Below are 53,954 nucleotides of genomic sequence, written 5' to 3'. Positions count from 1 at the left end.
GGCGTTTGAACGCCGCTATGTTGCGATTACCGCCCTGCGCTGCGACACGACCCGGCCACTAAACGACATGAGCCGGCGATCCCGAGAGGGGTCGCCGGCTTCTTCGTGCCCGAAGCGGGGATAAGGCCGCCCTGAGGGGCTCGCTCGAAGCGGGGATAAGTCGGGCGCCGGAGAGGGCCAGGCGGCGGGGATAATGCGGCGGGGATAATTTTCGGGCCGCCGGTCGAATTTCGGTTGCAAACATACCGACCAGTCGGTATGTTCGAGTATCAAGCCGCGCGAGCGTCGCGGGCCGCCCGGGGTTGAGGCAGATCACACGCCCTGAAATCCCGGGCGAGCTGCGGGCGAGGCCCGGGACCTTCTGGAGACTGATTTTCCAGAGACCCCGGCTCTCGCTTCGGTCGGCCGGGATTTCAGACTGCCGGGGTTTTTCAGAGTATCGGGTTTTTCAGATCGTCATGAGCAAGAGTGCTTCACCCTCTCCGCTTTCGTCTGCCTCCGGTCAGGCACCCGGCTGCCCGTCCGTTCCGGCAAGCCGCCGGCCCAATGCCCGCGAGCGCCTGCTCGATGCGGCGCTGAAGCTGATCCGCGAGACCGGCTATGCGGCCACCACGGTCGACGCGCTGTGCGCCGAGGCGGGCGCGACCAAGGGCGCCTTCTTTCACCATTTTGCCAGCAAGGACGATCTGGCGGTCGCGGCGGCGGCGCACTGGGGCGAGACGACGGGGGCGCTGTTCGAGACCGCGCCCTATCACGACCCGGACGACGCGCTGGACCGCATCTTCGCCTATCTCGATTTCCGCGATGCGCTGCTGGCCGGCACGGTGCCGGAATTCACCTGCTTTGCCGGCACGATGATCCAGGAAGTCCATGAGAGCGCCCCGGCGATCCGCGATGCGGCCTATGCCTGCGTGACCGGCCACGCAAGCACGCTGGAAGCCGACTTCGCCGAAGCGCTCGCGCTCTATGGGGCGCCAGACGCACCGAGCGCGCAGAGCCTGGCTCTACATACGCAGGCCGTGCTGCAGGGTGGCTTCATCCTCGCCAAGGGCGCGGGCCATGCCGGCCCGGCGCGCGAGACCCTCGCTCATCTGCGCCGCTATCTCGAACAGGTTTTTAACCGGACAGGAGAACCGAAATGAATGACGCCATTAGCGAAACCGAGCTGGTGCTTGAGCGCCATCTCGACGCCCCACGCGCTGCCGTCTGGCGTTGCTGGATCGAGGCCGACCTGCTGGAGCAATGGTTCTGCCCCAAACCCTGGCGGGTGACGGACGCAAAGATCGACCCCAGGCCGGGCGGGCGCTTTGACACGGTGATGAACGGGCCGGACGGCGAGACGGTCCCCAATCGCGGTCAGTTCGTGGAGGTCGAGCCCGGCCATCGCCTGGTCTTCACCGACGCCTTCGTCGGCGACTGGCAGCCCGGCTCAGGCGCGCCCTTCATGGCCGCAAGCGTCACCTTCACCGACGCGCCCGGCGGCGGCACGCTGTATCGTGCCAGCGTGCGTCACTGGTCGGTCGAGGCGCGCGAGCGTCACGACGCGATGGGCTTTCACCAAGGCTGGGGCCTTGCCGCCGATCAACTCGAAACGCTCGCGCGCGAGATTGCCGGGCGCGCCGGGAAAGTGGCGTCGTGAGCTGCCGCCGCCTTGGAAGTGGCGGGCAGGACAGCGTGATCAACACACCAAGGAGGACAGGATCATGGCGTATGTAGACGGATTTATCGCGGCGGTGCCGACCGCCAACAAGGACGCCTATCGCAAGCATGCCGCAGAGGCCGAGCCGGTCTTTAAAAAATACGGCGCGCTTTCGGTCGTCGAATGCTGGGGTGACGATGTGCCCGAAGGCAAGACCAACTCCCTGCATACCGCCGTCATGCGAAAGCCGGACGAGAGCGTGGTCTTCTCCTGGGTGGTCTGGCCCTCCAAGTCGGTACGCGACGAGGCCTGGCAAAAGATGATGAACGACCCGGCGATGGCCGACATGAAGATGCCGTTCGATGGTCAGCGCATGATCTATGGCGGGTTCGAACCCATCCTCGGCGATCCGGCGGGGTAAGAGCGAGTTCGTCTTCGCGGTGAGTTTGCTGACGAGAGGCCCCGGCTCTCGCTTCGCTCGGCCGGGGTTTCAGCTTTTTCTATGTCCGCGCCCTGTCCTCTCTGGGTTCCGGGTCTCGCTTTGCTCGCCCGGAATGACGAAGGTTGAGATATTTCAAGCCCCTAAAAGCGTCATCCCGGACTTGATCCGGGATCCAGAGAGCGTGGGGCGGTGTCACCGGATGCCGGCTTCGTATCTGCCCCCAAGGCCCCGATATACGTCCCAGTCTCCCTCCCAGCGAAAGCTGGGACCCAGGGATCGCTGGGCGTTGGCGCCCCGTCCTCTCCTGGGTCCTGACTTTCGTCAGGAAAGAGGGGGCTGGTTATTCGATGGCGCGGCCTGCCGCTAGAGCGGCGTCGATGTTCGTTCTGTAATAGGCCCAGGGCCGCTTCAGTCCATGGGTGAGCAAGGTGCGCCGGATGTCGCGGGTTGTCCCCGTGAGCCAGAGCGTGACGCCGCGTTTGCGCGCCTTGCGAGCCAGGCCCTCGATCATGTTGGCCCCGGTCGAATCCAGGAAAGGCACCGCCGAGAAGTCGACGATCAGAACTTTGTGGCCGTCCTGGATGCGGTCGAGAACCGAGCCTATGGAGGCCGCTGCGCCGAAGAACAGCGCTCCGTTGATGCGGTAGATGACGGTATCCGGGTTTGCGGCCTGATCTTCGCGATAATCGCTGCGCTCATGGGCCGTGTCGGCCTCGTCGCGACCCACGAAGGCCGTGTTGGTGGCGATCTGTGTCGTGCGGCTCATGCGGTGGATGAAAAGAACCGAACCAAGGGCCACGCCGACGACAATAGCCTCGGTCAGATCGCGGAAGACGGTCAGGAAAAAGGTGGCGCCCAGCACCGTCGCCTCGCCCCAGCCGGAGCGCACGAGGATCGCAATGGCCGGCTTCTCGATCATGTTCCAGGCGACCACGGCCAGAACGCCGGCCAGCGCCGCCAGCGGAATGTAGGACGCCAGAGGCGCGGCAACGAGCATGAATGCAAGCAGGAACAGGGCATGGAGCATCCCCGCGACCGGGCCGTGCGCCCCGGCCCGCACGTTGGTCGCGGTGCGCGCGATCGTCCCCGTCACGCAGAAACCCCCGAACAGGGCCGATCCGATATTGGCCGCGCCCTGCGCGACCAGCTCGCAATTGGACCGGTGGCGCCGCCCGGTCATGCCGTCGGCGACGACCGCCGACAGCAGGGACTCGATCGAGCCGAGCAGGGTGAAGGAGATCGCGGCCGGCAGCACCGCCACGACCTTGTCCATCGACAGGTCCGGCAGGCTGGGCACCGGCAGCGAGGACGGGATGCCGCCGTACCTGGTGCCGATCGTCTCGACGGGCAGCCCCAGGAGGGCGGCGCCCGACGCAGCCAGTCCGATCGCGATCAGCATGCCCGGCCAGTACGGACGCCAGCGGCGCAAGCCAAGGATGATCGCAATTGTCGCGGCGGACAGGAGGACCGCAGCTGGCGTGACGCTCTCGCGGACCGCCCACAAGGCGGGAAGCTTCTCCAGAAGCTCGCCTGGCTCAGGCTCCAGCGCCAGCCCGAACAGCGCCCTGATCTGACTGGCGAAGATGATCACCGCAATGCCTGCCGTGAACCCGATGGTCACCGGAAAGGGAATGAACTTTATGAAGACGCCGAGCCGCAGGAAGCCGAGAGCGGCCAGCATCAGCCCCGACAGCAGCGTCGCGAGGATCAGCCCGTCCATTCCGTGGAGCGCCACGGTGCTGGCCACCAGAACGATGAAGGCGCCGGCCGGACCGCCGACCTGGAAGCGCGAGCCGCCGAGCATGGAGACGAGAAATCCGCCCACGATGGCGGTGTAGAGGCCCTGCGCCGGAGTGGCGCCTGACGCAATCGCGATGGCCATGGAGAGCGGCAACGCGATGATGGCGACCGTCAATCCGGCCATGGCGTCCGCGCGCAACTGGGCCAGGCCGTAACCTTCGCGCAGGACGGTGACGAGTTTCGGGGTGAAGAGCTCGGCGAAGCGAGGAGCGCCGCTCTGTCCTGGGGTCTGGTCTTTCATGTGTGGCCGCACCTTGGAAAGGTTGCGGCGGGATCGTCGGCATGTCGTCGGCGGTCGCCGTCGCGGGGGTTGAGGGATCAGGGTCCGGGTGGGGGTGTCTTCAGCCGTACGCCGCGTCCGCCTGCCGTGCTGGCAGCGCCGTCCGCGATGAGTTCGACACCGGCGAGTTCGAGCGCCGCCACGACCCTGGTCAGGCTGTCGACGACACCGCGCACATTGGCGTGGCTGGCTTCCATGCGCTGGATCGTCGGCACGGACAGTCCTGCAAGTTCGGCCAGAGTCTTCTGGTCGATGCCGAGGAGCGCACGCGCCGCGCGGACTTGAGGTCCAGTGATCATCTATGTATCCTAGGCATGATAATAGATGTTTAAAACATCAGTTCAGATATTTCAACTTGCTTCCGAGACGGGAAGCAAGGGTCATCAGCTCCATTCTGGAACCTCCCGTAATGACAAACCCGCTTTCCACTCCGCCGGCGCGTCCGACCGGCCGGGCTATCTGGCGCGGCGTGCGCCATCGTTGCCCGGCCTGTGGCAAAGGCCGCCTGTTCACCGGATACCTTAAACCGGTCGCGACCTGCGCAAGCTGTGGAGAGGACCTGTCGGCCATCCGGGCCGAGGACGGCCCATCCTGGTTGACGATCCTGCTGCTCGGCCCGGTCGTCGTGCCGGCCGCGCTGTTTCTGGCCTTCAGCGGCGTGCCGCAAATCGTGCTCATCGCGATGTCTGCTGCCGTCCTCATGGTCGGGGTCCTGCTCCTTCTGCCCCGGGTCAAGGGCGGCTTCATCGGAGCGATATGGGCCATGGGCATTCAGTCGAGCGGGCCTTGAACATGGCCGAAACTCCCATGCCGTTCGACGGTCAAGGCAGGATCCATGGCGGGTTCGACTTCATCCTCGGCGATCCGGCGGTGTAGGCGGGCTGGCGAGCGACTGGGCAACTCGCCTCGTTGGTGAATTCTTCTTGCTTATAGTTGTCTGTCCGCGATAACATTCGCAGATGCCAGATTGGGTTTCCGACTTCGCTGATGCGACAACAATCTTGGCTACTCTCCTCGGCGTGGGAGGGCTCATCATCGCTATTCACCAGCTTCGTCGTATCGCGACCGCGACGGTAGCGGCTGAGACCGCCGCTAAAGCCGTATTGGAGGCACTTACTGGCGTTGACGCGAGATCGGGCGTTGAAGGCTCGCTTCGTTCATTGAAATCGGCGCGGTCATTCGCGTTCGATCAGAAATACCATGCGTGCGGATCTGAACTGCGAGACGCCCGTCTTGCGCTGATGGAGGCCCGTGCCAACCTTGATCTCAGCGATGACGAGCAAAGAGCGTTTCAAGAGGCCGTCAGCCTGGTCACCTCTGCGATGGAAGCGATGAACACCGCAGCTATGTCAAAGGCGGGCCCATCTGCTAAGCTAATAACCATGATCGACCGCTGTGATCACGACACGGCAGAATGCCTCTCGATCGCGAAGAGAAAGGTTGCAGCAAATGCTCAGCGATCAGTCAAAGGTTGACGAGCTTGTCTCCACGCTCACAGCTCGAACCAGGGCTGGGTCCATTAGCTGGGTGCCGCAGCCTTTCTTTGGTGATGCAATATATTCGGCTAGCCTTCCGAGACGCTCCTACACGGTGAATGTCGAAGCAAAGCAGCTAGCCGTCCGGGATGCGAACGGAAGACAATCCCTCGTGGTTTATTCCCCAGCCGGTTCCAGCGCCGTATTGGGCGAGAGTGCCACGAATGTGTCGCGTTCCGCCCAACTGGATCAACTGGTCGATGCCGTGGTCTGGGCGACCGGGCACGATGATGAGTTTCTTGATGAGGCCCTGCAAGAGCTGAAGTCGGCGACCTAGCCGCCAGCAACCACTTCCCCCGCGGCTGATCCTGCGCTACTCCGCCCTCATGAAAGCCCAGCTCTATCTTCTGACCCCGCCGCGCATCGACGATGCCTTCCCCGCCCTGCTGGAGTCCGTGCTCGATGCCGGGCCGGTCGCGGCCCTGCAGATCCGGCTGAAGGATCACAGCGAGGCGGAGGTGCGGACCCTCCTGCCGCGCCTGATCGAGATCGCAAGGGCACGCGGTGTCGCCGCCATCGTGAACGATTCCCCGGACCTTGCCCGCGAGTTCGGCGCCGATGGCGTGCATGTCGGCCTGTCCGATACGCCCTACGCCGAGGCGCGCGCCACGATGGGCAAGGAGGCGATCGTCGGCGTGACGTGTCACAATAGCCGCGATTTGGCCATGAACGCGGGCGAAAAAGGGGCTGATTACGTCGCGTTCGGAGCCTTTTACCCGACGCAGACCAAGCAGCCCAAGGCCACCGCGCCGATAGAGATCCTCGAATGGTGGAGCGAGATATTCGAAATTCCCTGTGTCGCGATCGGCGGTATCACGCCGGACAATGCCCGGCCTCTGATCGAGGCGGGCGCGGACTATATCGCCGTGTCCTCCGGGGTCTGGGCCTATCCGGACGGACCGCAGGCCGGGGTCGAGGCCTTCTCGCAGCTCTTGGCCTCCTCCTAGCGCTGCCCTTCGGCGCGCTGGCCCAGGACGACCCGTCACTCCCGCCGAGCCTGGCCGACGAAATCAACCGCAATCGCGCCGGCGACGCCGTCGAGGGCCGCTCGACCTCCAATGCCGCCATGGCCCAGGCGTCGGGCGCCTATCTGGTCGGCGATTATGCCGGCGCACTGTTGCATGCCGAACGCGCGGCGGCCGCCGGCGAGGCGCGCGGCGCCACGCTCGCCGGTCATATCAAGCTGCACGGGCTGGACGGCGAGCCGGACGACCGGGCGGCGGTGCGCTGGTTCACCCGCGCCGCCGAACGCGGCGAACCCGATGCGCTGATCGCCCTGTCGCGCCTGGCCCAGGCCGAGCGCGGCGGCCTGTCGGCCTGGCAGGCGGGCGATTATCTCGACCGGGCGGCCCAGACCGGGGATGCGCGCGCGGCACTGGAATACGGCCTCTACCTGATGGAAAGCGGCGATCCGGCGCGCGCGGCGGACACGCTGGACTGGCTGCGCCTGTCGGCGGAGTCCGGCTATGCGCAGGCCTATTCGGAATATGCGATCGCGCTCGACCAATGGGTGCACGGCCCGCACGACCCGGCCCGGGCGCTCGACTGGTACGAGCGCGGCGGACTGGCCGGCGATCCCCACGCCGCGCTTCAGGCCGGCCTGCTCTACCTGTCCGGCGAAGCGGGCGCGCAAGACCAGGCGCACGGCGCCGAACTGGTCGAGATGGCCGCCGAAATGAATCTTCCCGCCGCGATGGGCCAGACGGCGCTGCTGTATTTCCAGGGCGAGGGCGTGCCGGCCGATCCGGCGCGCGCGGTGAGCTGGGCGCAGGCGGGGGCCCGGGCCGGCGATGCGGAAAGCCAGTTCCTGCTGGCCTATGCGCTGGCGACCGGCGAAGGCTCGGCGGTCAACCGGCGCGACGCCTATCTGTGGGTGTTGCGGGCCGGCCAGCCCGGCCAGGGCAGCCTGGCCGAAGACAGCGACCGGGCGCAGCTGGAAGCGGCGCTGGAACGCGTGCTCGATCCGGCCGTGGCCGCCCAGGTGCGCGAACAGGCGATCCTGACGGCGGCCGAGTTCTAGTTCGCCGCCCATCTGCCTTGCCCCGCCGGGGCGGTGCTGTTAAAGGGGCGCCGCACAGGCCCTCGCGCCCGCATCATGCGCGAGAGAGCTTCATGACAGGCCGGCACGCCTCCTTCCGCCCGCCATTCCAGGACGACATTTTCGATGAAGATCAACGGTAACGAAATCAGACCGGGCAATGTGATCCAGCACGATGGCGGCCTGTGGGTCGCGGTCAAGACCGATCACGTCAAGCCGGGCAAGGGCGGCGCCTTCGCCCAGGTCGAGCTGAAGAATTTGATCGACGGCCGCAAGCTGAACGAGCGTTTCCGGTCCGCCGACAAGGTGGAGCGCGTGCGCCTGGAGCAGAAGGATCACCAATTCCTGTTCTCCGACGGCGACATGCTGACCTTCATGGACACCGAGAGCTACGAGCAGATCGCCCTGCCGATGGAATTCGTCGGCACCGAGCGCGCCGCCTTCCTGTCGGACGGGATGATGGTGACGCTGGAATTTCACGAAGAGCGCCCCATCGGCTTTTCCCTGCCCCAGCACGTGGAGATGGAAGTCATCGACACCGAGCCGGTGGTGAAGGGCCAGACCGCGGCCAATTCCTACAAGCCGGCCATCCTGACCAACGATGTGCGCAGCCAGGTGCCGCCCTTCGTGGGCGTGGGCGAGCGCATCGTCGTCGCGACCGAAGACGGCAGCTACGTGCGACGGGCGGACTAGGGTCTTGGGACAGGTTTCTGCACTGATTCAGGTGATGACCGATGCGGCCCGCAAGGCGGGCCGCCGGCTGGCGCGCGACTTCAACGAGATCGAGAATCTGCAGGTCTCGAAGAAAGGCCCGGCCGATTTCGTCTCCAAGGCCGACTTCAAAGCCGAGGAAATCATCTTCGACGAGCTGTCGCGGGCCCGGCCCGGCTATGGCTTCCTGATGGAAGAACGCGGCGCGGTCGAAGGCAGCGACAAGACCCATCGCTGGATCGTCGACCCGCTGGACGGCACGCTGAACTTCCTGCACGCCCAGCCCCATTTCGCAGTCTCCATCGCGCTGGAGCGTGAAGGCGAACTGATCGCGGGCGTGATCTACAACCCGGCCTCCGACGAGCTGTTCCACGCCGAAAAAGGGCGCGGCGCCTACATGAATGACCGGCGCCTGCGCGTTTCCTCGCGCCGCCACCTGGAAGAATGCGTGATCGCGACCGGGACGCCCTATTTCGGCAAGAAGGGCCACGCGCAATTCCTGAAAGAACTGCACAAGATCATGCCGTTCGCGGCCGGCATACGGCGCTATGGCGCGGCATCGCTGGATCTGGCCTGGACGGCGGCGGGCCGGTTTGACGGGTTCTGGGAGCGCACGCTGCAGCCCTGGGACATTGCCGCGGGCATCGTCATGGTGCGCGAGGCGGGCGGCTATGCCGGATCGATCACCGGGACGGGCGACGTGATGGAAACCGGCGATATCGTCGCGGGCAACGAAGCCATGATGAACGAGCTGAGAAAGCGCCTCGCCGACGCGGCCTAGACTGCAATCGGCCAGTGACGGACAAAAAACGGCGCGCCTGCCAGGCGCGCCGTTTTGCGTTGTGCGGTTGTGATCGCGCCAGGCTACTCTGCGGCGGCCTGGGCCAGCAGGCCTTCGAGCGTGCGGCGGGCGAGCGGGGGATGGCGCACGCCCGAGGCTTCTTCAAGGTTGGCCGGTTCGCCCTCGCCGACCTTGATCAGCGCGACCATGCCCATGCCGTAATGGGGCAGGCATTTCACGCCGTAGACGCCTTCTTCGGTCAGCGTGACCGAGACGTCCTGATTCATCCGGCCGGTGAACAGCTCGGCGCCCTCCGGCAGCATGCCGGGAATGGACTGTGCGTTGTGGGTCGGCTGGGTGGACACGAAGGTCACGGTGTCGCCGGGCGCGACCTCGAGATAGTTGGGTACGAAGACCATCGAGCCGCCATCCGGCCCGCGCGTGTACATCTCGATCTGGTGGTCCTCGGCCATGGCCGAGCCGGCGAAGACGAGACCGGCCATCGTGGCGGCGGCCATTACGGAAAGCGATTTCATCGTGGATCTCCCTGGATCATCGCGAAGCGCGACATTTGCCGCGTCTGGATGAGACCCGATATACGCCGGCCTGTGCAGATTTCACTGCGGCAAACTGGCCGCGGCAAAATGACCAAGTCTTTGAAAATGCGATGTTTTGACGCAAGGGCAACGGGCGGGGCGGCGGGGCGCGGCGCGCCGGGCAACCGGCGGGCCAGGAAAGCAGAGCATGGCCGGCTTGTCGCCAAAGCGCCGCCTAAAAACAGTCAAAGAGCTTGCCTCTGATACCTGACCGCGCAATCCATGGTATCCGAACGGGTGATGAGGAGGTCCAGTTCATGGCCGCACGCGATTTGCCGCCGCCGCCCCCGCCGCGCAAGGTGAAGTTCACCGGGCCCGGTCAGTATATCCTGTGGATGGGCGTCTTCCTGGCTGCCGTGGCCGCCGTGGCGCTTCTCATCATCGAGCCGTTGCTGACGGCCTTCCAGGCCAATCCCGCGATCAATGGCGTGATCCTGGCGGTGCTGGTCATCGGCATTGTCTATACCTTTGCCCAGGCCATCGCGATCGGGCCGAGCGCGCGCTGGCTGGTCCGGCTGCGCGACAGCGACGACGCCACGCGGCTGCCTGCCCCGCCCGCGCTGATCGCGCCGATGGCCACGCTGGTGGCCGAAGCCTCCGACGGCCGGGCGCGCCTGTCGGCGGCCTCCACCCGCGTCGTGCTGGACAGTGTCGCGGCGCGCATGGCCGAGAGCGGCGCGTTCACGCGCTATTTCGGCCGGCTGCTGATCTTCCTCGGACTGCTGGGTACGTTTTACGGCCTTCTGCTGGTCGTCGGCGATGTCGGCGAGGCGGTGCGCGCGGTCTCGGCCACGGCAACGGGCGGCGAAGCGGATGCGGCAGCCCTGATGCGCGCGATCGAGGACCCGATTTCGGGCATGGGCACGGCCTTTGCCTCCTCGCTCTTCGGTCTCGCCGGTTCGCTGGTCATCGGCTTTCTCGAATTGCAGGCGAGCCGGGCGCAGAACCGTTTCTATAACGAGATCGAGGAATGGCTGTCCTCCATATCGCGCCTCAGCGCGGCGGCGCCGGCCGGGGCTGCGCCGAGCGAGGACGGGGAGATGAGCTCGGCCTATATCGGCGCGCTGCTCGAACAGACGACCGATGCGCTCGACCGGCTGGCCCATACGATGGAGCGCCAGAACCGGGCGCTGGAAACCACGATGGGGCGCATTGCCGAGGATGCGGCCGAAAGCCAGCGCGAGGCCGCACGCATGCTGCGCGACGAGATCAAGGTGCTGATCCGCGCGCTCGAAGCCCAGGCGAAGATGAGCCGCGGGCGCGGCGGCGACGACCACTAGAAGGGGGACGCACACCTTGGCACTGCCCCAGCACTTGAGGATCAGCCAGAGCGATAGTGGCGATTACTGGCCGGGCTTCGTGGATGCGCTGGCCACGCTGCTTCTGGTCATCATTTTCCTGCTGGCGGTGTTCACCGCCGGCCAGTTCGCGCTGTCCCAGGCCCTGACCGGGCGCGACGAGCAGCTGGCCGAACTCAATGCCCGCCTGTCCTCGCTCGCCGAGCAACTGAACATGGCGCGCAGCGAGAACGAGCAGCTCTCCTTGCAGATTTCCAGCCTGACCGACGAAAACGCGGCGCTGAGCGCGGCCAATGCGGAGATGAGCGAGGAGCTGAACGCGGTTGGCGCAAGGCTGGCGGCGGTGTCGGACTCCCTGGAGGAGGAAGAGGCGCTGAACGAGGAGGCGCAGGCCACCATCACGCTTCTGAACAACCAGATGGCCGCCCTGCGCGAGCAGCTGGCGCGCCTCAACGAGGCGCTGGAGGCCAGCGAGGCGCGTGAGGAAGAACTGGAAAGCCAGATCGTCAATCTGGGCGAGCGGCTGAATGCGGCGCTGGCAAGCCAGGTGGCGCGCCTGGCCCGCTATCGCTCCGAATTCTTCGGCCGGCTGGTGGAGATCCTGGGCAACCGCACCGGGGTGCGCGTGGTCGGCGACCGCTTCGTGTTCGAGACCGACGTGCTCTTCCAATCCGCCTCGGCCACCCTGTCGCCGGAAGGGCGCCAGAGCCTGGAGCCGATTGCCGATGCGATCATCCAGCTGACCGATGAAATCCCCGAGGATATCGACTGGATATTGCGCGTGGACGGGCATACCGATCCGATCCCGCTGGGCCCCAACGCGCCGTTTGACAGCAATTTCGAGCTCTCCACCGCGCGGGCGCTGTCGGTGGTGGAAGCCTTCATCGACATGGGCGTGCCGCCCAGCCGCCTGCTGGCGGCCGGGTTCGGCGAGCATCACCCGATTGCCGAAGGGCGCGATCCGGCCTCGCTGGCGCGCAACCGGCGCATCGAGCTGAAGCTCACCGATCGCTAGCCTGCGCAGCGCTGGGCACTATGCCTTGCGCGCCCGGTGCGAGGGGTGTATAGACCGCCGCTCGAAATTCAGTTTGCGTGCGCGGGGCGGCCGGACCAGGGCCGCCTCAATAGCTTGAAAAAACGACCTGCCGGAGCGGCGACCATGAAAAAAGACATTCATCCGGACTACCACTTCGTCGAAGTCGTGATGACCGACGGATCCAAGTTCAAGACCCGCTCCACCTACGCCAAGGAAGGTGCGACGATCACGCTGGACATCGATCCGCGCACCCACCCGGCCTGGACCGGCGGCAGCCAGCAGCTGCTCGATCGCGGCGGCCGCGTGTCGCGCTTCAAAGACAAGTTCAAGGGCTTCGGCGTCTAAACACGCCCTTACCCCCCCCTCAACACGAGGGCGTCGGGGTCCATTTCGACCCAGCGCCAAGGCCCTTTTGAGAGACGCCCGCAGCACCCCTCAGCTGCGGGCGTCTTTCTGTTTGGGGGGTGGGCTGTGCCGCTTCATCTGTGTCAAAGCGGCTCCGTCCCGCGGCTGAGAATGCTCAGATAGCCGCTGTAGACATACGTCCGGCCGCGCTGCTTGCCGGTGATCTCCCGCACGATCCCGAGATCCTCCAGGTGCTGGATCGACTTCGCGATTGTAGGAGGCGAGAGGCTCAGCCGCTGTGCGGCCACAGGAATGGCGATGATCGGCTTCTGCTGCAGGAGCTGGTGGACCCGCAGCGCGGAGGCGGCCGGGCGTCGGAGATCCTCGATGCGATGCCGGTCGGTCTCGAACAGCGCGAGGATCTCGCGCGCCGCCTCGGAGGCCTGCAGGGACGTCTCGGCAATGCCGTCGAGGAAGAATTCCAGCCAGGTTTCCCAGTCGCCTTGCTCGCGGACTTGCTGCAGCAGGTCGTAATACTGGCGGCGATGGGTCTTGAAGTAGAGGCTGAGATAGAGGATCGGCTCCTTCAGTATGCCCTGCGTGCAGAGCAGGAATGTGATCAGGAGCCGGCCCAGACGCCCGTTTCCATCTAGAAACGGATGAATGGTCTCGAACTGGACATGCACGAGCCCTGCCTTGATCAGGGTCGGCATCTCCGGGGTGTCGGTATGGATGTACGCCTCGAGGTCCGACATGAGGTCGAGGACATGCTCGGGCGGCGGCGGGACGAAGAGGGCATTACCGGGCCGCGTTCCGCCGATCCAGTTCTGCGAACGCCTGAACTCTCCGGGCTGCTTCGTGCTTCCGCGTCCCTTGTCGAGAAGGATGGCGTGGATCTCCCGGATCAGGCGCAGGGAGAGCGGGAAGCCCTCGCGGATCCTGTCCAGGCCATGGTTCATCGCGGCGACGTAATTGGACACTTCCTGGACGTCGTCGAGCGGCACGCCCGGCGCTTCCTCGTTCTCGAACAGCAGCAGGTCGGAGAGCGAGGACTGCGTGCCCTCGATCTGCGATGACAGCAGCGCTTCCTTTCGGACGTACATGTAGAGGAAGAGCGGCGTGTCGGGCAGGATGGAGGTCACGCCATCCAGTCGGCCGATCGCGCGGTTCGCACGCTCCAGCTGACGATAGAGCCGGTCTAACCTGACAGGCGGGATGGGCGGCAATGCGGGCGGCACGAAGGCTTCCGCGTTCTCGCCGGCGGTTGAGATGGCAACGCGCCGACCCAACCGTGATGGCTCCGGAACTAACGCCATGGGTGACAAGGATCCTTTTTTAGGCCCGCTTCTAACGAAAGGATATCGCATTATCCTTTTCTTGTCTCGGGTCTAAAGAAAGCATCCTTGTCTTGCTGCACGTGAAAATCGGGCGGAAAATCGGGGACACACACAGCCACACACGAATTCCCGCCCGAAATTCTCGATCCACCGCTAACGAAAGGATATCGCGTTTTCCTTTCTTTGTCCCGGGCCTAACGAAAGCATCCTTGTCTTGCCGAACGGCCGCTGTCCGCAACAGGCCGGGTCCGGGGTGTTTGCCGTAGACCGGGGGTGCTGGCGCTTTTCTGTTTGGGCCAAGAAAAAGGGCGCTCTTAAAAGAGCGCCCTTGAAGTCGACCTGGTGTGAGTGTGCGCCGGGCTGCGCCTAGATCCGTGCGCCGAAGGCGTTTTCCAGGCGCGAGATATGGGTCTGGACCGGGTTGGGGGTCTGGCCCTCGAAGCTTTCGCTCTCGGCAAAGAGGCTCTGGTCCAGGCGGCGCAGGCGCTGATAGAGGGTCACGCCGCGCTCGACCAGATCGGCGAGGCGGACCGGGCAGGGATCGTCGCCGGCCGGCCAGGCGGCGTCGGAGCCGCGCACTTCGGACAGGCGGTATTTCTCGTCGGCGGCCTCGGCTGGCGTCATGTCGCCTTCGGCGACCGCGCGCTGGGCCAGAAGCCAGGAGGCCGACTGCATCAGGCGGGTGGTCAGCGCCATGCTCTCGGCCGCGTAGGACAGGGCGCCGGCGCGTCCGAGACGCTTGGCATCCTCGCGGCCCGGCCCGTCGAGATAGGCCGCCGTTTCCTCGACCAGATCCATCCCGTCGCGGAACAGCTTGCGAAACACATCCGACCCGGCGAAATCGGCGACACGTTGCGCGGGCGATTTGATCTGGCCGTCCTGGCTGGTCTCGATAGGGGTCATCTGGTTTCTCTTGCGTTGCCGGGTTGGGACGCTGTGTCCCGAATTAACGTCTAAGGAGCAAATCCGGGGCCAACCGGGCCGCGCGGGGAGTGCCGGAGTGCACCGCAGTGCACCGGGAGGTCAGCCAGGTTCAGATCTTGAACACCGCGTCGGCGGCGGCCAGGCCTTCGCGTTTCCTGTCGATGAAGGTGTCGGTGCGTTTGAGTTCGGCTTCCAGTGCGGCCTTGCGATCTTCCAGATCCTCGATGGAGAACCCGGATAAATCCTCTCTGGGCACAATGGCCGCAGCGTTTGCACGCGGCGCGTCTTCATGGAACATGGACGGCCTCCCTAGAGTGGCTTGAACGAGCGATTGTAGCGAGGCAGCCGAGGAGAGTCCCGTCCCATGAGTCAAAATCATACATCGCGCATCGTCATCGCGCCCGAGCCGGGCGGTCCCGAGGCACTGAAACTGGTCGAACGCACGCTGGCACCGGCCGGGCCGGGCGAGGTGCTGATCAAGGTCGCGGCGAGCGGGGTGAACCGGCCCGACGTGTTCGAGCGCCAGGGGCTCTATCCGCCGCCGCAGGGCGCGCCGGAAGGTCTCGGCCTGGAAGTCTCCGGCCATGTGATCGAGGCGGGCGCAGGCGTTGAAGGCCTGGCCGAAGGCGATGCGGTCGTCGCGCTGGTCGCCGGGGGCGGCTATGGCGACATTGCCCGCGCGCCGGCGCCCTGCGTGCTGCCGGCCCCGGCCGGGTTGAATATCGAGCATGCCGCCGGCCTGCCCGAGACCGTGTTCACCGTCTGGTCGAACGTGTTCGACCGGGCGGGCCTGAAACCCGGCGAGGCCTTGCTGGTCCATGGCGGGGCGAGCGGGATCGGCACGACCGCCATCCAGATGGCCAAGGCGCATGGCGCGCGCGTGTTCGCGACCGCCGGAGACGCGGCCAAGTGCGATCTCTGCCGCCGGCTCGGGGCCGATACCGTCTTCAATTACAAGAGCGAGGACTGGGCGGCCGGGGTGAAGGAAGGCGGCGGCGCGGATGTGATCCTGGACATGGTCGGCGGCGATTACGTGCAGAAGAATCTGTCCTGCTTGAACCGCGACGGCCGGCTGGTCATGATCGCCTTCCTGCAGGGATCGCGCGTCGAGGTCGACCTGATGGGCCTGATGCTGAAGCGCCAGACGATCACCGGCTCGACGCTGCGCGCGCGTCCGGTGGAGGAGAAAGGCGCGATCGCCCGCGCGGTTCACGCCACGGTCTGGCCGTGGATCGAGGCGGGCAAGGTCGACCCGCACATCGACACCCTCTTCCCGCTCGACGAGGTGCGCGAGGCGCATGCGCGCATGGACTCAGGCGAGCATGCGGGCAAGATCCTGCTGCGTCCCTGATTACGGGTGTGGTTTTCAACCCGGCCCCGAGCGGCTATATTGCGGTTAAATCCTCTTCCATCTGAGACCTGCGTTTCGTTTGAAAGAGGCCGGAACGACGGAAAACCCGGCGCCCGGCGCCGGGTTTTTGCGTGTTGCGACCATGGCGTCTAACCAAAAGGATTTCAGGACTGATGGCCGACATTTTGATGCCGAAAGCGACTGCGGTCTGGCTCGTGGACAATACCGCCTTGTCCTTCGAGCAAATCGCCGATCTGTGTAATCTGCACCGCCTCGAGGTGAAGGGCATTGCCGATGGCGATGTCGCCGCCGGCGTGCGCGGCGCCGACCCGGTTGCGGGCGGCCAGCTCTCGCGCGAGGAAATCGAGAAGGCGGAGAAGGATTCCACCTACCGCCTGACGCCGCTGCCGCCCAAATATGCCGAGCTTCACGCCCCGCAAAAACGCCGCGGCCCGCGCTACACGCCGCTGTCGCGCCGCCAGAACCGTCCCGACGCGATCGCCTGGCTGGTGCGCAACCACCCCGAGCTGACCGACGGGCAGATTTCCAAGCTGGTCGGCACGACCAAGACGACAATCGAGGCGGTGCGCGAGCGCACGCACTGGAATTCGAGCAATATCAAGCCGACCGACCCGGTCTCGCTGGGGCTGTGCAGCCAGATCGAGCTCGACGAGCAGGTCAAGAAAGCCTCCGCGCGCCGTCAGAAGATGGAAGACGAAGGCCAGGTGGAATCCGCGCAGGATACGCTGACCCCGGCTGAAGAGGCCGAAGAGGGCGCCGGCGCACCGACCACGCTGGACGAGCTGTTCGGCAAGCCGAAAGACTAGGGCGGCCTTATAGCGCCTTTGAAGAAAAAGCCCCCGGTAACGCGCCGGGGGCTTTTTTTATTATGGCGTGAACTCAGTCGTCCCGCTTGCTCATCGTGTAGTTCAGGGCAAGGCGGCCGCCATCGGCGTAGATGCATTCCCCGGTGATGTAGCTGGCGTCTTTCGAGGCCAGGAACCAGGCGATGGAGGCGATTTCGTCCGGGTCGCCGAGGCGTCCGAGCGGGGTCCGGCTCATAATGCGTTCGAGCGCGACCTTGTCGTCGGAGACGGCTTTCAGCAGATCGGTATTGATCGAGCCTGGCCCGATGGCGTTGACCCGGACGCCCTGGGAGGCGAGGGCCAGGGCCATCGACTTGGTCATCTGGTTGAGCGCGCCCTTCGACATCGAGTAGGCGAGCTGGTTGGGGATGGAGACCTGCGCGTTGATCGAACTCATGTTCACGATGGCATAGCGCTTGCGGCATTCGTCGCTGCGCATGCTCTCGTCCTCGATCTGGCCGACGATCTGGCGCGCGACGGCGCGCGCGACCAGAAAGGCGCCGCGCAGATTGACGCCCATGACGCGGTCGAAATCGGCCACTTCGAGATCGAGAATATCGCCGTCCGCGACGATGGCGGCGTTGTTGATGAGGACATCGACCCGGTCGAAGGCCGAGCGGGTCTCGGCCATCAGATTGGCCACGGCCAGCTTGTCGGAGACATCGCAATCGACGAACAGGGCCCGGCCCTTGCCCGCGTCGAGATCCTTGGCGAGCGCCTCGCCGGCGTCTTCCTCGACATCGGCGATGACGACCCTGACGCCCTCCTCGACGAAACGCCGCGCGCACGCTGCGCCGATCCCGCGCGCGCCGCCGGTGATGATCGCCACGCGATCTGACTGAGCCATGCTCTCTTACTCCGGGTCAAACAAGCCGGCGCGCCATATCGCGCGGACGGGACCGGATGTAAACCGGTCCGGCGGCCTAATGGGTCCGTTCGTAGTCTTCCGCGATGGTGTCGCTGTCCGGATCGAGCTCGTAGGCGCGGGCAAACAGGCGGCGCGCCTCGCGTTCGCGTCCGACCTGTTCGAGCGCGGAAGCAAGCGAGTGGACAATGGCGCCGCTGTCGGGATCGGCCTCGACCGCCTGCTCGCACAGGGACAGGCCCTGGGCGGCGCGCCCGTCATTGACCAGCGCCCAGCACAGCGCGTTCAGCGCGTCCGGGCTTTCCGGCTCGATGGCGACGGCCTCGCGCGCGTCCTGGACGGCACGCTCATACATACCGAGCTCGATAAAGGCGGCCGAGCGCCCGACCCAGCCGGACAGGAAGCCGGGCTCGGCACGCACCGCGCGGTCGAAGGTCTCGACCGCCTCGGCATGTTGTTCGAGATCCATATGGGCCGAGCCCAGCAGGACATGGGTGAAGGCGTCGTCGGGCACGCCGGCGGCGGCGATTTCCAGATCCTCGATCGCGTCGGCCGGACGCTCGAGCTGGAGATAGGCCACGGCCCGGTTGCGGCGCAGGAGCGGGTTGTCCGCATTGCCGCCCTGATCCTCGATCAGCGCGAAAATCCGGTTGAAGGCGATGAGCGCCTCGCGGCCCTGCTCCAGCCCGAGATGGGCACTGCCCAGGCGAAGCCGCAGCTCCGCCTCGACCGGCCAGTCATACTGGCGGGCATTCAGGCAGGCCTCGAAGGCCTCCACGGCCCGTCCGGCGTCGTTTTCCGACAGGGCGTCATAGCCGTCAGGGCAGATCTCGGCGCGCTCGCTGGCGCTCTGACTGCACGCGGGCGCGCTGGTCAGTGCGAACGCGGCGCCCAGTGCGGTCAAGGCAGGCAGGACTTTCACGATGGCCATCCTCCGTTTCGAAGGGGCCACTCTGCCCATTTGCCGCGCCGCCGCAAAGAGCGGGTCTGCAGACAATCGCCACGGTGTGACAAAAAAGGCCGGGAGCGGTGCTCCCGGCCTTCCGGTCTACCTGTCAGGAGGCCAGCGGCTCATCCTGTTCGAGGGCGGCAATCTCTTCCTTCAATCGAAGTTTTTCCCGTTTGAGTTTGGCAAGAAGGAGGGTATCGGCGGAGGGATGCTTGAGTTCCTCTTCAATGCGGGTCTCCAGCTTGCTGTGCCGGGCATTGAGTTCACGGATACGCGATGCAGTTGGCATATGAGCCTCCTTCGCTATGTAGAGACGTGTATTGAAACACCAGACCCCCCTCCCTGAAAAGGGTAAAACCGCTCCGGCGCACGGATGAATGACATGAGCGTGAAAAATCGATTGATTATCGGGGTGTCCGGGGCGTCGGGCGTGATTTACGGCGTGCGCGCGCTCATGGCCTGCCGCGAGCTGGGGGTAGAAAGCCATCTGGTGGTGACCAAGGCCGCCGAGATGACCCTGTCCTACGAGACGGGGATGAAGCCGAGCGCGCTGCATGAGCTGGCCGATTATTCCTACAAGCTGCCCGATGTCGGCGCACCGATCTCCTCGGGCAGTTTCAAGACGCTGGGCATGCTGATCGCGCCCTGCTCGGTGCGCACGATGAGCGAGATCGCCACCGGGGTGACCTCCAACCTGCTGACCCGATCCGCCGACGTGGTGCTCAAGGAGCGCCGCCGGCTGGTGGCGATGGTGCGCGAGACGCCGTTCCATCTCGGCCATCTGCGCACGATGACGGCGCTGACCGAGATGGGCGGGATCATCATGCCGCCTCTGCCCGCCTTCTACGCCCATCCCGAGACGCTGGACGACATGATCAACCAGTCGGTGGGCCGGGCGCTCGACCTGTTCGGGCTGGACTGGACGCCGACGCGGCGCTGGGGCGAGGATTTGGAGCAGGGTCGACGTCCGGCTGCGGCCCGATCGTCCGGACCGGGCGATGGCGGCCGGGGCGACGGGGCACCGTGAACGCGCCGGACGGATTCTGGAGCTTTTCCACCGGCGTCTATGCCGGCGAGGGCGTGCCGGCGGCGTGCCTGGCCTTTCAGAGCGAGGGGCTGGACGTCAATCTGGGCCTGTGGATCTGCTGGGTCGCGGCGCGCGGCGGCGAGCCGCTGGACCGGCTCGACGCCGCGATGGCCCTGAGCGCGCCGTGGAAGCAGCAGGTGGTCGAGCCGCTGCGGGCCGCGCGCAACGGTCTGAAGCCGGCGCCGGACGGGTTTGAGGGCGAGGAGGCGCAGGCGCTGCGCCGGGCCATCCTGAAGGCCGAGCTGGAGGCCGAACGCCTGCAGCAGGCGCGTCTGGAGCCGCTGGGGCTGGCGTGCCGGCCCGGCGACACCGAGGAAGAGGGCGGCGCGAGGGCGCGCGCCGAGGCCGGACTGAGACGCTATGCCGGGACGCAGGTCGATCGTGTACGCATAGCAGCATTCGCGGAAAGGATTTTCTCCGCGCTCGAAAAAATGTAGTATGGCGCGATCCGGCCGAGTGCGAACGACCCGTATGTCGGGCCTCGGCCCCCTACCGGATATGATGGCTTCATGCGCGGCGGCCTGCCGCGGCGCCGCAAGAGGGATTTGACGGCCTGATGGACGGAGAAATCGATTATACCGGCCTGCGCGAACGCCTGGCCGCGCTGCGCGGGCAGCACCGCGATCTCGACGGTCAGGTGCGCGCGGCGCAGGAGAACGGGCTGATCGACCAGCTCAAGCTGGTCCGGCTGAAACGCCAGAAGCTGCAATTGAAGGACGAGATCACCTTCATCGAGGACCAGCTGAACCCCGACATTATCGCCTGATCAGGCGCGCGCCGACGCCGCCTTGCGCGCATACATGGCCGCGTCCGCCTGGTTCATGGCGGTTTCGACGCTCACGCCGCGTTCGATCGGATGGACGCCCCAGGCCGCGCCCACGCGCAGCTCGCTTCCCTCATACAGGATCGGGGTGTTGGCGATGGTCTCGGCCAGCTCGCCAGCCTTGTGCTCGGCCTGGCCGGCCGGTGTCAGCGTCAGGACCAGACCGAATTCATCCCCGCCCAGCCGGCCCACCGCATCGGTTTCGCGCACATGAGCGACCAGGATGTCGGCCACGGCGCGCAGGGCCGCATCGCCGGCGGCATGGCCGTGGGTATCGTTGATCTGCTTGAAGCCGTTGAGATCCATGTAGACGAGGGCAGAAGGCGCATCGTGGCGCTCGGCCAAGGCGAGCGCGCGCGAGACCTCGCGCAGGAAGGCGCGGCGGTTGAGCACGGGCAGGAAGACGTCGCGGTCGGCCAGGGTTTCAAGCTCGCGCACCTTGGAGCGCAGCGCATCGGTGTCCTTGCGCAGCTGATCGACCTCGCCCATCAGCGACAGCAGGGCGCGCTGCACGTTCGGCGTCAGCTCGTTCTGGGGCACACCCATGATGGAGGCTGTATCGGACACGCTCGCGCCCGCGCGCGAGGAGCGTGCGCCTGAGGTCTTTTCGCGTTCGGTCCGCGATGCCGGGGCAGATACGGCGCCGGTCACCGACTGGCCAGAGCGGATGCGCATGGCGGGCCTTTCCAGGAAGTCCGTCGTCTGCCCAAAACATGGCCCCCGGCCAGTTAAGAAAAGGTCAAGGTTAAGCGCGGTGCAAGCGCTGCTGCTTGACGCGCGGCGGCGCACAATTAATCTGCCGCGCTTTCCCGCCGTCCAGGATAGAGATTATGAGCGACGCGACCGCCGCCAGTGCTGCCCCCATTGCCGTTGTCATGGGCTCGCGCTCGGACTGGCCGACCATGAGCGAGGGCACCGCGCTGCTGGATGCGCTGGGCGCGGCCTATGAGGCTAAGGTGGTGTCCGCGCACCGCACGCCGGACCGGCTGAGCGAGTTTGCCAGGACGGCCCGGGCGCGCGGGGTGAAGGTCATCATCGCCGGGGCCGGCGGCGCGGCCCACCTGCCGGGCATGATCGCGGCCCATACCAGCCTCCCGGTGCTGGGCGTGCCGGTCCAGTCGAAAGCGCTGAGCGGGCTGGACAGCCTTCTGTCCATCGTCCAGATGCCGGCCGGCGTGCCGGTGGGCACGCTCGCCATCGGCAAGGCCGGGGCGAAGAATGCTGCGCTGATGGCCGTGTCGATCCTGGGGCTGAGCGACCCGGAGCTGGCCGCGCGCCTGGACAACTGGCGCGCCGAGCAGACCGCGTCGGTACCTGAAACCGTCGAGGACTAGACGATGACTGCGCCGCTGAAGCCTGGAGCCCGGATCGGCATTCTCGGCGGGGGGCAGCTCGGACGCATGCTGGCGCTGGCCGCCGCGCGCCTGGGCTTCGATGCGGTGATCTACGCTCCCGAAGAGGACAGCCCGGCCGGGCGCGTCGCCTGCGAGACGGTGCGCGCGGCCTATGCCGATCTCGATGCGGTGCGCCGCTTTGCCCGGAGCGTGGATGTCGTCACCTATGAATTCGAGAACGTGCCGGTCGATACCGCGCGCGCCGCCGCCGAGCACGCGCCGGTGCACCCGGATCCGAAGGCGCTGGAAGTCGCCCAAGACCGCGATGTGGAGAAGAGCTTCCTGAACGCCCATGGCGGCACAACCGTGCCGTTCAGGGCCACGGCGACGCTGGACGAGCTGCGCGCGGCGATTGAGACCATCGGCACGCCCTCCATCCTGAAGACGCGCCGCTTTGGCTATGACGGCAAGGGCCAGGCGGTGCTGAACTCGCCGGACGACGCGGAGGCTGCCTTCGAGGCGGTGGGCGGTGCGCCCTCCATCCTGGAGGGCTTTGCCCGGTTCGAGCGCGAGGTGTCGATCATTGCCGCCCGATCCCTGTCGGGCGAGGTGCGCGCCTATCCGCTGGCGCTGAACACGCACACGGACGGCATCCTGCGCGAGAGCGCGGCGCCGGCTGAGGCCGACGACCGCACGCGCGAGGCGGCCTTTGCCATCGCGACGGAGATTCTCGAAGCGCTCGATTATGTCGGGGTGATCGGCGTGGAGCTGTTCGATCTCGGCGACGGGCAGCTACTGGTCAACGAGATCGCGCCGCGCGTGCACAATACCGGTCACTGGACGATGGATGCCTGCCTCTGCGACCAGTTCGAGCAGCATATCCGCGCGGTGGCGGGCTGGCCGCTGGGCGATCCGGAACCCTTCGCGCCGGCGCGCATGATCAACCTGATCGGCGAGGACGCCAATGACTGGCAGCGCTGGCTGTCGGAGCCGGGCGCGGTGCTGCACCTCTATGGCAAGCGCGAGGTGCGTGAGGGCCGCAAGATGGGCCATGTGAACATCGTGGAGCGCGGGTAAGGCAATTTACGGGTTCAGAGCCTTTTCGAACCGCAAAACCGGTGCCCACTTTTGCTGAAAATGCCCGGTTCTGAGTCCTCGCATTTTCGAACCGCAAAACCGGTGCCCACTTTTGCTGAAAATGCTGCAGGATATCAGCTCCGCCGGCCCGGGCCGTAGCGCAGACGGGCGGCGAGGGCGGTCAGGTCGGGCAGGCCGGACGTTGTCTTGCGCCATTGCGCCTTGGCCTTCTCGATCTGCATGACGTTGGAGATGCGGCGGTCGAGAAAGGCGCGGGTTTTCGGCTTTTCCGGATCGTGCTCGTCCAGCCAGATGGCCAGGGTCGAGGCGTAGACGCCCGAGAGAATTGCGCGCTTGGAGTAGAAATTACCGTCCGTGGACGTGTCCCCGATGGCGCGCCAGAGTGTGTCGGATGTGGCCCAGAGGAGCCGCGCGCCACGGTCGAGCGCGTCGGGCAGGAGCAGGCGGGCGCGGGCGCGCACGGCGGCGTCCTCCTCACCCTCATATTGTTCCAGGCGGATCATCACCGCGCGGCTGACCTTGTCGCGAATCCGGTTGGGCGGACCCTCGGCCTCGATCCGGGCGCGCGCGGCGGCATCGCCCTGGCGCGACCAGGTCTCGAGCAGGTCCAGCACCCCGCCCGGGCAGTACAGCTCGATCTCGCCCGGCGAGAGGCCGGCGATGTCTCCCGCGCGCGCCAGCGTCGCCTCGTTCCAGCCTTCGAAGGCGGCCTCCGGGATGGCCGCCTCCAGCAGAGCGCGCCGCGCCGCAGCGGCGCGCGGGAAACGCTCCTCCTGGGCGCCGGAGCTGTCTTCGCTTCTGTCTTCGGCGGGCGGCGGCATGTCTTGAGTCTGGGTCATGAGCTCCTACATAATGGTTGTCGGGGCGCGCGTCACGCGGACGCCCTGACGCAGCCTGTGTGCGCGGCCGCCCGGCCGATCGGGTGCGTCCTGGCGCAGCAGCAAGGCGCGTGCGACTCCATCGCCTGTATGGACACCGGCTTCGGCCTCTGCTAAAGCCCGCGCCTCTTTAGTAGCGATCATGCGCGGATGCGAGGGAACGGATACGTCTCGCGCCCGTTCCGTGTTTAACTCAAGTCTGCGGCCCAAGGCCCGTTGCGAAGTCCAGGGAGAGAGTACCATCGTTCAGATCGTCGTGCGCGATAACAACGTTGAGCAAGCGCTCAAGGCGTTGAAAAAGAAGATGCAGCGGGAGGGTACCTTCCGCGAGATGAAGCGCCGCAACCATTACGAGAAGCCGTCCGAGAAGCGCGCGCGCCAGAAGGCCGAGGCGATCCGCCGGGCCCGCAAGCTGGCCCGCAAGCGCGCCCAGCGCGAAGGTCTGCTGCCGAGCAAGAGCGGCACCGCACGCCGCTAGGCGTCCGCGCACCTTTTAAAGGGTCGCTCGCTAGCTAAAGAAAACGCCGTCCCGGCTGCCGGGGCGGCGTTTTCGCGTGGATGGGTGCTAGAGCCAGAGCATCGCCGCGTAGGTGCCGGTCCCGGCTGCCAGCCCCGCGAGCGAGGCGAGGCCGTAGGGCCAGGCAAATCCCTGGCGTCCGATGACCCCGCCCAGCACGCCTTTCGAGACGGTGTCGGCCCCTACCGCGACCAGTACCGCCACCACGCCCGTGGCGTGCGGGACCGTATCGTTGGTGACCATCCGTCCGGCGGCAAGCGTAATGGCGTCGACATCGACCAGCCCGGCAATCGCGGCGAAGCCCACCAGACCCTGCTCGCCCCAGACATGGGAGGCCAGGCGGGCCAGGACGACAACGGTCACAAGAAGCAGCGCGATCTGCGCGATGAATCGCAGGTCGAGCGGGTTGCCCGGCGTGGCGGGCATTTCCGAATCGGCATGCCTGAGCGCGCGGCGTCCGAGGCCGAAGGCGACGAGGACGGAGGTCAGGCTGGCGACGGCCAGGGGCGGGCCTGCGGTCGTCAGCAAGGCCGGGGCGACAATGGCCAGCAGCACGAGGACGCGGGCCATCATCACACCGTTGCCGAGTGTGGCGACCGAGGCGGCAAGACGGGGCGCCGCCTCGCCCTTTGCCGCGCGCCTGGCCATGTCGATCGTCATCGCCGTGGACGAGACCAGCGCGCCAGCCACACCCGCGACAAAGAGCCCGTGGCGCGGACCGAAAATGCGAAGGCCGGCATAGCCGGCAAAGGAGGCGGCGGCCAGCAGGAGTGTGAGGAGCCAGAGCTCGTGCGGATTGAAGGCGCCCCAGGGGTCGAGAGCCCGGTCGGGCAGTAGCGGCAGGGCGAGCAGCGTGGCGGCAAGCAGGAGCAGGGCCGAGCGCAGCTCCGGCCAGGTCAGCTGACGCAGCCAGCCGTGCGACAGGCCCTTGCCGGCCAGAATCGCTGTGAGCGCAATCCCGGCCGCCGCCGCTTCCTGGATGTGTCCGAGGCTCGCCAGCGCACCGAGTGCGAAGACCGCAATGCCGGCGATGAGGCCGGTGATGGAGACATCGTCCTCGCGCCAGATCTCGCTCGCCTTGTAGAGGGTCCAGGGCAGCGCGAAGGCAAAGACCAGGGCAAGAAACGCCGCCGGTCCGAGCAGGAGGCCCAGAATACCGGACAGACCCCCGAGCAGCCCGATCAGCGTGAAGGTCCGCAGTCCGGCGACGCGCGTGCCTTCCACGTCCTCGCGCTGCTTCCAGCCGCGCTCGACGCCAACAAGGAAGCCGATCGCCAGGGCCGCGGCGAGCCGCTCCATCATCTCGAAGAACTCCATGCGTCGCCCGTTTCCTGCCTTGAAGCTGCAAACCCGAGCCTCCGATGGCTGAGAGGTTTAAGCAAGCAGCAGGTGAGCCGGCGTCTGGTCCGCCCCTAGAAGCGCGGTTTGCGCTTTTCCAGGAAGGCGCGATAGCCCTCGTCGAAATCGGCGCTGGAGAAGGCGTCCAGGAACATGGCTTCGGTCTCTGCGTCGTCCTCGGCCTGGCCCGCCGCGATGCGCGCGAGCATGGCCTTGGTCATCCGGGCCGAGCGGGCCGATCCCGCACAGATGAGATCGATATAGGCGGCGAGCGCCTCGTCGAGCGCTTCCGGGCCTTCCAGACGGTCGATCAGCCCGAGCGCGAGCGCTTCCTTGTCGCCGACCATGCGCGCAGTGAAGAGCAGGTCCTTCGCCGTCGAGACGCCGGCCAGGTCGACAAGGCGTTTGAGATCGTTGAACGGGTAGAGCAGGCCCAGCTTGCCGGGCGTTATGGCGAAACGGGACCCGAGCGCGGCAAAGCGCAGATCGCAGGCGAGGGCCAGCGCGTAGCCGCCGCCCACACATGCGCCCTCGATCCGCGCCAGCACCGGCTTGGACACGGCGGCCAGGGCGTCGAGCGCGCGGGCAATGGTCCGCGAATAGGCCGCAGCCCGGTCGGGGGTGGCGTAGACATCCTCGAACTCGGAAATGTCCGCGCCGGCGGCAAAGCTGCCGCCGCGCCCGGTGACGATGAGCACGCGCACCCGGTCGTCGGCCTCGACCTGCTCCAGCAGCCCGGGAATGGCCTGCCACATCGCCTCGTTCAGCGCATTGCGCTTGTCGGGGCGGTCGAGAACCAGGCGCGCGACGCGTCCGTCGGTCTCGAGCGTGATCGCCTCTGTCACGCCGGCGCCTAGTAGAAGGCCTGCAGCCCGGTCTGGGCGCGGCCGAGAATGAGGGCGTGCACGTCGTGCGTGCCCTCATAGGTGTTGACCGTTTCCAGATTCACCGCGTGGCGAAGGATATGATATTCCTCGGCAATCCCGTTGCCGCCGTGAATGTCGCGGGCCTGGCGGGCAATATCGAGCGCCTTGCCGCAATTATTGCGCTTCATCAGCGAGATGGCCTCGGGCACGTAGGCGCCCTCGTCGAGCAGGCGTCCCAGGCGCAGCGCGCCCTGGAAGCCGAGCGCGATCTCGGTCTGCATGTCGGCGAGCTTCTTCTGCACCAGCTGCGTGGCCGCGATCGGCTTGCCGAAGACGATGCGTTCCATGGCGTATTCGCGTGCGGCCAGCCAGCAGAACTCGGCCGCTCCCATGGCGCCCCAGCTGATCCCGTAGCGCGCCTTGTTCAGGCAGGAGAAGGGGCCGCGCAGTCCTTTCACGTTGGGCAGGAGCGCGTCTTCGGGCACGAGCGCGTCGTTGAGCGAGATGGAGCCGGTCACCGAGGCGCGCAGGCTCATCTTGCCCTCGATCTTCGGGCAGTCGAAGCCGTCGGTGCCCTTTTCCACCACAAAGCCGCGAATCTCGCCGTCGAGCTTCGCCCAGACCACGGCGAGGTCGGCGATGGGCGAGTTGGTGATCCACATTTTCGAGCCGTTGAGCAGATAGCCGCCCTCGACCTTCTTGGCGGTGGTGCGCATGGCGCCCGGATCGGAGCCGCCATCGGGTTCGGTCAGTCCAAAGCAGCCGACCCATTCGCCGGTGGCCAGCTTGGGCAGGTATTTCTGCTTCTGCTCCTCGGTGCCGAAGGCCTCGATCGGGTACATGACCAGGGAGGACTGCACGCTCATCGCCGAGCGGTAGCCGGAATCGACCGCCTCGACCTCGCGCGCGATCAGACCGTAGGCGACGTGGGACAGGCCCGCGCCGCCATATTCTTCCGCGACGGTGGCGCCGAGCAGGCCCAGCTCGCCCATCTCGGTCATGATCTCGCGGTCGAAGCGTTCCTCGCGATAGGCCGACAGGACGCGCGGCAGGAGTTTGGTCCGGCAATACTCGCGCGCGGTGCGCGCCACCATGCGTTCCTCTTCGGAGAGCTCCCGGTCGAGGTGGAGCGGATCCTCCCAGGAGAAGGTCACGCGCGTTTCGTTCGCAGCATCCAGGGCAGCCATGGCTCTTGTCCTTTTTCCGCCGGCTCGATGACGTCGACAGTCCGTCATCTAGCCGGACGCCGGCTCGCGGCCAGCGCAAAACGTGTCATGGCCCGGTTGGTAGCCGAGAGCGGCATGGGCGAGCAAGTCTCGCCCTCTTGCCGGCACAGGCGCGCGCGTCTAGGTGAAAAGCTCCTTTCCGCAGCCTGGAGCCCGGCAATGAGCGAGGCCCGCCCGTTTGACGAAGCCGAAGATGCCAGCCCCTGCGTGGCTGCAGCGCGCGAGCGCGCGCAGGACTCCGGCCGCGCGCTGATGCTGGTCTTCGGGGCCAACTGGTGCCCGGATGCGCGCGCTTTTGCCGGCTTTCTCGAGGAACCGGCCATCACCGAAGGACCGGGCAGGCGGCTGGAAATAGTGCTCGTCGATGTGGGACGGCACGACAGGCACCAGCAGCTGGTCGCCGCTTTCGGCCTCGACGTTCCGCTGGAGGGCGTGCCGGCCGTGCTGGTGCTCGACGCCGGCGGCCGTCCGCTCGATGCTGACAATCTCTATCGCTGGCGCACGGCCCGGTCGGCCGATCCGGGCGCGGTCGCGGCCTGGCTCGAGACAATTCTGCCCCCCACGTCCGGAGACGCATCATGACGCGCACCTTCCCCTATGCCGAGCTGCATGCCTTTCCCGACGGCGATGCGCCGCATACCGGCAACCCGGCCGGCGTGATGCTGCTTGAGAAGGCGCTGCCCGACGCCGATCTGCAGGGCATCGCCAAGTCGAACAATCTGTCGGAAACGGCGTATCTGCTGAAGCAGGACGAAGATTTGTGGCGCTTGCGCTGGTTCACGCCGGGCCAGGAGGTCGATCTGTGCGGCCATGCGACGCTGGCGTCCGCCGTCTGGCTGTTCCGCAACGATCACGTGGCCGGCGAGGAGGCGCGCTTCGAGACGGCCTCCGGCAGGCTGACGGTGCGCCGGGCGGGCGATCTGTTCGAGATGAACTTCCCTGAAGTGGGCTACAAGCCCGGCGAGCGTCTGGATGCGGTGGTTGCCGCGATGGGCGGGATCGAGCCGTCGGCGGTGTACGAAGTCGCGCGCATCCATGGCGCGCGCTACCAGATGCTCGTCTATGCCAATGAGGCCGATGTCGCGCGCCTGCGCCCCGATACCGGCGCGCTGGCGGCGACGGGGGTCAATGTCCTGGCGACCGCGGAGGGCAAGAGCGCGCACTTCGTGTCGCGCTTCTTCTGTCCGGCGCTGGGACTGGATGCCGAGGATCCTGTCACCGGTTCGGCTCATTGCACGCTGGCGCCCTACTGGGCGGAGCGGCTGGGCCGGAGCGAGATGAATGCGCGCCAGATCGGCCCGCGCCCCGGCGCGCTGAGTGTGCGCACCGGGGACGATGGCCGCGTGCGCCTGATCGGGACGGCACGCGATTATCTTTCAGGCGAGATCACCCTCTAGCCCGCAAGCAGGGGCCTAGAACCGGAACTCGAAGCTCAGCCCGGTGCCCACGCCGTGGCCCCGCTGATAGCCACGCCCGGCACCGCGCCAGTCGATATGGACCGGCACATGGCCGTAACGGGTCTGGACGACATAGGAGTTCAGGCGCGGGCTGTAGACCGCATGCGTCGGGCGCATGCGATGGTCGTAGCGGGCGCGCTCATACCGGCTTGGGACGTAGACCCAGGCGCGCGGGGGGCAGCTCAGCACCCGGCGGTCGCGACGGTCGGTGCGCCGGTCATAGCGGTTGTGGCGATCATAGCGGTCGTAGCGATCATGGCGCCGGTCGCGCAGATCTTCGCGCAGGTCCGGGCAGGCGGCGGCGCTGACGACGAAGTGGCCTTGCGGCGCCTGCCAGCGCGCGCCACGATCATTGGCATGCGAGGCGGCAGACAGGGCCACCGCACCGGTGGCAGCCAGCAAGGTGGTCGCGAGAAGTTTCGACAGGCGGGTCATAGTGGCCTCCAGATTCAGTTGACGGTTTTCGCGTCACGATGGAGCCATTCTGCCGCGCCGTAGCTGAACCCGGCGTGGGTGTATCCTTCATCCCTGGTTCATGCTTGTGAACGAAATTGCGGGATTGGCAGGCCGGCTGGGGGACAGACGGGCCGGACAGGAAAACAGGGGCGGTTTGTGCGTATTCTTCACACTGTGTGCGCGGTCCTCGCGCTGATTTCGATTGCGGCGCCGGCGTGGAGCCAGGCGGCGGCACCAGAGCGGCTGAGCGCGCGCGACCTGCAGCACTGGCTGACCAGCGTTCAGAAGCCCGGCAAACCGGGCGCCGGTGTCAGCGCCATCGGCGGCAATGATAGCTGCCGGCACGCCAACGACCTGGAATGCGACGAACCGGGCGTGGGTACCGGCGCCTGCCCGGCCGGGACGGACCGGTCCGATTGCTGGCGCATCATGAGCGGCGAGGAGGACAATTCCTGCCAGTGGGCCCATGACGGCGAATGCGACGAGCCGCGCCTGGGCACGGGCGTGTGCACGCAAGGCACAGACCTCGCCGATTGCGGGGATCTGAGCGGGCTGCGCTTTCGCACCGATGCCTGCGATCTGGCCTTCAACGGGGTCTGCGACGAGCCGGGCGAAGGCACGGGGCGCTGCGAGGCGCGGACCGATCGCAGCGATTGCGCCGGCCGCGAGCGGCCGATGAGTTTCGACGATCATTTCTTCGGCCGCGACGACCGGGTCCTGCTCGATACCGGCGAGGCGCCCTGGAGCCGCATCGGCACGGTGTCGATGGACGCGGGCGGCACGTGCACCGCCACGCTGATCGGACCGGACATCCTCCTGACGGCGGCCCATTGCATCGAGGGCGAGCAGGGCCGCGTGAATGCGCGCGGGACATTCGAAACCGGTTTTGACCGTCAAGAGGGCCCGGTGCGCGCCCGCGTCATCGACTATCTCACCGACCCCGGTCGCGCCGCGGCCGTGGGCACGGAGCAGGACGACCCGCTCGACTGGGCCTTGCTGCGCCTCGACCGGCGGCTGGGCGACACGGTCGGCTGGCTGGGCGTGCGCGCGCTGACGCGCGATCTTGGCCGCCGCGCCGGACTCGAGGAGCGCATCTATCAGGCCGGATACTCCTGGGACACGGGCGAGAATCTGTCGGGTAATACCGATTGCCGCGTGGTCGAGATCTATGCCGACACCACGTTCGCGCATGAATGCGACACCACGCAGGGCGATTCCGGCTCGCCCTTCCTGATCGAGGATGAGGGCGACTGGTTCGTGATCGGCAGCGATTCCACCTATCGCCGGGTTGAGACCGGCCCGGTCATCAATATCGCGGTGGGCGCGGAAGCCTGGGTCGACCGGCTCGAGGCGTTCGCCTCGGGCGAAGCCGGGGCGAACGCCACCCGCCCCATGGGCGGTGGCAAGCCGGGCGTGACCGGGGCCAGAAAGCCGGGCGGGTAGGCGCTTTCGTCCTCACCGGTCCCGGGGCTGCGCGCTCCGCCCGGGATGACAGCGCTTGGTTCTGAAACCCCGGACGCCGCAGGCGATCCGGGGCATCGGAGAGCAGCTGCCAGGCGCTGCTCTGCTTAGAACTCGCGCACGATGGAGATGTCGGTGCGGGTGTCGCTTTCCTCGAAGCCGGGTTCGGGCTCGAACTCGTGGCGGTAACGCAGTTTCAGTTCGAGCGCCCAGACCTCGCCCAGCGCCGTGGAGACCACGAAGCGCTGGTCGGCCCGCGACTTGTCCGACACCAGAAGCGAGGATTCCGAGGAGAAGCTGACCGCATCCGTCCAGGCGGTGGAATAGTCGGCGCCGAGATCGAGCGCGCCGCGAGCCTGGTTGGGCCGATCGGGTTCGGACAGGACGCGGATGCCGGGACCGGCGCGCAGGACAAAATTCGTCGTGTCGTTCTCGATGAGCCGGTAGCCCACGCCCGCGCCCAGGAAGGTCGTCCAGTCATAGCCGGACAGGGCGTCCTGTTCGTACTCGCCGGACGCGTAATAGGTGAAGCGTTCCCCGGCCTCGCGTTCGCCGCGCGCATTGGCGATGAGTTCGTCGCGCCCGACCGAAGAATTGACCTCGGAATAGGCGTACTCGATCGCGCCCTCAAAGCCCCAGCCGGCCAGGGCGCGCTTGATCTCCAGTCCGGCCAGATAGTCCTGACGGTCCGAGTTGCCGCTGTCGAAGCGGGCCCCGAGCCGGACGCGGCCATCCCAGAGGTCGGACTGGGCGCCGTAGAAGGCCGACGCGACCTGGGCCGGGGCACGGCGCCAGACGGGCGGGGCGGGTGTGCCGGACTCGGCTGGAGCGGCCTGAGGCGTGTCATCGGCCGGGGCCGGCTCGACCGGCTGGTCGGCGGCAGCCTCGGCGATCACGGGGCCGAGCACGCCCTGCGCCGCGTCGAGGCGTCCCATGCGGGCGGCCGCATCAAAGGCAACGTCGCGCCCTTCGCTCAGCGCGATCAGGCGCAGCGCATCGGCCAGGTCGTCGGCGTTGCCGCTCCGGGCTGCCGCATCGAGCAGGCGCTGGAGCGCGGGCTCCAGAACCGGCGCCTCCTGGGCCAGGACCGGGCCTGTCGCGAGCACCAGACCTGAAATTGCCGTCACTGCCGTCTTGCGCATGCCTCTTCCTTCCTTGCTCCCGCCTGTCGTACATGTCGGACATGTCGAACACCGGGGGCAGGTTCTAGGCCGCCCGGAGCGCATTTAAAGACCGGAGTGCAGGTTATGGAAATGTCGGGCGATACGAAGGCGGGCGCCATTCCGGGCTGGGCCGCGCCTGCCTATCTGGCGACGGCGCTGCTCTGCCTTGCCGGCTACTGGGTGATCGACATGGCGGGGCTGGGCGTGCCGGGATCGCCGATCATCAAGGCGTCGGGCATCGTGATGCTGGGACTGTTCGCGCTGATGCGCCGGGCTCCGGTTCTGGCACTGGCGCTCTTCCTGTCGGCGATCGGCGATTATTCGCTGGAGATTCGCGGCGGTCTGGAGATCGGAATTGCCGCCTTCGCCTCGGCCCATGCGGTCTATCTCGGCCTGTTCATCTGGATGATACGGCGCGAGGGCTGGCGGCGGGACGGTCTCGTGCTGGCGGGTGCGCTGGCGCTTTACGGGGCGGCGATGCTGTCCTGGCTGCGCCCGGGCATGGGCGATCTGGCGTTTGCGGCAACGCTCTACAACGCGATCATCCTGGTGATGGCGATGGCGTCCGGCCTCGTGAAGGGGCCGCGCCTGCTCGCCATCGGGGCGGTCCTGTTCGTGATCTCCGACAGCCTGCTGGCGGCGGGCTGGTTCAAGGATGTGCGCCCGCTGGCCGAGATCAAGCCAGTCTGGATCACCTATGCCGCGGCGCAGATCTGCCTGGCGCTCGGTTTCAGCACGAAGCTGGCCGAGATGCGGCAAACGCAAAGCGCCGGCGCGGACGAGGTCCGGGCCGGCGCAGCGTCAGGGTCTGAACCCGGCTAGGGCAAGATCAGGCCTCGACCAGCTCCTGTTCGACGGCCAGGCGCTTCATTTCCTTCTGCAGCTTGTCGAAGGCCCGCACCTCGATCTGGCGGATGCGTTCGCGGCTGACCCCGTAGACCTGAGCGAGGTCTTCCAGCGTCTTGGGATCTTCGGTCAAGCGGCGTTCCTGGATGATGTGGCGTTCGCGCTCGTTGAGCTGGCCCATGGCCTCCTGGAGAAGCGTCATGCGGGTGTCGAATTCATCACTCTCGACCAGCGTGTCCTCGGCCGACTCTGCGTCCTTGTCGGTGAGCCAGTCCTGCCATTCGGCTTCGCCGTCCTGGCGCAGGGGCGCGTTCAGCGAGCTGTCAGGACCGGACAGGCGTCCGTTCATCGACATGACCTCGGCTTCGGTCACCCCGAGCTTGGTGGCGATTTCCTCTACCTGATGGGGTTTCAGGTCGCCTTCCTCGAGCGCCTGCATCTTGCTCTTCATCCGGCGCAGGTTGAAGAACAGCTTCTTCTGCGCGGCGGTCGTGCCCATCTTCACCAGCGACCACGAGCGCAGGATGTATTCCTGGATCGAGGCGCGAATCCACCACATGGCGTAGGTCGCCAGACGGAAGCCCTTGTCCGGGTCGAATTTCTTGACAGCCTGCATCAGGCCGACATTGCCTTCGGAGATGACTTCGGCCACGGGAAGGCCGTAGCCGCGATAGCCCATGGCGATCTTGGCCACCAGGCGCAGGTGCGATGTGACCAGGCGGTGAGCGGCTTCGGAATCTTCATGCTCCTGCCAGCGCTTGGCCAGCATGAACTCCTCATCCTTTTCCAGCATGGGAAATTTGCGGATTTCGGACAGGTACCGGGACAGACCCGCTTCCGGACTGATCGATAATGTGGGTGCGTTGGCCATGTGTGTCTCCCTTCAGAAGACGGGCGGCGCCGATCGTGCCATCCATCCTCTCCCGCATCTTACGCTGCCAGGCAGCGCCGCTACCATGTAGGCAGGCAAAGCGGCTTGCGCGAGAGGGTCTTCACGTCGATGTGAACATTTCCTGCTGTCGATGGCATTGAATGCTATCGCAACGGCAAAATCATGGCGCAGGTTCCCCTTGCGTTGAAGTGACAATTCAGAAAGACAGCGGTCCGATTTCGTCAGGAATGACCGCCGGGGAGCGTGGAATGACTAGTCTGGAGGGTCGGTCTGTCGAGGACGGGGCGCGACCGCAGGTGAGACGTTGCGCCGCGGGGGACGAGACCGCGCTGGCGCTGGCGGGCAAGGCGACCTTTCTTGAAAGCTATGCCGGCATGATTGACGGCCAGGCCGTCATCCGTCATTGCGAGGAGCGCCAGACCGCGCCCTATTATGCCGCCGCGCTGGCCGATCCGGCCCAGGCGCTGTGGATTGCGGAGACGGCACCGAATGCGGCGCCGGTCGGCTATCTGCATCTGACCGCGCCCGACCTGCCGGTCGAAACCGGACCGGGCGATCTGGAGATCAAGCGCATCTACCTCTTGTCGCGCTTTCAAGGCAGCGGGGCGGGCCGGGCCCTGTTCGAGGCGGCCTACCGGTTCGGCGTGGCGCAGGGCGCCTCGCGTCTCCTGCTTGGCGTGTACAAGGGCAATGAGAAGGCGCTGGGTTTCTATGCCCGGATGGGATTTGAAACCGTGGGCGAGCGCAGCTTCGATGTGGGCGGGGCGGTCTATGAGGACTGGGTCCTCGCCCGGGGGTTGCAGGGCGGATTGCGTTCGTGATGCAGAATGGCGTCAGTAGTCTTCTGATAACCTAACGCTATTTCGAATTAGCTATGGCAAGCCGGTGCCGCGCACTACGGTTTTGCCATGACACCCGATCTTCGCCCCGTTCACGAGCGCTCCGCACCTTTCCTGAAAGCCTATGTCCAGGACATCGGGCCGGGCGATCCGGCTCCGGACGCCACGCTGATGGACCAGGACGGCCGGAGCCTGCGCTTGTTCGAAGATGCGTTCGCGGGCCGGCCGCTGGTGCTGGTGTTCTGCGGCTTCCTGGACGATCCGGCGAGCCGGGCCGTGCTGGAGCGGTATTCCGCCACCCAGGGCATGCTTGCGGCGGCGGGCGCCACACTCATTGTCGTGACCGCCGACACAGACGGGCGCCGCGCGCGGCAGCTCCGCGTCGAGACCGGCCTTACAGCACCTGTTTGCGGCGATGCGAACGGCGCGGCCTTCGCGCAGTATGGCCTGGTGAAAGGCATCGATATTCCGGGGCGCCTGATCGAGCGTACCGTCGTCATCACCCCTAACCGTCAAGTGAGGTCCATCATGGACGATGCCGGATCCGCCGATGCTGCCGCAGCCCAGGTCCGCGCGCTGGCAGAGGAGGCCGCGGCGGCGCGCGACTGGATTCCCGGCCATGCTCCGGTCCTGATCCTTCCCAATGCGCTCGACCCGGACGATTGCCGTGTCCTGATCGAGCATTGCGAGGCGGGGGGCGAGTTCGCGATTGCCAAGACCGCCGCCCCGGGCGCTCAAGGCCTGAAAATCCCGGTTAGCGACTATAACCGCCAGGACCGGATCGACCATGTGATCCACGATCCGGCGATCTTGCAGCGCGTCGACCAGAAGCTGCACCAGCGTGTGCTGCCGATGATCCGCAAGGCGTTCGCCTTCGACGTGACCAAGCGCGAATCCCTGCATGTGGCGCGCTACTCCGGCCGCCGCGACGGTATCGAGATCGGCCATCGCGACAATGTGGCCGCGTCGAGCGCCTACCGGCGCTTCGCCCTGTCGATCAGCCTGAATGACGATTACGATGGCGGGGAGCTCGTTTTTCGCGAGTTCGCCCAGAAGGGCTATCGCGGGGCGCCGGGCACGGCGCTGGTCTTCTCCTCCTCGCTCCTGCACGAGATCGAGGAGACGACACGCGGCGTACGCTACAATCTCATCAGCCATTTCTACAACGAACAGTCGATGCGCGAGGCGCGCGGCGGCTAGAGCGACTCCAGGAAAGCCTGCAGCTTCTTCATGTCCTCGGGCAGCGGAGTCTCGACGCGAACGGCTTCGCCGGTGACCGGGTGGACGAAGCCCAGAACCGCCGCGTGCAGGGCCTGGCGCCGGAAATCCTTCAGCAGGCGGTCGTCATCGGTGCGCGATAGGGCGGAGCTGCGCCCGCCGCGACCATAGAGGGGATCGCCCAGGAGCGGACAGGCGATATGGGCGAGATGGACGCGGATCTGGTGCGTGCGCCCGGTCTCCAGACGGCATTCGATCAGGCTGGCCATCGGCGTGCCGATCGCGGCCCTGGGCTCCTGGCCGAACGTCTTCAGCGTGGCATAGTTGGTGATGGCGTGCTTGCCCGCGTCGCTGTCATTGTCGCGCGCGACCGCGAATTTCTTGCGGTCACTGCTTGAGCGCACCAGGCGGGTTTCGATCCGTCCGGCCCGCGGCTGGGCCGAGCCGCGCACGAAGGCCAGATAGACCCGCTCGATATCGTGTTTGGCGAAGAGCTTCTGCAGGCCCTGATGGGCCGCATCGGTCTTGGCCGCGACCATCACACCGGACGTGTCCTTGTCGAGACGGTGGACGATGCCCGGCCGCTCCACGCCGCCAATGCCCGACAGGCTGCCGCGGCAATGATGGAGCAGGGCGTGGACGAGCGTCCCGGTCCAGTTGCCGGCCGCGGGGTGGACCGTCATGCCGGCCGCCTTGTTGACGATGACCAGGTGCTCGTCCTCGAACAGGATGTCGAGCGGAATGTCCTCGGCCACCGGCTCGGCCTGCTCGGGCGCGGGGATCTCCAGAACATAGGTCGAGCCGGCCTGGACCTTGGCCGACGGGTCGGTCAGTACCGCGCCGTCGGCCCGGAGCCGGCTGTCCTCGATCAGGGCCTTGCACCGGGTGCGCGACAGCGCTTCGAGCCGTTCGGCCAGGAATCGGTCAAGACGGGTGCCCTGATCGGCGTCCTCGGCGATGATCTCGTGACTTTCGACGGCGTCGCTCATGGTCGTTCCTTACACAAATGTGACAGCTAACGTGTTGTCACGGCAACAAGACCCGGCTTGCTGCGGTGCATCAAAGAGCTGTCATCGTCCCGTCTCCAGACTGTCACGCAAACTGCCTAACAGCCTCGCGATCAGTCCCGCGCCTTTCATGGCGATGGGGTCTTCTACAGCGAGGGGAACCAAACATCATGTCTTTCAAGCTTCGTCTTCTCAGTGCCGCGTCTATCACGCTGGCCGGCTTCACGCCGGTGGCCGTGGCGCAGGCCGGGTCACAATCGGCAAACCCGCTCATCTCCGACGTCATCACGGTGACGGCGCAGAAGCGCGAACAGTCGCTGGCCGAAGTCCCTCTCGCCCTGACCGCGCTGGGCGCCGACCAGCTGGACGCACTGGGCATCGAGCAGTTCGACGATCTGTCCGACTTCGTGCCGGGCCTGGAAATCCAGGAGCAATCGCCCAACAACCCCGGCTTCGTGATTCGCGGCATCACCTCCGATAGCGGCGGCGGCGCCGACGCGGCACGCGTGGCCGTGTTCCAGGACGGGGTGTCCATTACCAAGTCGCGCGGCTCCTATGTCGAGCTGTTCGACATGGAGCGCATCGAGGTCGCCAAGGGCCCGCAGCCGACCCTGTTCGGACGCGGCGCGCTGATCGGCGGCATCAACCTCATCCAGAACAAGCCGGACCTCGACGCGTTTGCGGCGGAAGTCTGGGCCGGGGCGGGCAGCTATAACCGGCTCGAGTTCGGCGGCATGCTCAACATGCCCGTGACCGACACGTTCGGCCTGCGCTTTGCGATGATCGACAAGTCGCGCGACGGCTATGTGGAAAGCGTGCTGACCGACGAGGACTTCAACTCGGTCGACCTGACCGCCTACCGCCTGTCGGCGCGCTGGGAGCCGACCGCCGACCTGTCGGTCACGGTGATCGGCAACTACCAGGAAGACACGCCGGCCGGGACGTCGTTCAAGTCCAACGCGATCGCGCCCTTCCCCGGCGGTTCGCTGGAGGCGTGGGAACCGGCCGCGCTGAACACGTTCGGAGGCTTTGAAGAAGGCCGCGATCTGGGTCTGGAGCGTGAAGTTTACGGCGTGACCATCCTGACCGACTACGAGATCAACGACATGTTCTCGCTGAGCTCGATCACGGGCTGGCGCGGGTTCGACTCCCTTGAAATCTTCGATCCGGACGGGTTCGGGGCCGAGCTGCTGGTCGTGGGCGAAGACGCGGTCGGCCAGCAATGGAGCCAGGAGCTGCGCCTGAACTACGACAATGGCGGACGCCTGACCGGCTTTGTCGGCGGCTCCATCTTCGAGGAAGAAGCCAAGCAGCGCATTCCGCTGGCGACCAATGAGGGCGTGGCCCAGGCCTTCCAGGCTGGCGTCATCGCCGCCGGCGCGGGGGCGACCGTGGCCCAGATCGAGGCCCAGCTGGCCCTGATGGGCGTGCCGGGTGCGCAGAATTTCGACAATCCTTTCAATCCGCTGATGATCTCGGTCCCGGCCTTGTTCACCACCGGCCAGATCGTACCGCTGCGCGATTTCTACCTGGAAGAGACGGCGAACTTTGGCGAGAACACCGCCTATGACATCTTCGGCGACGTGTCCTACCAGCTGACCGACCGCCTCGAGCTGACGGCCGGCCTGCGCTACACGCGCGAAGAGAAGACCGCCTCCATCTATGGCGGCAGCCTGGTCGGCCCGAACCGCATCACCTTCGGCCAGACGCTGTTCCTGCCGTCCACGAACGGCCAGTTCATGAATTCGGGCCAACGCGAGTTTGACGACTTCACCTGGCGCGTCGCGGCCAACTATGCGGTGTCGGACGATCTGAACGTTTGGGCCAACTATGCCCGCGGACGCCGCCCGGACGTCATCAGCTTCAGCGGCGGAGACTTCGTCAACGTCCCGGCGGAGCTGGTCGACAGCGTGGAAACCGGGGCGTTCTGGACGCTGGAAAACACCACCATCCAGGCTTCGGTCTTCTATTCTGAATACGAGAACTTCCAGACCAGCCGCTTTGAACCGAACCAGGCCGTCTTCATCACCGACAATGCGGGCCTGGCCACGCAGTACGGCTTTGAAGGCCAACTGACCCATGTCTTCAACGACATGCTGTCCATGTTTGCCAGCTACGCCTACAACCACGCCGAATTCGACGACACTGACGACGAGGGCAATGCCCAGGAGTTTGCGGGCAACTCCTTCCGCCTGTCGCCGGACCATGCACTGGCCATCGGCCTGCAGGCGCGCTTCGAGATGCCGACGGGGGGCACGCTCTCCTTCCTGCCGACCTGGAGCTGGCAGAGCGAGGTCTTCTTCGACAACGACAATGACCGTCCCGACCTGCAAAGCAGCGACGCGGTCCAGGACGAGCTGCAGGGCGAATACGGCATCGTCGACTTCAAGGTCCGCTACGAAACCGGAAGCGAAGCGCTGTGGGCCGAGGCCTTCGTCGATAACCTGCTCGATGAGGAATACATCATCGATGCCGGCAATACCGGCGACAGCTTCGGCATTCCGACCTTCATCGCCGGCGCGCCGCGCATGGCCGGTGTCCGGATCGGCGGCCGCTTCTAGAGCTGGACTGGCCTGACGCTGGGGGGATTAGCGGGGGCTGATGCGCGCCGGGACGGGTTGAGGGGCCCGTTCCGGCGCTGCGTTTTTGGGCCTGCCTGCTTGCCACCGGCGTGCGGGCGGCCAAGAGTAAGCAAACAGAAAAAAGCCGGGGAGAGCATCCATGAAGATTGGCGAGATTACGCGGCGCGGCGCGCTGGCGGGGGCAGGCGGCCTGACGCTGGCGGCCTGCTCGGACAGCCGGCCGCAGGCCGAACCGCTGGCGGTTGCCGAGGGCGCGTTCAAACATGGTGTGGCGTCGGGCGATCCGGACCAGACCAGCCTGGTGGTGTGGACAGCCCTGACCGGGACGCGCGCCGATGCGCCCGTTCGTGTCGAGGTGTCGGCCGACGAGCGTTTCTCCGAGCTTGTCTTCGAGGGCGAGACCGCACCGGCCGGGCCTGCGGTGACGAGCCCGGATATGGAGCCGGCGATTCCCTACAAGGCGCTGGTCGAGGGGCTGGAGCCGGGACGCGCCTACATGTTCCGTTTCGTGCGCGACGGTGAGTACTCGCCGGTCGGGCGCACGCGCACCCTGCCGGACGGCCGCGTGGACGAGTTCCGGATCGCGGCGTTTTCCTGCTCCAACTATCCGGCCGGCTTCTTCAATGCCTATCGCGATGCGGCCGGGCGCGAGGACATCGACCTGGTCGTCCATCTCGGCGATTACATCTACGAATACGGAATGGACGGGTATGCGACCGAGGATGCGGAGGCGCTGTCGCGCGTGCCCGATCCGCGCCGCGAAATCGTGACGGCGGACGATTACGGTCGGCGCCATGCGCAATACTGCCTCGATCCCGATTTGCAGGCGCTCAAGGCGCGCGCGCCCTGGATTGCCGTCTGGGACGATCACGAGACCGCCAACGATGCCTGGAGCCGCGGGGCGCAGAATCACAATGAGGGCGAGGGAGAGTGGACCGCGCGCCGCGATGGGGCGCTGGCCGCTTACTATGCCTGGCTGCCCGTGCGCGACGCCGAGCCGCGCCACGCCCGCCAGGGCGCTGTCACCATTGGCGATCTGGCCACGCTGGTCCTGATGGAGACCCGTCTGTCGGCGCGCACCGAGCCGGTCGACTGGTCGAGCTTTCCGGTTCCGGTCGATGCCGATCCCGAAGACCCTGAAGTCGCCGAAGCCGTCCAGCGCTGGCGCGACGAGGTGATCGGCAATCCGGCCCGCGAGATGATGGGCGAAGCCCAGCTCGCGGCGCTGTCCCAGACGCTGCGGGCCTCGCGCGAGGCGGGCCAGCCCTGGCGGGTCCTCATCAACCAGGTGATGATTGCGCCGAAGACCATGCCCGATTACACCCGCCAGACGCCGCTCTGGCTGCGCTTCGCTATGCGCATGATTGGCGGGCAAGTGTGGGAAACGGCACAGTTATCGCGCTTCTCAATCCCGATGACGCTGGACGACTGGGACGGGTTTCCGGCCGAGCGCGAACGCCTGTATGCGGCGGTGGCCGAGGCCGATGCGGATATTCTCGTTCTGACCGGGGATACGCATAATTTCTGGTGCAACGACCTGGTCGACGGGCAAGGCACACGGCGCGGGACCGAATTTGGCGTGACCTCGGTCACCAGCCCGTCCGACTTCGAGTATGTGAATGCGCCCGGCGTCGATTTCGGTGCGCTGACGACAGAGCGCAATGCCCACATCCTTCATCACGAGGTCTACACCAAGGGCTATGTGCACCTGACCTTGAACCGCGAGGGGGCGCAGGCCGATTTCGTGTCGGTGTCGGATATCAAGAGCCGGGACTTTGTCGCGGGGATCGACAGCCGGTGGCGTGTGCGCCCGGCCGATGGCAGCGAGCCGGTTCAGGTCGAACGCCTGGCCTGACACAGAAAAACGGGCGGCCAGCCGGCCGCCCGTTTCACTGTCATGCACAGAGGTGTGCGGTGCCTTAGCGGCCGCTCTCGGACTGCGATTGCGCTTCGGCCTGGAGGCGCGCGGCGACTTCTTCGTCGGTCTGCGCGGCTGCGGCGATGCGCTGGTACTGGCTGGCCGTGAGACCGGCTTCCTCAACCGCGATGACCAGCTGGCCCTGGGCTTCCTGCTGAAGCGCGGCCGCATCTTCCTGGCTTTCGGCCGCCTGGAGCTGGGGCTGGTATTCGGCAATCACGGCCTGGATGGAGGTCGCGGCCTCGATGAAGGCTTCAACCTGGGCGTCGGTCAGTTCGGAATTGTCGATCGGCTCGACCTGCATCTGGCCTTGCGCCTGGCCTTGAGCACCGGCACCGGCACCGGCCTGGGCGAGGGCAGGGCTGGCAGCGGCGAAGCTCATGCCGGCGGCGGCGAGGGCGGCAGTCAGCGTACGGGTAATCATGAATGCGTCTCTTTGGTTGCGGATGTCTGTCATGTGTCAACGCCCACCTAACAATCCTGATCCATGCACGCGACACCCGAGCTGCGAACGCCTTGAAATCGTCACAAAAAACGCCCGCCGGAGACGGGCTCCGGAGGGCGCTTTCCATTTGATCCGAAACGCGTTTCAGCGCGGAGCGAGCGCTAGCGGGCGTTACGCTCGCACAGGCGCATGAAACGCTCGCGCAGTTCGGGATTGGCCTTGAACTCGCCGGTGAAGGTTGTGGTGACCGTCGAGACATTGGGGTGATGGACCCCGCGCGTGGTCATGCACTGGTGCTTGGCATCCACGAAGACCGCAACGCCGCGCGGCTTCATCGCGCTCTCGATCACGTCGGCGATCTGGGCCGTCATGGTCTCCTGCGTCTGCAGGCGCTTGGAGAAGATCTCCACCACCTTGGCGATCTTGGAAATGCCAACCACGGCGCGGTCGGGCAGGTAGGCCACGCAGGCCGTGCCCAGGATCGGGGCCATGTGGTGCTCGCAATGGCTCTCGACGTCCATGTTGGTCAGCATGACCATGTCGTCATAGCCCTGCACGTCCTCGAACACCTTGCCGAGCTCGGCGGCGGCGTCTTTGGTGTAGCCGGCAAACCATTCCTCATAGGCTTTCACGACGCGCTTGGGCGTATCCAGAAGGCCTTCGCGGCGCGGGTCGTCACCGGCCCAGCGCAGCAAGGTGCGCACGGCCTCTTCGGCCTCGTCGCGCGAGGGGCGTTCAACACCGGACGCCGAAGCGGCGTCGAGCACAGTTTTATCGGTAAGGGCGTCCATACTCACGTGGATCCTTTCGTTGTCGGGTTGCGGCCCGCGCGGTGCGTTGCGCGGTGCCGGTGTAGTTCCGGTTTCCGGATCCAGCACAGGAAGTAGCTGAAGGATCAGCCCGTCTTTGCGCCGGGTCGTTCGATGGCCGGTGTATTCATGGCCATTAGATATGTTGCATGCACGCCGTTTCCACTGCAAACAGCGCGGATAGTCGAGAGCGCGGTGTCTACCCAATTCTGGCGGTTTAGGCAAAGCGCCTTGTCCGCTTTTAACACTGATGTGATGACACCGACCATGGCTCTGAAGCTCTACGACACGGCAAGCCGGACCAAGCGCGACTTTGTGCCCCAGGATGAAGGCCGGGTGACGCTGTATGTGTGCGGGCCGACCGTGTACGCGCCAGCCCATGTGGGCAATTTCCGGCCCGAGGTCGTCTTTGACGTCCTGTTCCGCGTGCTGCGCCATCGCTATGGCGAGGACCAGGTGCTGTTCGCGCGCAATTTCACCGATGTCGATGACAAGATCAACGCGGCGGCGGCGCGCGAGGGCGTCGATATTTCGGTGATTTCCCAGCGCTTTACGAAAATCTATCTGGACGATGCCGCGGCGCTGAACGTGCTGCCCAAGACGTTCGAGCCGACCGCGACCGGGCATATGGATCATATCGTCGCGATGATCGAACGCCTGGTAGCGGACGGATTTGCCTATGCCGAACAGGGCCATGTCCTGTTCTCGGTGAAGGCCTACGAGGCCTATGGCGGGTTCTCGCGCCGGCCGCTGGAAGACATGCTGGCCGGAGCACGCGTCGAGGTCGCTCCCTACAAGCGCGACCCGGGCGATTTCGTGCTCTGGAAGCCGGCCAAGCCGGGCGAGCCGAGCTGGCCCAGCCCGTTCGGAGACGGGCGTCCGGGCTGGCATATCGAGTGCTCGGCGATGATCGAATCGCAGTTGGGAGAGACAATAGATATCCACGGGGGCGGGGTGGATCTGGTGTTTCCCCACCATGAGAACGAGATCGCCCAGTCGGCCTGCGTCCATGGCGGCAAGGCGCTGGCCAACTACTGGCTTCATAACGGCTTTTTGTCGATGAACGACGAAAAGATGTCGAAGTCGGAAGGTAATATCGTGACGGTTCACGAGATGCTGGCGCGCGGAATCAAGGGCGAATCGGTGCGCTACGCGCTGCTATCCGGGCAGTATCGCGCCCCGCTGGACTGGGACAATCTGCTACTCGAGCGCGCTCTCAAATCCCTGGACCGGTTATATGGTGTGCTTCGGCGCCTGGGCGCGGTCGAGGCGGCGTCCGGCGCCGAACCGGGCGCGGTGCTGACCGCGCTGCACGACGATCTGAACACGCCGAAGGCGCTCGCCGCCCTGTTCGAGATCGCGGGCCGGGCCAACAAGGCCGGGGATAAGGACACGCAGTCTGCCGCAAAGGGCGAGCTGCTCGCGGCCGGCTCGCTGCTCGGTCTGCTTCAGGAGGATCCCGATGCGTGGTTCGGCCTGGACAGCGTGGACCCGGACGAGCGTGCCGAGATCGACGCGCTGATCGAGGCGCGGGCCGAGGCGCGCAAGGCGAAGGACTTTGCCCGCGCCGACGAGATCCGCGACACGCTGACCGACAAGGGCGTCCAGATGGAAGACAGCCCGGAGGGCAGCATCTGGCGCCTGTCGCGCAGCTGAGCGCGCTCTTGAAACGGACCGCGCGCGAGCGGACATAGAGGCCATGACCAGCGAGACCTCTTCCGGGCCGTATTCCAGCGACGTGCTGCGCCTGGCCGCCGACATTCCGCGCATCGGCCGGCTGGCCGATCCCGATGCGAGTGCGCACCGGGTCGCGCGCCTGTGCGGCTCCACGCTCGATCTCGATCTGAAGGTCGAGGACGGCGTCGTCACCGATCTCGGACTGGAGGTGCAGGCGTGCGCGCTGGGCCAGGCGGCGGCCAGCGTGCTGGCGCGCGAGGGCGTAGGGGCCGGTGTGAGCGAGGTCTACGAGGCGCGCGATGCGCTCAAGGCCATGCTCAAACAGGACGGACCGGCGCCGCAGGGCCGGTTTTCCGCCCTGGCCGCGCTGCAGCCCGCCAGGGACTATCCGGCCCGTCACGGCTCGATCCTGCTGGCCTTCGAGGCGGCGTGCGAGGCGCTGGACCGGCTCGACGCGCGCTAGAACGCGCACCATCATGACACTGACGGATGTGAAGACTGGACAAGTCTGTCCGGTCCGGGCCAGTAAGGCGCGCTTTTCGCGCGGCAAGGGTGACCATGCCCCATTCAATTGAAAAGCCGGCGACGGAGAAGCCGGTGCCTGAGAAGCCGGGACCCGGAAAGCCGGGCCTGGCGGCGCGCGCCGGATTGCTGGCGATCGCGGCCTACCAGCTGGTCCTGTCGCCGGTCCTGTATGCGTTCGGGATAAGGTGCCGGCACGAGCCGTCCTGTTCGCACTACACGGCGGACGCGCTGCGCCTGCACGGTCTGTGGCGCGGCGGCTGGATGGGGCTTGGCCGGTTCTTGCGTTGCCGCCCGGGCGGAACGCACGGGTATGACCCGGTCCCGGAGGGCGCGGGCCCTGTGGCGTGGTGGAAAATCTGGGCGTTTCGCGAGCGCCCGGTTAAGGTGAATCAGTCGGGCTGCGGAACGCGGCACGACGGGGGGTAGAGGACACAGCGTTGGCCAGGGCGAGCACTTCCGGCGAGACGATCTCGATCAGCGTTGTCATGGTCAGCTGGCATAGCGGGCCGGTTCTGTTTGAATCGCTGAACGCCGCGCTGGCCGCCGCCGACGTGGACGAGGTGATCCTGGTCAATCACGGCAACCCGGCCGTGGACGTCGAGACGCTGGAGGCGCTGGACACGCGTGAGACACGCCTGACCCTGATCCATAGCGGCGGCAATCTCGGCTTTTCCAAGGGCTGCAATATCGGCGCGAAGGCGGCGCGCGGCACCCATCTCCTCTTCATCAATCCCGATGCCGTGCTGTCGCCGGGCACGGCGCAGCGCATGGCCCGGACCGGGGCCGGCCTGACAATGCCGTGGATCGTCGGCGCGCGCATTCTCGATCGCGACGGCCACGAACAGCGCGGCGGGCGCCGGGGCGAATTGTCCCTGGCCAGCACCTTCATCAGCTTTACCGGCCTGTCCCGTCTCGTGCCGGGCTGGCGCGACATCCACCGCGAGAACGAGCCGCTGCCCGACCGGCCCGCCGAAATGCCCTGCGTCTCGGGCGCCGCGCTGATGATGAGCCGGGCCGGCTTCGAGCAGGTCGGCGGGTTTGACGAGCGCTACTTCCTGCATGTCGAGGACGTCGAGCTGTGCCGCCGGGTGCGGGACGCGGGCGGTCAGGTCGTGTTCGATCCGGGCGCCGAGCTCGTCCATTACGGCTCGACCAGCCGGGCCAGCATCTTCTTTGTCGAGCGCCACAAGTTTGACGGGCTGATCCGCTATTTCTGGGACTATTCCGGCCCGCTGGAACGCGTCGGCGTCGCGCTCGCCGCCCCCTTTGTCTGGCTCGCCCTGATGAGCCGCGCCGCCCTCATCGCCCGGCGGCGGTAGGGGCGGGTTCCACGCTCCCTGGGTCCCAGCTTTGGCTGGGAAAGAGGGGGGTGAGGCTTTGCCGGAAATCGTTTCTCTGCCTGCGTCTTCCCTCCCGATCTCCCTCTTTCCTGACGAAAGTCAGGACCCAGGAGAGGACGGCCTACTCTCTCTCGCTCTTTCCCCGCTCCCGCTGGGAGCGAGCATTGGAATTATCTCGCCATTCCCGGTGGAGCGCGGCGCTTATCTGGATGCCTCGTCGCGAAACGCCCCGAGCGCGTCGGCCCCGGCCTGCGGGTCAGCGCACGGGATGCTCACGCTTTCGACGCCGCCGGCGCTCTCGCCATGGCCGCGCGCGCCGTCGGGCTCGATCGTCCATCCGCGCACTTCGATCGCCTCGTAGCGGAAGACCAGCGAGACCGCGCCCTCGCCGTGGGGCAGGTCCGACCAGCTCAGCGGGATGTGCAGCTTGCGGATTCCGGCAAACCCGGCCGCGTCGTCGATCTCGGCCAGCACGACATAGATCATCGGCTCGGCGGACCCGGCCAGGCTTTCACCGGACATGGCGTGTACGATCGACTCGCCGAAGCGGGCCTGTGCGTCATACTCCGCCGTCAGCACGAAGGACGCGCCCGCCGGCAGTCCGGCCAGCACCGCCTCGGGCGTGCAGGCGTCGACGAAGGCGTCCACGCGCGGATAGACCCAGTCCTCGACCCCGTCCCCGATCTCGAAGGCGCGCACCCCGGCGCGCACCGGATCGGCGGTGTGACCCGGCCGCGCCAGTTCGCCGTGGATCAGATCGGCCGCCGCCTGCGCGTCCTCGCACGCCAGCGCGACGCGCCCCCGCTCCAGCAGGGGGCCGCTGAACGTCGGCTCGCCCGCCTCGTCCAGGGTCCAGACCCGGCCGGCAAACCCGTCGCGGTCGGTGTGGCCGGTCTGCAGATAGAGCTCCCCAAACCGGGCGAAGGCGTGCACCGCGTCCGCCCGGGCGGTGAAGCTGCGAAACACACCATCCGCGCCGTCTTCGCCGTCCTCGGCGCGAAGGATAGACAGCGAGTGCGAAGGCGTGCCCGCGATCTCGATCCGTGTGCCGCCCGCGCTCAGCGAGGGCGCGAAGCCGCAGGCCGCATTGGCTGCGGCCGCCAGATTGTCCGCGGGCGGCGGGCTGAAGCGGTCATACCGGCTCGGCCCGACCGCCGCGGCCTGTTGCCTGTCTTCGGCGACGTCCTCGTCCTGGGCCGCAAGCCCGGCTCCGGTTCCTGCCCCGGCCGCGTCCGCGCCCGGCAAAAGATCGGCGCCCAGCAGCGCCGCGACGGAAGCCGCCGGCGCCAGCACGGCCGCCACAGCGACCCGCACGAATACACTCATGATGATATCCCCTCATCCCCTCAAGACCTGAGCTTTAGCCCGCCACCGGACGGGGGTCGAGGAAAAACCGGGTCGGTAGGCGCCTGAAATGACGCGGCATTCGGCAGGGGGTTCACGCCGGGCGGGCGTGCGCGGATCGGCCCGTCCGCCCTACTCTGTCAGCCCCGGTCTTGTCCCGGAGGCACATGGAGAGCGGGAGAGGTTTGAGCGGGAAGAGACAGGCCCGCACAATTTGGCGTCTGCCGCCGATTCTGAAGGGTTGAATGACGGCCTTCTCCCGACACCCAAGACCCTCTTTCCTGACGAAAGTCAGGATGCGGGGAGGGCGGGCGCCTTGCGTTCCCTGGGTCCCAGCTTGCGCTGGGAAAGAGGGGAGGGAGACTTCCACCCACCGCTTGAGCGCAAAAGCTCCCTGTCACCCCGGACGCCGCAGGCGATCCGGGGCCTCGCGGCGCTACCGGGTGCGAGCCCGCCTCCCTCACGAGATCCCGGATAACCGCGACGCGGCTTCCGGGATGACAGGCTTGTAGGGCTGAGTTTTTTGGGCGGGTGTTTGCGTCGGGCTGGCGGGCGGAAATGGGTGTGTGTCCCCGGTTCTCCAGGCCGAAATTTTCTACTGATCGTTGCGCGCTCTTGAACGCTCGCTTACTTGGGGAAGTGTAGGCATGGCGAGGCGAGCAATGGAGAAAGATGACACGCGGATTGGCCGAATCTGGAATCAGAGAGAGGTTCCGGTGATCCACAGGCAAACAGGAAAAGGAGAGAAGCTTAGAGTTCGTCTTCCCTTTGCCGAAGATAACAGGAGGTGGATTCAGCAAGCGGGTCGATCCGCCCCTGCATGGCATCGCTCTGAAAAATACTGGATCTTACCCAAAGGTTGGTTCAATAAATTAGTAGAACGATGCCTTGAGCGGTACGGCAGCGTATACATTATTCAGCCTTACAATGAGATGGAAAAATGCGCTCCAGCCTGCATGAATGCGAGTGGCTTCGACTGCCAGTGCTCCTGCATGGGTGCAAACCACGGTGCCGGTAACGACGGAACCTGGTTCGAGGTTGATGACGCTTTCGCATTCCGCTGGCAGGGGCAAACGTTGGCATGCCGTCTTTTAAGCCGATAATGGTCGCGTTGATATTCGGGCTTCTCAATCTACTCGAATTTAGCACCGAAGGGTTTGTCAAACTAGCACCGGAGGTAAGCGGCGAGGCGACGTCGAAGGACAAGAGGGGCTAATTATTCTATAGCGATAATTTAAAGGCCCATTTCTCGTACCGGTCAGAAATATTAGCGGACTGTCTCCAAAATTTCCGTTCGTCCTTACCAAGTTTTGATGTGGCGCAAATTGCCGCCGTGCGCTCGATCTGGGCCATTGCAGAAAACTGCGTCTTCAGTGGAAGAACATCGGCACGCTCACCGATCTTGGCTAGCGCGATGAGTATCTCGCGCTTAACAACTGGATCTGTCTGTCGCGCCAACCGGCTTACGGCTTGTGTTTTTAGTGAGACGCACTTGCGCTCACCAATAAGCCAGTAGAGCCATGCCTCGAAATGTCCGGAAACAAATAGCTTCCGACTGGATATATCCCCACAGACCTTTTTGCAGAATTTCTTTACATCTTCATCACTAATTTTCTCCTCCCGGGCAATGGCCTTCGCGATGGAGTCAAAAACAGGCTCAAGTCGCGAGTAGCTCTCCATTGCCTTCTTGATGATAGCCTCTCTCGTGGGGGTAGAAACATCTGTTCGGAAGACGACTGAATCTAGAATGTATTTTATAAGTCCGTATTTGGGCTCGTAAGATATTTCGAGCGCTAGATCAAAAACCTCTGATAGTTCCGCCTCCTCGATATCGGAAGTTTCTTCCTCCGCCACTTCTATATCGGCATCGTCGTAATCAACGGCCTTCATCTTCTGAACAAGATCACGGAAGTGTTGATGTTCATCATCGTATGTCTTCCAAATCTCGGCAACAAAAGAGGCCTTTCGAAAAATCTGAGTCTTCTCTTGATTGACTATCAAGCCGTGATGTTCGTGCAACCATCGTGAAAGAAAAGATATTACCTCAAATGCATTCTCCCTCGTCTTGGTAAATATCGTAAAATCATCCATCCACCGAACGAAATCCACCTCGTTCTGGTGTAGGGCAGCGTCTACGTCGACCAAGAGTGCCTCGGCAAGATTTCGTGATGCGTAAGGTCCGGTGGGGATTCCGTAGCTTTTTCCAGACGCAATTTTACCGATAAACTTGGAAAGAACTCGAGCCGTATCTTCTTCCCTCTGAACCTCTGCGGCGGATTGTAAAGCATTCTCCAGCCGGTGTTGGTAAACGTGCGGGAAAAACTGGGCGATATCAAATGTAGTGACGAATTTCGTCTTTGATAGGTGAAGGCGCTTCTCAGTTCGATCTCGATATTTTTGGTACTGGCCGCTGGTTTTATACAGGTAATTCGGCCCTGCTCCCGATGTTCGGTAAGAAAATGATTTTGCCACGCTCTGCGGAAGCCGAGACTTTTCAATCGACTCCCGCATGATCATTACTAACGAAGTATAAATTAAGACATCCTGTGGATGAAGTGCTTCAAGCGCGCGGATAAACCGATCATTTTTTCTTACATAGGTAGTCGGGACTTCGTAAGGGTTATAAACATCAAGGTCGATATCCATAATGTGGCTACAAACGTCTGGCCATTCATCCTTGATGATTTGCCACTCTGGCGGTTCAGGAAGGAACCCCGCGATACCGTGTGACTCGACGGCAGCTTTTCCCTTTTCCAGTTCAATTTGAGAGAGCTTGAACATTCATTTCACCTGTGAAGGGTCGATGATGAGACCTTAGGTCTCACGTCGGTGGCCAGCAAGCGCCTACCCCTTCTTGTCGAGATAGATCTCCCCCCCCATCGCCTTGAACTCCTCCGCCTTCTGCTCCATCCCCTCTTCGGCTTCCTCCAGCTCCGCGCTCGTATTCGGGCTTCGCGCACTGCCGAACTCGTCGCGGATTTCCTGGGTGATCTTCATCGAGCAGAATTTGGGCCCGCACATGGAGCAGAAGTGCGCCACCTTGTGGGCGTCTTTCGGCAGGGTCTGGTCGTGGAAATCGCGGGCGGTGTCGGGGTCGAGGGAGAGGTTGAACTGGTCTTCCCAGCGGAACTCGAACCGGGCGCGCGACAGGGCATCGTCGCGCAGTTTTGCCGCCGGGTGGCCCTTGGCGAGGTCGGCGGCGTGGGCGGCGATCTTGTAGGTGATGACGCCGGTCTTCACGTCGTCGCGGTCGGGCAGGCCCAGATGCTCCTTCGGTGTGACGTAGCAGAGCATGGCCGTGCCGTACCAGCCGATCATGGCCGCGCCGATGCCCGAGGTGATGTGGTCGTAGCCCGGCGCGATGTCGGTGGTGAGCGGGCCGAGTGTGTAGAAGGGCGCCTCGCCGCAGGTTTTCAGCTGCTTGTCCATGTTGGCCTTGATCTTGTGCATGGGCACGTGGCCCGGGCCTTCGATCATGACCTGGCAGCCGCGCTCCCACGCCACCTTCGTGAGCTCGCCCAGGGTTTCCAGCTCGGCAAACTGGGCGCGGTCATTGGCGTCCGCGATCGAGCCGGGGCGCAGGCCGTCGCCGAGTGAGAAGGTGACGTCATAGGCGCGCATGATCTCGCAGATCTCGGCAAAGCGCTCGTAGAGGAAGCTCTCCTTGTGGTGGGCCAGGCACCATTTCGCCATGATGGACCCGCCCCGCGACACGATGCCGGTCACCCGGTCGGCGGTCATCGGCACATAGGGCAGGCGCACCCCGGCATGGATGGTGAAATAGTCCACGCCCTGCTCGGCCTGCTCGATCAGGGTGTCGGCGAAGATGTCGAAGGTCAGGTCCTCGGCGACGCCGCCGACCTTTTCCAGCGCCTGGTAGATCGGCACGGTGCCGATGGGGACCGGCGCATTGCGGATGATCCATTCGCGCGTGTTGTGGATGTTCTTGCCGGTGGACAGATCCATCACCGTGTCCGCGCCCCAGCGGATCGACCAGACCATCTTGTCGACCTCTTCCTCGACCGAGGAGGCGACGGCGGAATTGCCGATATTGGCGTTGATCTTCACCAGGAAGTTGCGCCCGATCACCATGGGTTCCAGCTCGCCATGGTTGATGTTGGCCGGCAGCACGGCGCGGCCGCGGGCGATCTCGTCGCGCACGAATTCGGGTGTGACGAATTCGGGGATCTCCGCGCCGAAGCTTTCGCCGTCGCCATGGCGCTCGGCGGCGCCGGGCAGGGCGCGGGCGCGGCCGAGATTTTCCCGCTCGGCGGCGTAGATCATCTCGTCGGTGACGATGCCCGCGCGCGCAAAGTCCATCTGGGTGAGGGGGCCGGAGCCGGTCGCGCGCAGGGGCTGGTGGCGCACCGGGAAGGCGCGGGCAAGATGCTTGCCGCGCGCCCCGCCATTATCGAGCGGTGAGGGCGGGCGGCCTTCATAGGTCTCGACGCCGCCGCGGGCGGTGACCCAATCGGTGCGGATGCGCGGTAGGCCGGCCTCCACGTCGATGGTCTGGGCGGTGTCGGTATAGGGGCCGGAGCAGTCATAGACGCGCACCGCGGGCTCCATCGCCGTGGGATGAAGCTCGACCTCGCGATGGGGGACTTTGAGATGGGGCGCAGCCTCGGGCGAGGAATAGACGCGCTTCGATCCGGCGAGCGGGCCGGTGGTGACCTTCGGCGTCGCGAATTCGGATTGGCTGGATGGCTTGTTCATGGCGCTCTCCTGACGCGGGGCATGGCGCTGGATCGCCGGAGAGGAGAAGCGCAGGCGGCACGGGGGTGAGCGGCAGTCGCGGCCCGGCCTGTCACATTTCCATCCCGACGCCAGCATGATCTGGATCCGGTTCAAAGGGTAAGGTCTCAGCCCCGGTTCGCACCGGGACACCCCCTGGAAGTCGTAGCCAGCATGTGCGAGTGCGCCCCGGCTGACAAGCCCGGTGTTCGGGCCACGGCGATACGGTTGCAGCCCGCCGGTTTCAGGCCGCCCGGAAAAAACATCCCTTGCGTGTATTTTTTCAGGAACCGGGGTGAACGGGCCGCGTTTCGCTTTCGACACGTGAGACAGCTTTTCGGACGTCGCGGTACCCGTACCCTCCCCCCGCAAGGCCTCCGCCACGTCCGTCTCGCGTGCAGAACCCTCGGGTGTGTGCTGTGTCCCGGCACACGCCCGGGGGTTCACTTGTTTCTACCCCCTGAAAACACGGCATGCGCGTTCGCCTATGCGGCGAAGCCGGCCCAGGTCAGGCCCGCGCCGACGAGCGCGACGACCAGGCCCCAGATCCCCGCCACATGCAAATTCTCGTCGAACGGACGGGCCAGGACCAGCAGCCGGTTTCCCAGCAGGATGAGCGCCACACCCTTGAGCACGGCCAGCAGACCGATCACGCTGATCGTGACCGCCAGGACATGGCCCCACTGCCAGTGCAGGGCGAGGATGACGAGGCCGAACCAGAGCGCCATCACCCCGCCCATGAAGCTGAGGACCGGATCGGTGCGGTAGCGCGCGATGAACTCGCTGATCGTCTTTCGCCGCACCACGATCCCCAGTCCGGCGACGAGAAAGTAGATTCCGACAAGACGAGCGAGCAGTGCCGTGATCTCGGTCATGAAAGCCTCCCGGTGATTAACCCTACTTTTCTTAGTAGTACTTATCGCTCGTCCCGTCATTCGATATTCGGGCGCGCACTCGGCTTCTCACCGACGTGCCGCTCCGGCTTTGCCTTGTGCCGGCGCGCCGATATACAGGCTGCGGGCGCGCACGGGCGACGGGGGACGAGACGACACGATGCTGCGACGGCTCAAATACACGCTCGTCGCCGATCTGTGCGACGCCGCGATCCGGTATACCCCGCTCTTCGATGCGCCGGACGGGCCGCCGGACCTGATCAATTTCGCGGGCGGCGGCGATTACCGGCAGGTCGGTGACAACACGGTGGCCCTGATCGAGCGCGAGGCCGGACTGAGGCCCGGCGACCGGGTGCTGGACATTGGCTGCGCGATCGGACGCAACGCG

General features: G+C 65.7%; 59 protein-coding genes and 1 riboswitch (1 of these 60 running past the window's edge). Of the genes, 34 read left to right on the top strand and 25 right to left on the bottom strand.

Annotated features, from left to right (window positions below; genetic code table 11):
- Positions 1-458: 458 nt before the first annotated feature.
- The 3 genes from PGP17_RS00560 (at position 459) to PGP17_RS00550 (ending at position 2,060) form a co-directional block, all read left to right on the top strand.
- Entirely contained in the window at positions 459-1,142 is a 684-nt protein-coding gene (locus PGP17_RS00560; RefSeq protein ID WP_270373713.1) for a TetR/AcrR family transcriptional regulator, read from the top strand.
- Positions 1,139-1,639: an SRPBCC family protein gene (locus tag PGP17_RS00555; RefSeq protein WP_270373712.1), complete on the top strand. Its 501-nt coding sequence runs from the start codon at positions 1,139-1,141 to the stop codon at positions 1,637-1,639. The genes PGP17_RS00560 and PGP17_RS00555 overlap by 4 nt, the downstream gene beginning before the upstream one ends.
- Before the next feature lie 64 nt (positions 1,640-1,703).
- Positions 1,704-2,060, top strand: a complete 357-nt coding sequence (locus PGP17_RS00550; RefSeq protein WP_270373711.1) for a DUF1428 domain-containing protein — start codon at positions 1,704-1,706, stop codon at positions 2,058-2,060.
- Between the two features lie 361 nt (positions 2,061-2,421).
- Here the strand turns inward: PGP17_RS00550 and PGP17_RS00545 are convergent, their stop codons facing one another.
- Together PGP17_RS00545 and PGP17_RS00540 are read right to left on the bottom strand one after the other, a co-directional pair.
- Complete coding sequence (locus PGP17_RS00545) at positions 2,422-4,122, bottom strand: SulP family inorganic anion transporter (protein ID WP_270373710.1); 1,701 nt, start codon at positions 4,120-4,122, stop codon at positions 2,422-2,424.
- A gap of 77 nt (positions 4,123-4,199) precedes the next feature.
- Positions 4,200-4,460, bottom strand: a complete 261-nt coding sequence (locus tag PGP17_RS00540; RefSeq protein WP_135944764.1) for a helix-turn-helix domain-containing protein — start codon at positions 4,458-4,460, stop codon at positions 4,200-4,202.
- Positions 4,461-4,570: 110 nt separating this feature from the next.
- On the opposite strand from PGP17_RS00540, the gene PGP17_RS00535 reads away from it, so the two are divergent.
- From PGP17_RS00535 to PGP17_RS00505, 7 genes are all read left to right on the top strand, one after another.
- Complete coding sequence (locus PGP17_RS00535) at positions 4,571-4,951, top strand: DUF983 domain-containing protein (protein ID WP_270373709.1); 381 nt, start codon at positions 4,571-4,573, stop codon at positions 4,949-4,951.
- 169 nt (positions 4,952-5,120) lie between these two features.
- A complete protein-coding gene (locus tag PGP17_RS00530; RefSeq protein ID WP_270373708.1) occupies positions 5,121-5,636 on the top strand; it encodes a hypothetical protein in 516 nt (171 codons plus the stop codon).
- 172 nt (positions 5,637-5,808) lie between these two features.
- Positions 5,809-5,973 carry a hypothetical protein gene (locus PGP17_RS00525; protein WP_270373707.1) on the top strand — a complete coding sequence of 55 codons (165 nt, stop codon included), beginning with the start codon at positions 5,809-5,811 and terminating at the stop codon, positions 5,971-5,973.
- Between the two features lie 49 nt (positions 5,974-6,022).
- Positions 6,023-6,643, top strand: a complete 621-nt coding sequence (gene thiE, locus PGP17_RS00520; RefSeq protein WP_270373706.1) for a thiamine phosphate synthase — start codon at positions 6,023-6,025, stop codon at positions 6,641-6,643.
- A gap of 119 nt (positions 6,644-6,762) precedes the next feature.
- On the top strand, positions 6,763-7,716 hold the full coding sequence (locus PGP17_RS00515) for a tetratricopeptide repeat protein (protein WP_270373705.1): 954 nt from the start codon (positions 6,763-6,765) through the stop codon (positions 7,714-7,716).
- Positions 7,717-7,860: 144 nt separating this feature from the next.
- On the top strand, positions 7,861-8,427 hold the full coding sequence (gene efp / locus PGP17_RS00510) for an elongation factor P (protein WP_135944756.1): 567 nt from the start codon (positions 7,861-7,863) through the stop codon (positions 8,425-8,427).
- 4 nt (positions 8,428-8,431) lie between these two features.
- Positions 8,432-9,226, top strand: a complete 795-nt coding sequence (locus PGP17_RS00505; protein WP_371872227.1) for an inositol monophosphatase family protein — start codon at positions 8,432-8,434, stop codon at positions 9,224-9,226.
- An 83-nt stretch (positions 9,227-9,309) separates the two neighbouring features.
- Here the strand turns inward: PGP17_RS00505 and PGP17_RS00500 are convergent, their stop codons facing one another.
- The gene (locus PGP17_RS00500) at positions 9,310-9,762 is read right to left on the bottom strand and encodes a pseudoazurin (RefSeq protein ID WP_270373704.1); all 453 of its coding nucleotides are present in this window, start codon (positions 9,760-9,762) and stop codon (positions 9,310-9,312) included.
- A 317-nt stretch (positions 9,763-10,079) separates the two neighbouring features.
- On the opposite strand from PGP17_RS00500, the gene PGP17_RS00495 reads away from it, so the two are divergent.
- The 3 genes from PGP17_RS00495 to rpmE all read left to right on the top strand — a co-directional run bounded on the left by PGP17_RS00495 (position 10,080) and on the right by rpmE (position 12,501).
- The gene (locus PGP17_RS00495; RefSeq protein WP_135944750.1) at positions 10,080-11,102 is read left to right on the top strand and encodes a hypothetical protein; all 1,023 of its coding nucleotides are present in this window, start codon (positions 10,080-10,082) and stop codon (positions 11,100-11,102) included.
- Between the two features lie 16 nt (positions 11,103-11,118).
- Positions 11,119-12,135, top strand: a complete 1,017-nt coding sequence (locus PGP17_RS00490; RefSeq protein WP_135944749.1) for a peptidoglycan -binding protein — start codon at positions 11,119-11,121, stop codon at positions 12,133-12,135.
- 144 nt (positions 12,136-12,279) lie between these two features.
- The gene (gene rpmE, locus PGP17_RS00485; RefSeq protein ID WP_135944747.1) at positions 12,280-12,501 is read left to right on the top strand and encodes a 50S ribosomal protein L31; all 222 of its coding nucleotides are present in this window, start codon (positions 12,280-12,282) and stop codon (positions 12,499-12,501) included.
- Between the two features lie 143 nt (positions 12,502-12,644).
- On the opposite strand, the gene PGP17_RS00480 is transcribed toward rpmE, so the two are convergent.
- The 3 genes from PGP17_RS00480 to PGP17_RS00470 all read right to left on the bottom strand — a co-directional run bounded on the left by PGP17_RS00480 (position 12,645) and on the right by PGP17_RS00470 (position 15,060).
- Positions 12,645-13,817 (bottom strand): Fic family protein, encoded by a 1,173-nt coding sequence (locus PGP17_RS00480; RefSeq protein WP_442915112.1) that lies wholly within the window; start codon positions 13,815-13,817, stop codon positions 12,645-12,647.
- 387 nt (positions 13,818-14,204) lie between these two features.
- On the bottom strand, positions 14,205-14,741 hold the full coding sequence (rcdA, locus tag PGP17_RS00475; RefSeq protein WP_270373702.1) for a protease adaptor protein RcdA: 537 nt from the start codon (positions 14,739-14,741) through the stop codon (positions 14,205-14,207).
- A gap of 130 nt (positions 14,742-14,871) precedes the next feature.
- Positions 14,872-15,060: a DUF1192 domain-containing protein gene (locus tag PGP17_RS00470; protein ID WP_270373701.1), complete on the bottom strand. Its 189-nt coding sequence runs from the start codon at positions 15,058-15,060 to the stop codon at positions 14,872-14,874.
- 66 nt (positions 15,061-15,126) lie between these two features.
- Between PGP17_RS00470 and PGP17_RS00465 the strand changes: the two genes are divergently transcribed.
- Together PGP17_RS00465 and PGP17_RS00460 are read left to right on the top strand one after the other, a co-directional pair.
- Positions 15,127-16,113, top strand: a complete 987-nt coding sequence (locus PGP17_RS00465) for an NAD(P)H-quinone oxidoreductase (protein WP_270373700.1) — start codon at positions 15,127-15,129, stop codon at positions 16,111-16,113.
- Positions 16,114-16,286: 173 nt separating this feature from the next.
- Complete coding sequence (locus tag PGP17_RS00460; protein WP_135944737.1) at positions 16,287-16,940, top strand: DUF1013 domain-containing protein; 654 nt, start codon at positions 16,287-16,289, stop codon at positions 16,938-16,940.
- 73 nt (positions 16,941-17,013) lie between these two features.
- On the opposite strand, the gene PGP17_RS00455 is transcribed toward PGP17_RS00460, so the two are convergent.
- From PGP17_RS00455 to PGP17_RS00445, 3 genes are all read right to left on the bottom strand, one after another.
- The gene (locus PGP17_RS00455; protein WP_270373699.1) at positions 17,014-17,826 is read right to left on the bottom strand and encodes an SDR family NAD(P)-dependent oxidoreductase; all 813 of its coding nucleotides are present in this window, start codon (positions 17,824-17,826) and stop codon (positions 17,014-17,016) included.
- A 76-nt stretch (positions 17,827-17,902) separates the two neighbouring features.
- Positions 17,903-18,775, bottom strand: coding sequence for a tetratricopeptide repeat protein (locus PGP17_RS00450; RefSeq protein ID WP_270373698.1), 873 nt, complete (start codon positions 18,773-18,775; stop codon positions 17,903-17,905).
- A 124-nt stretch (positions 18,776-18,899) separates the two neighbouring features.
- Entirely contained in the window at positions 18,900-19,082 is a 183-nt protein-coding gene (locus tag PGP17_RS00445; RefSeq protein WP_135944731.1) for a YdcH family protein, read from the bottom strand.
- 93 nt (positions 19,083-19,175) lie between these two features.
- Here PGP17_RS00445 and PGP17_RS00440 point away from each other — a divergent pair, with 93 nt between their 5' ends.
- From PGP17_RS00440 to PGP17_RS00430, 3 genes are all read left to right on the top strand, one after another.
- Complete coding sequence (locus PGP17_RS00440; protein ID WP_270373697.1) at positions 19,176-19,820, top strand: UbiX family flavin prenyltransferase; 645 nt, start codon at positions 19,176-19,178, stop codon at positions 19,818-19,820.
- On the top strand, positions 19,817-20,317 hold the full coding sequence (locus PGP17_RS00435) for a TIGR02444 family protein (protein WP_270373696.1): 501 nt from the start codon (positions 19,817-19,819) through the stop codon (positions 20,315-20,317). The genes PGP17_RS00440 and PGP17_RS00435 overlap by 4 nt, the downstream gene beginning before the upstream one ends.
- Positions 20,318-20,436: 119 nt before the next feature.
- Positions 20,437-20,646 (top strand): YdcH family protein, encoded by a 210-nt coding sequence (locus tag PGP17_RS00430; RefSeq protein ID WP_135944726.1) that lies wholly within the window; start codon positions 20,437-20,439, stop codon positions 20,644-20,646.
- Here PGP17_RS00430 and PGP17_RS00425 read toward each other — a convergent pair whose 3' ends face one another.
- The gene (locus PGP17_RS00425; RefSeq protein ID WP_135944724.1) at positions 20,647-21,378 is read right to left on the bottom strand and encodes a GGDEF domain-containing protein; all 732 of its coding nucleotides are present in this window, start codon (positions 21,376-21,378) and stop codon (positions 20,647-20,649) included.
- A gap of 155 nt (positions 21,379-21,533) precedes the next feature.
- Here PGP17_RS00425 and purE point away from each other — a divergent pair, with 155 nt between their 5' ends.
- Together purE and PGP17_RS00415 are read left to right on the top strand one after the other, a co-directional pair.
- Positions 21,534-22,037 carry a 5-(carboxyamino)imidazole ribonucleotide mutase gene (gene purE, locus PGP17_RS00420; RefSeq protein ID WP_135944723.1) on the top strand — a complete coding sequence of 168 codons (504 nt, stop codon included), beginning with the start codon at positions 21,534-21,536 and terminating at the stop codon, positions 22,035-22,037.
- Between the two features lie 3 nt (positions 22,038-22,040).
- Positions 22,041-23,114 carry a 5-(carboxyamino)imidazole ribonucleotide synthase gene (locus PGP17_RS00415; RefSeq protein WP_270373695.1) on the top strand — a complete coding sequence of 358 codons (1,074 nt, stop codon included), beginning with the start codon at positions 22,041-22,043 and terminating at the stop codon, positions 23,112-23,114.
- Between the two features lie 134 nt (positions 23,115-23,248).
- On the opposite strand, the gene PGP17_RS00410 is transcribed toward PGP17_RS00415, so the two are convergent.
- Together PGP17_RS00410 and PGP17_RS00405 are read right to left on the bottom strand one after the other, a co-directional pair.
- Positions 23,249-23,974: a COQ9 family protein gene (locus PGP17_RS00410; RefSeq protein ID WP_270373694.1), complete on the bottom strand. Its 726-nt coding sequence runs from the start codon at positions 23,972-23,974 to the stop codon at positions 23,249-23,251.
- Between the two features lie 6 nt (positions 23,975-23,980).
- The gene (locus PGP17_RS00405; protein ID WP_270373693.1) at positions 23,981-24,157 is read right to left on the bottom strand and encodes a hypothetical protein; all 177 of its coding nucleotides are present in this window, start codon (positions 24,155-24,157) and stop codon (positions 23,981-23,983) included.
- Here PGP17_RS00405 and rpsU point away from each other — a divergent pair.
- Positions 24,156-24,491, top strand: coding sequence for a 30S ribosomal protein S21 (gene rpsU, locus PGP17_RS00400; protein ID WP_371872226.1), 336 nt, complete (start codon positions 24,156-24,158; stop codon positions 24,489-24,491). The genes PGP17_RS00405 and rpsU overlap by 2 nt on opposite strands.
- Positions 24,492-24,578: 87 nt before the next feature.
- On the opposite strand, the gene PGP17_RS00395 is transcribed toward rpsU, so the two are convergent.
- The 3 genes from PGP17_RS00395 to PGP17_RS00385 all read right to left on the bottom strand — a co-directional run bounded on the left by PGP17_RS00395 (position 24,579) and on the right by PGP17_RS00385 (position 27,921).
- Entirely contained in the window at positions 24,579-25,847 is a 1,269-nt protein-coding gene (locus tag PGP17_RS00395; protein ID WP_270373692.1) for an MgtC/SapB family protein, read from the bottom strand.
- A 95-nt stretch (positions 25,848-25,942) separates the two neighbouring features.
- Positions 25,943-26,713 (bottom strand): enoyl-CoA hydratase/isomerase family protein, encoded by a 771-nt coding sequence (locus PGP17_RS00390; RefSeq protein ID WP_270373691.1) that lies wholly within the window; start codon positions 26,711-26,713, stop codon positions 25,943-25,945.
- An 8-nt stretch (positions 26,714-26,721) separates the two neighbouring features.
- Complete coding sequence (locus tag PGP17_RS00385) at positions 26,722-27,921, bottom strand: acyl-CoA dehydrogenase (RefSeq protein WP_270373690.1); 1,200 nt, start codon at positions 27,919-27,921, stop codon at positions 26,722-26,724.
- Positions 27,922-28,119: 198 nt separating this feature from the next.
- Here PGP17_RS00385 and PGP17_RS00380 point away from each other — a divergent pair, with 198 nt between their 5' ends.
- Together PGP17_RS00380 and PGP17_RS00375 are read left to right on the top strand one after the other, a co-directional pair.
- Positions 28,120-28,542 (top strand): thioredoxin family protein, encoded by a 423-nt coding sequence (locus PGP17_RS00380; RefSeq protein ID WP_270373689.1) that lies wholly within the window; start codon positions 28,120-28,122, stop codon positions 28,540-28,542.
- Entirely contained in the window at positions 28,539-29,357 is an 819-nt protein-coding gene (locus PGP17_RS00375) for a PhzF family phenazine biosynthesis protein (protein WP_270373688.1), read from the top strand. The genes PGP17_RS00380 and PGP17_RS00375 overlap by 4 nt, the downstream gene beginning before the upstream one ends.
- A 15-nt stretch (positions 29,358-29,372) precedes the next feature.
- Here the strand turns inward: PGP17_RS00375 and PGP17_RS00370 are convergent, their stop codons facing one another.
- Entirely contained in the window at positions 29,373-29,852 is a 480-nt protein-coding gene (locus PGP17_RS00370) for a hypothetical protein (protein WP_135944711.1), read from the bottom strand.
- A 177-nt stretch (positions 29,853-30,029) separates the two neighbouring features.
- Between PGP17_RS00370 and PGP17_RS00365 the strand changes: the two genes are divergently transcribed.
- Complete coding sequence (locus PGP17_RS00365; RefSeq protein WP_270373687.1) at positions 30,030-31,316, top strand: trypsin-like serine peptidase; 1,287 nt, start codon at positions 30,030-30,032, stop codon at positions 31,314-31,316.
- Positions 31,317-31,441: 125 nt separating this feature from the next.
- Here PGP17_RS00365 and PGP17_RS00360 read toward each other — a convergent pair whose 3' ends face one another.
- On the bottom strand, positions 31,442-32,476 hold the full coding sequence (locus PGP17_RS00360) for a DUF481 domain-containing protein (protein WP_270373686.1): 1,035 nt from the start codon (positions 32,474-32,476) through the stop codon (positions 31,442-31,444).
- A gap of 105 nt (positions 32,477-32,581) precedes the next feature.
- On the opposite strand from PGP17_RS00360, the gene PGP17_RS00355 reads away from it, so the two are divergent.
- Positions 32,582-33,319, top strand: a complete 738-nt coding sequence (locus tag PGP17_RS00355; RefSeq protein ID WP_135944708.1) for a lysoplasmalogenase — start codon at positions 32,582-32,584, stop codon at positions 33,317-33,319.
- 7 nt (positions 33,320-33,326) lie between these two features.
- Here PGP17_RS00355 and rpoH read toward each other — a convergent pair whose 3' ends face one another.
- Positions 33,327-34,214, bottom strand: a complete 888-nt coding sequence (gene rpoH, locus PGP17_RS00350) for an RNA polymerase sigma factor RpoH (RefSeq protein WP_135944706.1) — start codon at positions 34,212-34,214, stop codon at positions 33,327-33,329.
- 269 nt (positions 34,215-34,483) lie between these two features.
- Between rpoH and PGP17_RS00345 the strand changes: the two genes are divergently transcribed.
- Together PGP17_RS00345 and PGP17_RS00340 are read left to right on the top strand one after the other, a co-directional pair.
- Complete coding sequence (locus PGP17_RS00345) at positions 34,484-35,056, top strand: GNAT family N-acetyltransferase (protein ID WP_270373685.1); 573 nt, start codon at positions 34,484-34,486, stop codon at positions 35,054-35,056.
- An 87-nt stretch (positions 35,057-35,143) separates the two neighbouring features.
- Positions 35,144-36,274: a redoxin domain-containing protein gene (locus PGP17_RS00340; RefSeq protein WP_270373684.1), complete on the top strand. Its 1,131-nt coding sequence runs from the start codon at positions 35,144-35,146 to the stop codon at positions 36,272-36,274.
- Here PGP17_RS00340 and PGP17_RS00335 read toward each other — a convergent pair.
- A complete protein-coding gene (locus PGP17_RS00335) occupies positions 36,271-37,281 on the bottom strand; it encodes an RluA family pseudouridine synthase (protein ID WP_270373683.1) in 1,011 nt (336 codons plus the stop codon). The genes PGP17_RS00340 and PGP17_RS00335 overlap by 4 nt on opposite strands.
- A 188-nt stretch (positions 37,282-37,469) precedes the next feature.
- On the opposite strand from PGP17_RS00335, the gene PGP17_RS00330 reads away from it, so the two are divergent.
- Positions 37,470-39,860: a TonB-dependent receptor gene (locus PGP17_RS00330; RefSeq protein ID WP_270373682.1), complete on the top strand. Its 2,391-nt coding sequence runs from the start codon at positions 37,470-37,472 to the stop codon at positions 39,858-39,860.
- 160 nt (positions 39,861-40,020) lie between these two features.
- Positions 40,021-41,736, top strand: a complete 1,716-nt coding sequence (locus PGP17_RS00325) for an alkaline phosphatase D family protein (RefSeq protein ID WP_270373681.1) — start codon at positions 40,021-40,023, stop codon at positions 41,734-41,736.
- Positions 41,737-41,800: 64 nt separating this feature from the next.
- Here PGP17_RS00325 and PGP17_RS00320 read toward each other — a convergent pair whose 3' ends face one another.
- Complete coding sequence (locus tag PGP17_RS00320) at positions 41,801-42,223, bottom strand: DUF4168 domain-containing protein (protein ID WP_270373680.1); 423 nt, start codon at positions 42,221-42,223, stop codon at positions 41,801-41,803.
- A 182-nt stretch (positions 42,224-42,405) separates the two neighbouring features.
- Positions 42,406-43,035: a GTP cyclohydrolase I FolE gene (gene folE, locus PGP17_RS00315; protein WP_135944693.1), complete on the bottom strand. Its 630-nt coding sequence runs from the start codon at positions 43,033-43,035 to the stop codon at positions 42,406-42,408.
- Positions 43,036-43,320: 285 nt separating this feature from the next.
- Here folE and cysS point away from each other — a divergent pair, with 285 nt between their 5' ends.
- From cysS to PGP17_RS00295, 4 genes are all read left to right on the top strand, one after another.
- A complete protein-coding gene (gene cysS / locus PGP17_RS00310) occupies positions 43,321-44,709 on the top strand; it encodes a cysteine--tRNA ligase (protein WP_442915124.1) in 1,389 nt (462 codons plus the stop codon).
- A gap of 43 nt (positions 44,710-44,752) precedes the next feature.
- Positions 44,753-45,193 (top strand): iron-sulfur cluster assembly scaffold protein, encoded by a 441-nt coding sequence (locus tag PGP17_RS00305; protein WP_270373678.1) that lies wholly within the window; start codon positions 44,753-44,755, stop codon positions 45,191-45,193.
- 95 nt (positions 45,194-45,288) lie between these two features.
- Positions 45,289-45,681, top strand: coding sequence for a membrane protein insertion efficiency factor YidD (yidD, locus tag PGP17_RS00300; RefSeq protein WP_270373677.1), 393 nt, complete (start codon positions 45,289-45,291; stop codon positions 45,679-45,681).
- Positions 45,682-45,692: 11 nt separating this feature from the next.
- Positions 45,693-46,574, top strand: coding sequence for a glycosyltransferase family 2 protein (locus tag PGP17_RS00295; protein WP_135944685.1), 882 nt, complete (start codon positions 45,693-45,695; stop codon positions 46,572-46,574).
- 222 nt (positions 46,575-46,796) lie between these two features.
- Here PGP17_RS00295 and PGP17_RS00290 read toward each other — a convergent pair whose 3' ends face one another.
- From PGP17_RS00290 to PGP17_RS00275, 4 genes are all read right to left on the bottom strand, one after another.
- Positions 46,797-47,921 (bottom strand): hypothetical protein, encoded by a 1,125-nt coding sequence (locus PGP17_RS00290; protein WP_270373676.1) that lies wholly within the window; start codon positions 47,919-47,921, stop codon positions 46,797-46,799.
- A 1,239-nt stretch (positions 47,922-49,160) separates the two neighbouring features.
- Positions 49,161-50,720 (bottom strand): RNA-directed DNA polymerase, encoded by a 1,560-nt coding sequence (locus PGP17_RS00285; protein ID WP_270373675.1) that lies wholly within the window; start codon positions 50,718-50,720, stop codon positions 49,161-49,163.
- Positions 50,721-50,783: 63 nt separating this feature from the next.
- Positions 50,784-52,655 carry a phosphomethylpyrimidine synthase ThiC gene (gene thiC, locus PGP17_RS00280; RefSeq protein WP_270373674.1) on the bottom strand — a complete coding sequence of 624 codons (1,872 nt, stop codon included), beginning with the start codon at positions 52,653-52,655 and terminating at the stop codon, positions 50,784-50,786.
- Positions 52,656-52,740: 85 nt separating this feature from the next.
- Positions 52,741-52,840: riboswitch (TPP riboswitch) on the bottom strand.
- A gap of 318 nt (positions 52,841-53,158) precedes the next feature.
- Positions 53,159-53,548, bottom strand: coding sequence for a hypothetical protein (locus tag PGP17_RS00275; RefSeq protein WP_135944677.1), 390 nt, complete (start codon positions 53,546-53,548; stop codon positions 53,159-53,161).
- Between the two features lie 178 nt (positions 53,549-53,726).
- On the opposite strand from PGP17_RS00275, the gene PGP17_RS00270 reads away from it, so the two are divergent.
- Positions 53,727-53,954 carry the 5' end (the start) of a class I SAM-dependent methyltransferase gene (locus PGP17_RS00270; RefSeq protein ID WP_270373673.1) on the top strand. The gene runs 567 nt beyond the window's last position, so 228 of the gene's 795 nt are visible here — the first part of the coding sequence; the start codon lies at positions 53,727-53,729; its stop codon lies beyond the right edge, outside the window.

This window comes from Marinicauda sp. Alg238-R41, from assembly GCF_947331485.1.
Taxonomy (GTDB): domain Bacteria; phylum Pseudomonadota; class Alphaproteobacteria; order Caulobacterales; family Maricaulaceae; genus Marinicauda; species Marinicauda pacifica.
The sequence above is the reverse complement of the archived record's forward strand: the minus strand, read 5'-3'. Positions and strand labels throughout refer to the sequence as shown.

Coding starts and splice junctions, on each gene's coding strand:
- thiE (WP_270373706.1), top strand. CDS start 6,023: ATGAAAGCCCAGCTCTATCTTCTGACCCCGCCGCGCATCGACGATGCC.
- PGP17_RS00560 (WP_270373713.1), top strand. CDS start 459: ATGAGCAAGAGTGCTTCACCCTCTCCGCTTTCGTCTGCCTCCGGTCAG.
- PGP17_RS00340 (WP_270373684.1), top strand. CDS start 35,144: ATGACACCCGATCTTCGCCCCGTTCACGAGCGCTCCGCACCTTTCCTG.
- PGP17_RS00335 (WP_270373683.1), bottom strand. CDS start 37,281: ATGAGCGACGCCGTCGAAAGTCACGAGATCATCGCCGAGGACGCCGAT.
- PGP17_RS00545 (WP_270373710.1), bottom strand. CDS start 4,122: ATGAAAGACCAGACCCCAGGACAGAGCGGCGCTCCTCGCTTCGCCGAG.
- PGP17_RS00440 (WP_270373697.1), top strand. CDS start 19,176: ATGAGCGTGAAAAATCGATTGATTATCGGGGTGTCCGGGGCGTCGGGC.
- PGP17_RS00550 (WP_270373711.1), top strand. CDS start 1,704: ATGGCGTATGTAGACGGATTTATCGCGGCGGTGCCGACCGCCAACAAG.
- PGP17_RS00330 (WP_270373682.1), top strand. CDS start 37,470: ATGTCTTTCAAGCTTCGTCTTCTCAGTGCCGCGTCTATCACGCTGGCC.
- PGP17_RS00405 (WP_270373693.1), bottom strand. CDS start 24,157: ATGATCGCTACTAAAGAGGCGCGGGCTTTAGCAGAGGCCGAAGCCGGT.
- PGP17_RS00455 (WP_270373699.1), bottom strand. CDS start 17,826: ATGGCTCAGTCAGATCGCGTGGCGATCATCACCGGCGGCGCGCGCGGG.
- PGP17_RS00360 (WP_270373686.1), bottom strand. CDS start 32,476: ATGCGCAAGACGGCAGTGACGGCAATTTCAGGTCTGGTGCTCGCGACA.
- PGP17_RS00410 (WP_270373694.1), bottom strand. CDS start 23,974: ATGACCCAGACTCAAGACATGCCGCCGCCCGCCGAAGACAGAAGCGAA.
- PGP17_RS00385 (WP_270373690.1), bottom strand. CDS start 27,921: ATGGCTGCCCTGGATGCTGCGAACGAAACGCGCGTGACCTTCTCCTGG.
- PGP17_RS00460 (WP_135944737.1), top strand. CDS start 16,287: ATGGCCGACATTTTGATGCCGAAAGCGACTGCGGTCTGGCTCGTGGAC.
- PGP17_RS00345 (WP_270373685.1), top strand. CDS start 34,484: ATGACTAGTCTGGAGGGTCGGTCTGTCGAGGACGGGGCGCGACCGCAG.
- PGP17_RS00305 (WP_270373678.1), top strand. CDS start 44,753: ATGACCAGCGAGACCTCTTCCGGGCCGTATTCCAGCGACGTGCTGCGC.
- PGP17_RS00275 (WP_135944677.1), bottom strand. CDS start 53,548: ATGACCGAGATCACGGCACTGCTCGCTCGTCTTGTCGGAATCTACTTT.
- PGP17_RS00530 (WP_270373708.1), top strand. CDS start 5,121: ATGCCAGATTGGGTTTCCGACTTCGCTGATGCGACAACAATCTTGGCT.
- PGP17_RS00375 (WP_270373688.1), top strand. CDS start 28,539: ATGACGCGCACCTTCCCCTATGCCGAGCTGCATGCCTTTCCCGACGGC.
- PGP17_RS00465 (WP_270373700.1), top strand. CDS start 15,127: ATGAGTCAAAATCATACATCGCGCATCGTCATCGCGCCCGAGCCGGGC.
- yidD (WP_270373677.1), top strand. CDS start 45,289: ATGCCCCATTCAATTGAAAAGCCGGCGACGGAGAAGCCGGTGCCTGAG.
- PGP17_RS00425 (WP_135944724.1), bottom strand. CDS start 21,378: ATGCGCATCCGCTCTGGCCAGTCGGTGACCGGCGCCGTATCTGCCCCG.
- PGP17_RS00445 (WP_135944731.1), bottom strand. CDS start 19,082: ATGCCAACTGCATCGCGTATCCGTGAACTCAATGCCCGGCACAGCAAG.
- PGP17_RS00380 (WP_270373689.1), top strand. CDS start 28,120: ATGAGCGAGGCCCGCCCGTTTGACGAAGCCGAAGATGCCAGCCCCTGC.
- purE (WP_135944723.1), top strand. CDS start 21,534: ATGAGCGACGCGACCGCCGCCAGTGCTGCCCCCATTGCCGTTGTCATG.
- PGP17_RS00395 (WP_270373692.1), bottom strand. CDS start 25,847: ATGGAGTTCTTCGAGATGATGGAGCGGCTCGCCGCGGCCCTGGCGATC.
- PGP17_RS00355 (WP_135944708.1), top strand. CDS start 32,582: ATGGAAATGTCGGGCGATACGAAGGCGGGCGCCATTCCGGGCTGGGCC.
- thiC (WP_270373674.1), bottom strand. CDS start 52,655: ATGAACAAGCCATCCAGCCAATCCGAATTCGCGACGCCGAAGGTCACC.
- PGP17_RS00320 (WP_270373680.1), bottom strand. CDS start 42,223: ATGATTACCCGTACGCTGACTGCCGCCCTCGCCGCCGCCGGCATGAGC.
- PGP17_RS00500 (WP_270373704.1), bottom strand. CDS start 9,762: ATGAAATCGCTTTCCGTAATGGCCGCCGCCACGATGGCCGGTCTCGTC.
- cysS (WP_442915124.1), top strand. CDS start 43,321: ATGGCTCTGAAGCTCTACGACACGGCAAGCCGGACCAAGCGCGACTTT.
- rpsU (WP_371872226.1), top strand. CDS start 24,156: ATGCGCGGATGCGAGGGAACGGATACGTCTCGCGCCCGTTCCGTGTTT.
- PGP17_RS00495 (WP_135944750.1), top strand. CDS start 10,080: ATGGCCGCACGCGATTTGCCGCCGCCGCCCCCGCCGCGCAAGGTGAAG.
- PGP17_RS00450 (WP_270373698.1), bottom strand. CDS start 18,775: ATGGCCATCGTGAAAGTCCTGCCTGCCTTGACCGCACTGGGCGCCGCG.
- PGP17_RS00470 (WP_270373701.1), bottom strand. CDS start 15,060: ATGTTCCATGAAGACGCGCCGCGTGCAAACGCTGCGGCCATTGTGCCC.
- efp (WP_135944756.1), top strand. CDS start 7,861: ATGAAGATCAACGGTAACGAAATCAGACCGGGCAATGTGATCCAGCAC.
- PGP17_RS00555 (WP_270373712.1), top strand. CDS start 1,139: ATGAATGACGCCATTAGCGAAACCGAGCTGGTGCTTGAGCGCCATCTC.
- PGP17_RS00285 (WP_270373675.1), bottom strand. CDS start 50,720: ATGTTCAAGCTCTCTCAAATTGAACTGGAAAAGGGAAAAGCTGCCGTC.
- PGP17_RS00370 (WP_135944711.1), bottom strand. CDS start 29,852: ATGACCCGCCTGTCGAAACTTCTCGCGACCACCTTGCTGGCTGCCACC.
- PGP17_RS00515 (WP_270373705.1), top strand. CDS start 6,763: ATGGCCCAGGCGTCGGGCGCCTATCTGGTCGGCGATTATGCCGGCGCA.
- rpmE (WP_135944747.1), top strand. CDS start 12,280: ATGAAAAAAGACATTCATCCGGACTACCACTTCGTCGAAGTCGTGATG.
- folE (WP_135944693.1), bottom strand. CDS start 43,035: ATGGACGCCCTTACCGATAAAACTGTGCTCGACGCCGCTTCGGCGTCC.
- PGP17_RS00430 (WP_135944726.1), top strand. CDS start 20,437: ATGGACGGAGAAATCGATTATACCGGCCTGCGCGAACGCCTGGCCGCG.
- rpoH (WP_135944706.1), bottom strand. CDS start 34,214: ATGGCCAACGCACCCACATTATCGATCAGTCCGGAAGCGGGTCTGTCC.
- PGP17_RS00480 (WP_442915112.1), bottom strand. CDS start 13,817: ATGGCGTTAGTTCCGGAGCCATCACGGTTGGGTCGGCGCGTTGCCATC.
- PGP17_RS00540 (WP_135944764.1), bottom strand. CDS start 4,460: ATGATCACTGGACCTCAAGTCCGCGCGGCGCGTGCGCTCCTCGGCATC.
- rcdA (WP_270373702.1), bottom strand. CDS start 14,741: ATGACCCCTATCGAGACCAGCCAGGACGGCCAGATCAAATCGCCCGCG.
- PGP17_RS00415 (WP_270373695.1), top strand. CDS start 22,041: ATGACTGCGCCGCTGAAGCCTGGAGCCCGGATCGGCATTCTCGGCGGG.
- PGP17_RS00535 (WP_270373709.1), top strand. CDS start 4,571: ATGACAAACCCGCTTTCCACTCCGCCGGCGCGTCCGACCGGCCGGGCT.
- PGP17_RS00290 (WP_270373676.1), bottom strand. CDS start 47,921: ATGAGTGTATTCGTGCGGGTCGCTGTGGCGGCCGTGCTGGCGCCGGCG.
- PGP17_RS00325 (WP_270373681.1), top strand. CDS start 40,021: ATGAAGATTGGCGAGATTACGCGGCGCGGCGCGCTGGCGGGGGCAGGC.